This window comes from Priestia sp. RMT2NF4, from assembly GCF_047872835.1.
Classification (GTDB): Bacteria; Bacillota; Bacilli; order Bacillales; family Bacillaceae_H; genus Priestia; species Priestia zanthoxyli.
The window spans coordinates 749,150-806,820 of the sequence record NZ_JBLQZO010000003.1; the positions used below are offsets into that span (position 1 = coordinate 749,150).

A 57,671-nucleotide genomic window follows, 5' to 3' on the forward strand; every position below is an offset into this window, starting at 1 on the left:
AGTTTAACGAAACGCTCGTTTCGCTTAAACTTTCCTTTTACGTAAATGTTTGCACAGAATTCGCTGGGGAATACATAGAAATGTTAAGGATTAGCGAATTCAAAAAGCTACTCGACAAAATATGACTTTTACTTGTCCATTTGGGACATTCTAAAAGCGTGTATGTTTGTTTGATTAGTAAAATGAATTTATACGGCTTAAATGAAAGGAAGAGGTGACTTAGATGGCTGCTAAAACTAAAAAGGCTATTATTGATGTATCAAAGCAACTTGATAAAATCGCTGAGCAGTACCAAACGTTCCAAATTCTTAATGAAGAGGGCGAAGTAGTAAATAAATCAGCGTTGCCAGATTTATCTGACGAAAAATTAAAAGAGTTAATGACTCGCATGGTATACACTCGTATTCTTGATCAACGTTCAATTTCATTGAACCGTCAAGGTCGTTTAGGTTTCTATGCACCAACTGCTGGGCAAGAAGCTTCTCAAATCGCTTCACATTTCGCATTAGAAAAAGAAGACTTCATTTTACCTGGGTACCGTGATGTGCCTCAGTTAATTTGGCATGGTCTTCCACTATATCAAGCGTTCTTATTCTCTCGTGGTCATTTCCACGGTAACCAAGCGCCAGAAGGTGTAGATGTACTTTCTCCACAAATCATCATCGGTGCACAAATCGTGCAAACTGCTGGTGTGGCACTAGGTCTTAAAAAGCGCGGTAAAAAAGCAGTAGCGATCACTTATACAGGTGACGGCGGAGCTTCACAAGGTGACTTCTACGAAGGTATGAACTTCGCAGGTGCATTCAAAGCTCCAGCAATCTTTGTTGTACAAAACAACCGCTTTGCAATTTCAACACCAGTTGAAAAGCAATCTGCAGCACGTACAATCGCTCAAAAAGCAGCGGCTGTTGGTATCCCAGGCGTTCAAGTAGACGGTATGGATGCACTAGCAGTATACGTTGCAGTAAGCGAAGCTCGTGAGCGTGCAGTAAACGGTGAAGGTCCAACTTTAATTGAAACATTAACTTACCGTTATGGTCCACATACAATGGCTGGTGACGATCCAACTCGTTATCGTACAGCTGAGCTTGACACTGAGTGGGAAAAGAAAGATCCACTTGTTCGCTTCCGTAAATTCTTAGAAGCTAAAGGCATCTGGAATGAAGAAGAAGAAAACAAAGTAATCGAGCAAGCTAAAGAAGATATCAAACAAGCTATTAAGAAGGCTGACGATTATCCAAAACAAAAAGTTACAGATTTAATGGAAATCATGTACGAAACTATGCCTTCAAACTTACAAGAGCAATATGAAATCTACAAAGAGAAGGAGTCGAAGTAAGCCATGGCGCAAATGACAATGATTCAAGCGATTACTGATGCGTTACGCACAGAAATGAAAAACGACGAAAACGTATTAGTTTTTGGTGAAGACGTTGGCGTAAACGGTGGAGTATTCCGTGCGACTGAAGGTCTTCAACAAGAATTCGGTGAAGATCGCGTATTCGATACGCCATTAGCTGAATCTGGTATCGGTGGTCTTGCTGTGGGTCTATCGACTCAAGGTTTCCGTCCGGTTCCTGAAATTCAATTCTTTGGTTTCGTATACGAAGTACTTGATTCTGTATCAGGTCAAGCTGCACGTATGCGCTACCGTTCTGGCGGTCGCTGGAATGCACCAATCACATTCCGTTCACCATTTGGTGGAGGCGTTCATACACCAGAACTTCACGCTGATAGCTTAGAAGGTATCGTAGCATCTCAACCTGGTCTAAAAGTTGTAATTCCTTCAACTCCATACGATGCAAAAGGTCTTTTAATTTCATCAATCCGTGATAACGATCCGGTTGTATACTTAGAGCACATGAAGCTTTACCGTTCATTCCGTCAAGAAGTACCTGAAGAATCATACACTATTGACTTAGGTACAGCTGATGTGAAACGTGAAGGTACAGACGTAACGCTTATCGCTTACGGTGCAATGGTACACTCATCGTTAAAAGCAGCTGAAGAACTAGAAAAAGAAGGTATCTCTGCTGAAGTAGTGGACTTACGTACAGTTCAACCTTTAGATATCGATACAATTCTTGCATCAGTTGAAAAAACTGGTCGCGTAGTAGTAGTTCAAGAAGCTCAAAAACAAGCTGGTATTGCAGCTAACGTTGTAGCTGAAATTAACGATCGTGCAATCTTAAGCTTAGAAGCACCAGTATTACGTGTAACAGCACCGGATACTGTGTTCCCATTCTCTCAAGCTGAGGGCGTATGGTTACCAGACCACAAAGATATCGTTGAAACAGCTAAGAAAGTACTTGAATTTTAATTAGCATTTTACTGTGATAGAAATCAGCTTTATGCTGATTTCTGTCTTAGATAAAATAAACACTAACAAATTGAACGCAACTAACTAGGAGGGTGAAGACACGTGGCATTTGAATTTAAACTGCCGGATATCGGTGAAGGTATCCACGAAGGTGAAATTGTAAAATGGTTCGTAAAAGCTGGAGATGAAATTGATGAGGATGATGTACTAGCAGAAGTACAAAATGACAAAGCTGTTGTTGAAATCCCATCTCCTGTAAAAGGTAAAGTATTAGAAGTAAAAGTTGACGAAGGTACAGTAGCTACTGTAGGACAAGTTATCGTTACTTTTGATGCTCCTGGATACGAAGACTTAAAATTCAAAGGTGACGATCATGATGATGCACCAGCAGAAGAAGCTAAAGAAGAAGCTTCAACTGAAGAAGTGACTGAAGAAGCAACAGCTCCTGCAGCACAAGCTGATGTTGATCCTAACCGTAAAGTAATTGCTATGCCTTCAGTGCGCAAATATGCTCGTGAAAAAGGTGTAGACATTAAAGCTGTTCCTGGTTCAGGTAAAAACGGACGTATTGTTAAAGATGACATCGATAGCTTCTTATCTGGTGGTTCTACAGCTACAGCAACTGCTGAAGCTCCAGCTAAAGAGGAAACTGCTTCAGCTGAACCAAAAGCAGCTGCAGCACAAGCTATTCCTGAAGGCGACTTACCAGAAACTCGCGAGAAAATGAGCGGTATCCGTCGTGCAATCGCAAAAGCTATGGTTAACTCTAAACACACTGCTCCACACGTAACATTAATGGATGAAATCGATGTAACAGCTCTTGTTGCTCATCGTAAAAAATTCAAAACAGTTGCAGCAGATCAAGGTATTAAATTAACATTCTTACCTTACGTGGTAAAAGCGTTAACTTCAGCACTTAAGAAGTTCCCAGCTCTTAACACTTCAATTGATGATTCTACAGATGAAGTAATTCAAAAACATTACTACAACATCGGTATCGCTGCTGACACTGAAAAAGGTCTTTTAGTACCAGTTGTGAAAAATGCTGATCGTAAATCTGTATTCGAAATTTCGGATCAAATTAACGACCTTGCTGGAAAAGCACGTGATGGTAAATTAGCTCCTGCTGAAATGAAAGGCGCTTCTTGTACAATCACAAATATCGGTTCTGCTGGTGGACAATGGTTTACTCCAGTTATCAACCACCCAGAAGTTGCAATTCTAGGTATCGGACGTATCGCTGAAAAACCAGTTGTACGCGACGGTGAAATTGTAATTGCTCCAGTATTAGCATTATCACTAAGCTTTGACCACCGTATTATCGATGGCGCAACAGCTCAAAACGCTCTTAACCAAATCAAGCGTTTATTAAATGATCCAGAATTATTATTAATGGAGGCGTAATAAATGGTAGTAGGAGATTTCCCAATCGAAACTGATACTCTTGTCATTGGTGCTGGCCCTGGTGGCTACGTTGCAGCAATTCGTGCAGCTCAATTAGGTCAAAAAGTTACAATCGTAGAAAAAGGTAATCTTGGAGGCGTATGCTTAAACGTTGGTTGTATTCCTTCAAAAGCATTAATCGCTGCAGGTCACCGTTTTGAACATGCTAAACATTCTGAAGACATGGGGATTATCGCTGAGAACGTAACAGTTGATTTCTCTAAAGTTCAAGAATTCAAAAACGGCGTTGTAAACAAACTTACTGGCGGTGTTGAAGGCCTTCTTAAAGGTAACAAAGTTGACATCGTAAAAGGTGAAGCTTACTTCGTTGACAGCGAAACTGTACGTGTAATGGATGAAAATTCAGCACAAACGTACAAATTCAAAAATGCAATCCTTGCAACTGGTTCTCGTCCAATCGAGATCCCTGGATTCAAATTCTCTGAGCGCGTAATCAACTCTACAGGTGCATTAGCGCTTAAAGAAGTTCCTAAAAAATTAGTTGTAATCGGCGGAGGTTACATCGGCACTGAGCTTGGTACTGCTTTTGCTAACTTCGGCACAGAAGTTACATTTGTAGAAGCTGCTGATGAAATTCTAGCTGGTTTTGAAAAACAAATGAGCTCTCTTGTTAAACGTAACCTTAAGAAAAAAGGAAACGTTGAAATCTATACAAAAGCAATGGCTAAAGGTGTTGAAGAAACTGCTGATGGCGTACAAGTTACGTTTGAAGTAGGCGGAGAGTCAAAAGTAATCGATGCTGACTACGTATTAGTTACTGTAGGTCGCCGTCCTAACACGGATGAGCTTGGTCTTGAGCAAGTTGGCGTTAAAATGACTGACCGTGGTCTTATCGAAATCGATAACCAAACTCGTACATCTGTAAGCAACATCTTTGCAATTGGTGATATCGTAACTGGACCACCACTTGCACACAAAGCTTCTTACGAAGGTAAAATCGCAGCTGAAGTAATCGCTGGCGAACCTGCTGAAATTGACTATTTAGGAATTCCAGCAGTTGTATTCTCTGAGCCTGAGCTTGCATCTGTAGGTTATACTGAAGCACAAGCAAAAGAAGAAGGATTAGCTGTTAAAGCTTCTAAATTCCCATTCGCTGCTAACGGACGTGCGCTTGCACTTAACGCTGCAGAAGGCTTCTTGAAGCTTATCACTCGTAAAGAAGACGGAGTAGTTGTTGGTGCTCAAATCGCTGGACCTAGCGCATCTGACATGATCGCTGAACTTGGTCTTGCTATCGAAGCTGGCGTAACAGCTGAAGATATCGCATTAACAATTCACGCTCACCCAACATTAGGTGAAATCACAATGGAAGCTGCTGAAGTAGCAATTGGAAGCCCAATTCACATTGTAAAATAATGTTTTTAAAAAGCTGATGCATACGCATCAGCTTTTTTTTTTGAAGAAAACGGTTTTTATAAAGTATAAGGTGCTTGTCAGACAGTTTTTTACTGGTTGAGTATAATTTCTAGCAGAAAGATGTAAAAAGCGCTGAGACAGTCTTAAATGAGTTCTAGATGCATACATATGAAGTGGGACGTGCTTTGCTTATAGTTGGATACAAAATTGCTTCTTTGAATAACGAATGAAAAGGCGGCGAAGGAGCTATGAAGACATATTTCGTTTGGAGCTTGCACATTGTTATTTGGATGGGGTATTCACTGGTTGAATTATTATCAAAACGTGATCAATTGACATCTAAAATTATTTTATTTTTAGTATTTGCTTATTTAGCTTACGGTATAGCAGAAATGAACGTCAAATCTAAAAGACTGGCGCTTATGATGACGGGCACAACGTCAGCTATCTGCTTGACATGTTATCAACTAATTTTATTTTGCACGGCGTAAGATAAAAAAAGCGTTAGCTTATATAAACTAACGCTTTTTTTATCTTACACAGATTTCTTTTCTTTTTTTAATGCGCCTTCTTCTTTAAATGCTTTCATTAATGAGAAGACCGTTAGCACGAGCACAATTGAAAATGGAAGTGCTGCTATAATCGCAGCTGTTTGGAGCGCGTCCAAACCACCTGTCCAAAGCAGAATGATTGCTGTTAACGATTGAATTAAGCCCCACGTAAGCTTAATAGAGCCTGAAGGATTTAGATCACCGTTTGTTGTCTGCATTCCTAAAACAAATGTAGCTGAGTCAGCTGATGTAATGAAGAATGTAGCGATTAAGCAAATAGCGACAATGGACATGAATGTACCAAATGGAAACTGTTCAAGTACGTAGAATAAAGCAACTTCTGTTCCTTTATTATTGATAACATCCATAACAGGAAGATCCTTAAAAAAGTCTAAGTAGACCCCAGAACCTCCGAATACGGCAAACCATAATCCGCCAAATACGGTCGGAACAGCTAGTACACCAATTAAAAATTCTCGAATGGTTCTACCTCGTGAAATACGAGCAATAAACGTACCAACGAACGGTGCCCAGGCGATCCACCATGCCCAGTAGAAAATTGTCCAATCTTGAACCCAGGTGCTGTTATCAAACGGGCTCAATCGAAAACTCATCGACGGCAAGTTTTGAATGTAGCTGCCAATTGTTGTAACGAATAAGTCCATAATAAAGTTGGTTGGACCTGCAAATAACAAGAATAGCATTAACAGAATAGCTAAAACAATATTAATGTTACTCAAATACTTAATACCCTTGTTCAGACCTGTCTGTGCTGACAGCATGAACAAGAACGTCACGATAATAATAACAATTAATTGAGTCGTGAAATTATTATCAATACTTGGCGACAAGTAAGAGGCTCCACCAGTAATTTGAATAGCGCCCAGTCCTAGAGATGTTGCCACCCCAAAAATAGTTGCAAATACGGCGATGACGTTTATGATCGTTCCAAGAGGTCCATCAACACGTTTTCCTAATAGTGGACGTAAAATATTACTGATTATGAACGGGTAACCTTTTCTAAATTGAAAATATGCAAGGGCCAGTGCAAGAACGGAATAAATAGCCCAAGGATGTAAACCCCAGTGGAAAAACGAATAACGTAGAGCTGCACGAGCTGATTCTGCTGTACCGCCTTCACCAGAAGGTGGAGTATGAAAATGATTGATTGGTTCTGAAACACCCCAGAATACAAGTCCAATCCCCATACCAGCACTAAATAACATAGCAAACCACGAGACATAACCATACTGAGGCTTTTCGTCAGGTTTACCTAGTTTAATGTTTCCGTACTTTGAAAAAATTAAGTACAGCGTAAAAACTAAGAATAATGTAGCTGCTAATAAATAATACCAGCCAAATTTCTCGATGATAAAACTATGTATTGCCGATGTGACAGGTGTAAGCGCTGCGCTTCCTAGCACAGATTCCGGAATAACACCCCATACGATAAATACTGCAGCAATAATAACCGAAATGATAAAAACAGGAGTCAGTTTTTTCATCGATTATCACTCCTTTCCTATTCTATTTTACATAACATAGTTTCTCATATAACCTTTTTAGCTATACATGAAACCACATGGTTATACATTCTAGTAAAGTTTGTATGAAATGTCTACCCTATTAGTAAGAAAAAAAGGCAAGATCTCAAATTCTTATTTTTCGTAATTATTTTAAAGTGCCGAAATAGATATGAAATTAGACATAGTTTTTTCATATAAATAGAGATGATGCTAAGGGGTCAGCTTTTTGAAAACAAATATAACATTTATGAGAAAAATATTTTTAATGTGACATACTAATTAGTTGTTGACATATTTAATGTGACATAATAATATAATATCAAGAGTTGTAAAACGCTTACAAAAAAAGACGGTTAAAGGGGAGTTTACAAAATGGGAACAATCGTATGTCAAACATGTAACTGCACAATTGATCATTTCGAAGATGAGAAAGTGACGCGATTATACTCAACATGTAAAAGCGGAGAATGTCAAAAAGCAGATGAAGATTTAGATTAATTCAATAAAAAAAAGGTGCGGAATTCCGCACCTTTTTTTTTATTGAATTGCTTTATGTTCTTTGATGACACGAAATGTCTTTAATTCAAAATCTTCCGGACCCTGCACTGGTAAACCTGCCTCTAAGTTTGTTTCAATGTAGGTTAAATTTTCCTCAGTGATGATTTCCCCAGGAATAAAAATAGGAATACCAGGAGGATAGACCATTACAAATTCTGCAATAATACGACCTGCTGACTCATGAAAAGGTACCACTTCGGTTTCAGCGTAAAAAGCATCACGAGGTGTTAAAGCCAATACAGGAATATCAGGTAATAAAATAGCCGGTTTTGCCGTTGTCTCAGAAAGGTTATGGAATTTTGCGGATAACTCACGCAGAGCTGTGACAAGACGTGAAAGATCTTCTTCTGTATCTCCGGGCGTGATAATACATAGAATATTATAAAGGTCAGACATTTCCACTTCGATATTATGAGCTTCACGCATCCATTTTTCTACGTCATAGCCCGTAATTCCTAAATCTGAAACAGAAATAATTAATTTAGTAGGGTCTAAATCATACGTAGCTTTTGTGCCTAAAATTTCTCTGCCTATACATCGGATATGCTCAATTGTATTAATTTCTTTTCGTGCTTTTTCAGCAAGAGAAATTGCACGTTCAGCCAGCTCTTTTCCTTCTGTAGCTAGACGTTTTCGTGCAACATCTAAAGAAGCCAGCAGCAGATAAGAGGTTGATGTTGTTGTCAGCATGCTTAAAATAGACTGTACGCGTTTTGGAGAAATTAAGCCTTCGCGTATGTTTAAAATGGAACTTTGCGTCATAGAACCGCCTAATTTATGCACGCTTGTTGCTGCCATATCTGCACCGGCCTGCATAGCAGACAGAGGCAAATCATCATGGAAGTGAATATGAACGCCGTGAGCTTCATCAACAAGTACAGGCACTTGATACGAGTGGGCAATTTCTACGATTTTACGAAGGTCTCCGGAAATTCCAAAGTAAGTTGGATTGATAACAAGCACTGCTTTTGCTTCAGGGTGCTGCTTTAAGGCTTTTTCTACAGAGTCCGATGTAATACCGTGAGAAATGCCAAGATTTTCGTCAATTTCAGGATGAATAAAAATAGGCGTAGCTCCTGAAAAAACAATCGCACTCATAACAGATTTATGCACGTTTCTAGGAACGATAATTTTATCTCCAGGTCCACATGTCGCCATAACCATTGCCATAATTGCTCCGCTCGTTCCTTGAACAGAGAAAAAAGTATGATCAGCACCAAATGCTTCTGCAGCTAAATCCTGCGCTTGTTTGATAATGCCTTTTGGCTGGTGAAGGTCATCAAGGGGACCGATATTAATTAAATCAATGGATAAAGCATCATCGCCAATAAATGAGCGGAATTCAGGATCCATTCCATTTCCTTTTTTATGTCCAGGGATATGGAATTGTGTTGGGTTTTTCTTAGCGTGATTAACTAATCCAGTAAATAATGGAGTTGAAAATTGAGAAGACAACTTTGCTATACACCTCTTTTATCATAAATTGTCAGTCCCTCTAAGCAAAGCTTAGAGGGACTTTGATTGTTTTTTTATCAAATTACAGCATTCAATTTTATATACCAAAAACTAATGGCTGTTGAATTATACATATTAAAATATCAGATCTTTTTTCTACAAAAGAAATTCAACAGAAATTCTACTCCGCAGTTTTCTTGATTTTAACCATTATATAAATGAATGAAACGCGTATGTTTACTACTGTTTGATAATATAAATACAATTTTTAGTTAAAAAAATACAAGTAATTGTAAACTGCTTATTACTTATTATTTTATAGTTCTTTATGTTTTGAAAATCCCCATAAAACAAAAGAATTATAGCACTTATTAACCTATTTGCAAAGATATTTTAAAGAGAAAATAAAAAGAAAAAAAAGGAGAAATTCTTTTGGGTGAAAAGAGAATAAATTTTGTGTACATTATAGATTGTGATAGAGTTAAGAATATAGATATACATAGAATGAAGAAATAAATGGAGTGATGAGAAGTGGAATATCAATACCCTATCTCCCTTGATTGGAGTACAGAAGAAATTATTGATGTAGTGAAGTTTTTTGAAAGCATTGAACGAGCTTATGAAAAAGGTATTGAGCGTGATCACCTAATGGCAGTCTATCGCCGATTTAAAGAAATTGTGCCAAGTAAAGCAGAAGAAAAAACAATCTGTAACGATTTTGAAGACCAAAGCAAATACTCTTCTTATCGAACGATTCAAAAAGCAAAGGCTGCTTCTTCTGGAGATATCATAAAAATGTAAAAAATGAGACTGGGACAAAAGTAGTTTAGCCGAAGTAAAAAACGAATCATTAATCAAATTGTTTGATTAATGATTCGTTTTTTTTGTTACGGTGAACATAGAGTTTATCTGTTTCGTTTCTTCTAGCAGTTGATTGGAAGGCAAGGCGAAGACTCCTGCTGGGAAAGCGGAACAGGCGAGACCCCGCAGGAGCGCAAGCGACGAGGAGGCTCACCGGCCGCCCGCGGAAAGCGAAGCCTTGCAGGGAAATCAACTGCGGTGTCACAAGCGTTTCAGCTTATGTATTCCATTTGTTGGTCTTTCGATGAGCTTCCTTTCGTTATGTCTCACCCTCATTTTTTTTATATCAATTCGTTAAAATTATGCATATGCTTTTTTAGTTAGTTCATATAATGGAGTTACCGTATGAAATGTTTGTTCAATACGAGCCATCCATTCTTCGCCGTTCATTGCAATCGCTTCTTCTTTTGGAATTGTAATGCCGCATAGGATCTCAGCTTTTTTAACCGTCTCTAGACGTTCAAACAAACTCTCTAAGTCTTCAGAAGATAAGTCGCCCATTTTTTTAATATCAGGTTTTGTATGATCTTTCGACCAAACAAACGAGTCTGGGATATTTTGACGAATCTCCTCCATGTTTTGTTTTAGCAGCTTTCCAAATTGTTCTTTAATAGGTGATTCGTAAATGACGGCAAACCACACAAAGACGTGTGTTTCCCAAAGGCCAATTTGAAAATGAGGGAGCTTTTTATACCCGCGTTTACTGTTAGCAAAGGCTACCCACGTATCTGCTGGCGGGTTAACTGTTCTTCGTGCATGTTTGGCAATATGTACGAACATTTCATCTCCACAAAGTGAAGAAAGAGTAGGAGCAAAATGATTGCTCAATTGTTCGAATTTTGGGCGTATCGTTGTCTTGATGGCTTCCATACGTGCATCAAGCCCCTCGATACGGAATACGTTAAAGTCATCTTGTGAAAATCCTGAGAATGCCATGTGAAACCTCCGTTTTTTTAGTGAATATGTATAGCTGCTGTGCATCTATGCAAGTAAGTATGATTTACGCGAAGATTCTACCACATGAAAAGCATAAACACCAATTAATTCGCATATGCTTGTCAAAACGTGTCTATCATTTTTTTATAGGTAATCACACAATTTAGTTGCATGAGATTAGGTTTCGACATAGACTATATCAATCAAAATATCTGAAAATTTAGTTTTCTATAAGTGGGTTCAATAATTTGAGAGGGGTGTTTGAAACATGAAACAAGTGGTGAATATGTATAAGAAGAATGATGGACAAAAAAGATTAGGTGTAATTCGGTTGGAGTTAGATTACGAGTTAGCGACGTTATATGAAGCCATGATGGAGAATAATGAGGAACAAAAACAAAAATGTAAGCGAAAGCTCGAGAAACTTCGTGAAGAAATGATATCTCTTCAGTAGCAGACACGGGAATAAAATAGAACAAATATGGGTAAACTGTAAAAAAGGATTAAACTGAATGAGCAGATTCATAAGTGGTAACAGAGCACGTGGGAGAAGAAGCGGCAGTTCTTCTCCCACGTGCTCTGTTAATTGACATCTTGCAGAGGTTTTTTTAAGCTTAAATAAGAGACGTATTTTTGAGGGGGAATTGAGATGACACAACGCTGGAAAGAAATTGATACATACGTTAAAGAGTGGCTAAAAGAAGCTGGACAAAAAATTCAACAGTCGTTTAGTAAAGAACTTCTCATTCAAACGAAATCGAATCCAAATGATTTAGTAACAAATATGGATAAAGAAATTGAACAGTTTTTTATCTCAAAAATCAATGAAACCTTTCCGGAACATCATATTCTCGGAGAAGAAGGATATGGGGAAGAGCTTGAATCAGAAGAAGGAACGATTTGGATTATCGATCCGATCGACGGTACGATGAACTTTGTTCATCAGCAGCGAAATTTTGCTATTTCCATCGGTATATTCGAAAATGGTGTAGGACAAGCAGGTTATATTTATGATGTTATTCATAATGAGCTGTATCATGCTTTAAAAGGACAGGGCGCGTTTATGAATGACATCCAATTGCCGAAACTTGAACCTGTACCAGTTGAAGAAGCTATTATTAGCTTAAATGCAACGTGGGTGACGGAGAACCGCCGTATTGATCCTTCCGTATTAAGTCCGCTTGTGCGTAAAGTAAGAGGGACCCGTTCATATGGATCCGCAGCTATTGAGCTTGCTTACGTAGCGGCTGGACGCTTGGATGGATACATTACTTTACGTTTGGCTCCATGGGACTTTGCTGCCGGTAAAGTGTTGATTGAAGAAGTTGGAGGAGTCATGACGGATTTAGAAGGGAAGCCGTTAGAGATTCTTGAAAAAAGCAGTGTATTTGTAAGCAAACCAACATTACATGACGAAATCTTTCGTACGTACCTTGAAGGAAAGTGGAATAAATAAAATAGAAGTGAAGACTTACGTGTAGTCAAAGAATTTTGTGATGAAAAAACGTCATGAACCATTTTGATGTTGCAAATGGCCATGACGCTTTCAATCATCGCAAAAAAATTACAGCTGCCCTTTTTCTCGCATTTTTTTCTTAGTCGTAAAGCCAAGACCCATTACAACAATTAAAGCTACGATAGCTAAAATGACCCCGAGAGCGCTTCCTTCTCCGATAAATATGCCAATTGACATAATAGCTGCAGTTGCGATGAATGCATATAAAACGAATACCCACTTAATGTTTCTCATGTTGATTCCTCCCATTTGTAACGGATATTTATAGTGTACAACAAAATCATTCTGCAATTCTAGAGTTAGTGTGATATAATAGCTTAGTTATTACAAGCATAGGAGTGAAATGCGTGAACATTCGTAAAGATTTACGTAATATTGCCATTATTGCCCATGTAGACCATGGGAAAACAACGTTAGTAGATAAATTATTACATCAGTCCGGAACATTCCGTACTAATGAGCATGTTGAAGAACGTGCGATGGATTCAAATGACCTTGAGCGTGAGCGTGGAATTACAATTTTAGCGAAAAACACAGCTATTAATTATAAAGATACGCGTATCAACATTATGGATACGCCAGGACATGCTGACTTCGGTGGAGAAGTTGAGCGTATTATGAAAATGGTAGACGGTGTTCTACTTGTAGTAGACGCATACGAAGGATGTATGCCTCAAACGCGCTTTGTATTGAAAAAAGCATTAGAGCAAAACTTAACGCCGATTGTTGTTGTTAACAAAATTGACCGTGACTTTGCTCGTCCAACTGAAGTAGTTGATGAAGTAATTGACTTATTTATTGAACTAGGTGCAAGTGAGGAACAAATTGAGTTCCCTGTTGTTTATGCTTCAGCAATCAACGGAACGGCTAGCACGAACCCTGAAAAGCAAGATGAGAACATGTCATCTCTATTTGACTCAATCATCGAGCACATTCCAGCACCAGTAGACAACAGCGACGAACCACTTCAATTCCAAGTGGCAATGCTTGACTACAATGACTATCTTGGTCGTATCGGTGTAGGGCGCGTATTCCGCGGAACAATGAAAGTAGGCCAGCAAGTTGCATTAATGAAGCTTGACGGTACGGTAAAACAATTCCGCGTAACAAAATTATTCGGTTTCCTAGGCTTAAAGCGTGTTGAAATCGAAGAAGCAAAAGCAGGAGACCTGATCGCTGTATCAGGAATGGAAGACATCAACGTAGGTGAAACAGTATGTCCGTTTGACCACCAAGATGCACTGCCAATTTTACGTATTGATGAACCTACTTTACAAATGACGTTCTTAGTAAACAATTCACCGTTTGCTGGTCGTGAAGGTAAATTTGTTACATCTCGTAAAATTGAAGAGCGCTTAATGTCTGAACTTGAGACAGATGTAAGTTTACGCGTGGAAAATACTGATTCACCGGATGTATGGGTCGTTTCAGGACGTGGAGAACTTCATTTATCTATTTTAATTGAAAATATGCGTCGTGAAGGATATGAGATTCAAGTATCAAAACCTGAAGTAATCGTTCGTGAAATTGATGGCGTTCGCTGTGAGCCAGTTGAACGTGTGCAAATCGACGTGCCTGAAGAACATACGGGTTCTATTATGGAATCAATGGGTGCTCGTAAAGGTGAAATGGTTGATATGATTAACAACGGCAGCGGTCAAGTTCGTCTGATCTTTATGGTTCCTGCACGTGGTTTAATCGGTTATACAACTGAGTTCTTATCGTTAACTCGCGGATTCGGTATCATTAACCATTCATTTGATAGCTACCAACCAATGCAGCAAGGTCAAGTTGGAGGTCGCCGTCAAGGTGTGCTTGTTTCTATGGAAAGCGGTAAATCATCTACTTATGGAATCCAAGGCGTAGAAGACCGCGGTACAATTTTCGTGGAGCCAGGTACAGAAGTATACGAAGGTATGATCGTAGGAGAACACACTCGTGAAAATGATATCGTTGTTAACATCTGTAAAATGAAGCAAATGACGAATATGCGTTCTGCTAACAAAGATCAAACAACAGGTATGAAAAAACCTCGTATTATGTCTTTAGAGCAATCACTTGAATATTTAAACGAAGATGAATATTGTGAAATCACACCAGAATCTATTCGTCTACGTAAAAAAATTCTTGATAAAAATGAACGTGAAAAAGCAGCGAAAAAGAAAAAATACGCTGACACGAAATAATAAAAAAAGGAAGTCGTTAGCTTTATTTGCTAGCGGCTTGTTTTTTATCAATTATATCAGAATTTTCTATTTTTTGAAAGCGTTTTATAAAGAGAGAATTTGGAAAGGAAAAAGGTGGCTTATATCGAATAATGTAAAGTAAGGAATAGGGGGAAGGAAGATGGATGTAAAAGAACACCTTTCATTTTTTGCTGCTTTGTATCAAGTAGATGAACATGCAAAAATAGGAATGTGGCTGTTATACTTTACTATTTTAGGGCTATCTGTTCTCGTGTACAAACTTGGGTTTGCAAAGAAGCTGCCGCTTTTAAAATCTGTGGTTATTTATCTATTTTTAGCTTTTGGATGTACGATTTTAACGTTTTTAGGCATTTTTTTACCTGTAGCTGAAGGGCTAGTGGTTGCAGGGCTTGTATTAATTATTTATAAAATACGGCTGTATCAGGCTAAAAAGCAAAACTCCACGTTGGGTTCATAACAGACTACATAAAAAGACGCTTGTAGCTACAAGCGTCTTTTTAGTATGATATAGCCGAAGACAAGAGCGGCTGCGAAAATTAAATGGCCAGCTGTCCAATAAAAAATTGCTACTGCATCATCCACTGCAGGCGTAGGCTTAAGCGCAAGCAGCGTCAACGGAAAATACAAAGGAATGGTTGGAAGTGTTAATAAAAAAGAACACAATACGATTTTTCGAATAGACATATTGTTTAATTTACCTACTATGTAAACAAAAACGATCCCAATTGCAACGGCAATGAATAAATGAAAAACAAACTCCACCCATTCAGGCCATTGAATAGGGCCAATGATAGGAATAAAATCAACATTTAATAAAAGGGTATAAACTTGTTTGCCGGTTAGCCATTCTATCCATTTCAAACATAACCCAAGGATAATCCCGCTGAACATGCCGATACTTATTCCTAAACGGAGCACCTTACCAATCCTCCTCTGTCTTTTTCGACTCATATAGTTTAAAGTTACCAGTAGCTATGCGTTCTTTTGTTCGTTTTTCAATCCGTTCAGAACATTCATTGCACATATATGTATGGATAGGACGGTTGCGCAGTCGTTTTGCCACGAGCGTTTCATCCTCAATTGTTTCAATTTTATCGCACATGACACATTGTACTCTCATTTCTATCACCTCAACTTCTCTATACATCATTCTAGCCGAAAATTCTTGTTTTATAAAGTTTTTTTGCGGTGCTATCTCTCAGGAGAAAAGGAACGATAGGAAAACATTCCTAAAGAAGCAGGTAATTTTGCTTGTTAGCTCGAAGATAGTAACTAGTAAGTACATAAACAGTAGGAGGGATGAAAATGGCCAACGAAGTCGAGACTCAATTAGTAGATGCATTATACGATGAGCTACAGACAGAGAGATTTGCAACCATTTCAACTATTGATTTTGAAACAAACGCTCCAAATGTTAGTGCCATTTCGTGGTTAGTAGCTCCGACTAAACAAAAAATTCGATTTGCCGTAGATGTCAAATCGAGGATTGTAGAAAACATTAAACATACGAATAAAGCAGTGGTAAATATTCTTGCTAATGAATCATGCTACTCAATCAGCGGAATAGCTGAGGTAGTGCAAGAAAAGTTAGACGGAGTAGCTTTAAAGCTGACGCTAATTGAACTAGATATTAATGAAGTAAGAGATGTCATGTTCTATGGCTCTAAGATTTCAGTAAACCCTTCATATGAAAAGACCTATGATCCAGTAGCAGCCGCTAAACTCGATAAGCAAGTAATTGAAGCGATAAAAAAAGCTTAGCAGCAGCCTGCCGCTAAGCGACTTTCTTATTCATTTTTTTGAAGATGATTATTAGATTGTTTTTCCTGCTCATTCTTTAAATTTTGCTCTTGTTTATTATTTAATTTTTGATTGTTTGTATCTGTTGAACTAGGATTTCGGCGGATTTCTTCTGCAAATTCAGGCATCACTCGGTTTACAATGGCTGCTAATTCATCTAAAAATCCTGTAACCGGCCGACCTTTGCGAATTTCATTTCCAATTTGTTTTAGCCGAGCGACCGTATCAGGATCTGCAATAACAACAGAGTTAGCGCCGTACGGATCAGCTTTCAGACCTTCGGCAACTGTATATTTGATTGAACTTACTTCTGAACGATCAATATCTTTGCCGACGTCAATGCCTACGATTGCATACTTGCCGAGCACAATGGCGGTAGCATCATTTACATTCGGAACGCTTGAAGCCAGTTCAACTAAATGGGCTGATATTTCATTAGCAGTACGCTTGTGAGAGCGTTCAGGAGATGAATTTTTGACCTGTACAATTCGATCTGTTTTTTGTCCTTCTTCAACGTCTGCTTGATTATTGTTGCAGCCGGTTAGTGTAATAAAACATAAGCTAATGGATAGAAAAAATTTGTTCATGTGGGAGACTCCTCCTTATGAATGACTCATTTTTTGTAGTAATTTGTATTTAGTTTCTAATAGTTCTTCTATCTTTATACACGTGTTCATATATTTAAAGAAAATGGTCCGTCCATTTAAGGTCACTTCACACATGTGCGTTACATAGTATATAAATGGATGGGTGCCTTGTTTCACTCCTTACAGGAAAAACAATCGGAGTAGGAGGCTGAATTATTGGGAAAAATTTATGTATTAGATACGAATGTTTTATTACAAGATCCGCATTCAATTTTTTCATTTGATGATAACGAAGTAGTGATTCCAGCCGTTGTACTAGAAGAAGTTGATTCGAAAAAAAGAAATATGGATGAAGTCGGACGAAATGCAAGGCAGGTATCCAAACTCATTGATAACTTGAGACAACATGGAAAGTTATATGAGAAAATCCCGTTAGAAAATGGGGGCCATTTGCGAATTGAACTCAATCATCGCTCTTTTCAGCAGCTTCAAGAAATCTTTGTGGAAAAAACAAATGATAATCGAATTTTAGCTGTTGCTAAAAATTTATCCCTTGAAGAGGAAACAAAAGAAGATGGACGTGAAGTGATACTAGTAAGTAAAGATGTGTTGGTACGTGTGAAGGCTGACGCAATCGGTTTAAGAGCAGAAGATTTTTTAAGTGATCGAGTAGTGGAATTCAATAGTATTTATACAGGCTTTTCAGAAGTCTATATTGCAAAAGAGCTGCTGAGTCAATTTTACGAAAAAGGAGAGCTGCTAACGTCTCAAATTGCGAACCACTCCTTTTTTGCAAATCAATTCTTAGTGATGAAAGATGCATTTGGAGGATCCGGATCAGCCATCGGCATTGTCGATCAAACAACGACGAAAGTAAAAAAACTGTTATTTGAATATGATCATATCTGGGGAATCAAACCTCGAAATGTTCAGCAAATTATGGCGTTAGAACTTCTTCTTAGAGACGACGTTCAACTGGTCACGTTAATTGGAAAGGCAGGTACGGGTAAAACGCTGCTTGCTTTAGCTTCAGGACTTATGCAGACGGAAGATCTAGGGTGTTTTAAAAAGCTGCTTGTAGCTCGTCCAATTGTTCCTTTAGGGAAAGATATTGGGTTCTTGCCAGGAGAAAAGCAGGAGAAGCTTCGTCCATGGATGCAACCAATTTATGATAACCTAGAGTACTTATTCAACACTAAAAAACCTGGAGAACTGGATGCGATTCTAGCGGGGCTGAGTTCAATAGAAGTGGAAGCCTTGACGTATATAAGAGGCCGAAGCATTCCGGAACAGTTTATTATTATTGATGAAGCACAAAATTTAACGAAGCATGAAATTAAAACAATTTTAACAAGGGTAGGGGAAAAGAGTAAAATTGTGCTTATGGGAGATCCGGCTCAAATTGATCATCCTTATTTAGATGAGTATAACAACGGATTAACGTACGTAGTTGAAAAGTTTAAAGAGCAAAAAGTATCGGGCCACGTTCGGTTAATCAAAGGAGAGCGCTCCGGGCTAGCACAATTAGCAGCTGATATTCTTTAAAAAAGGTGGGGTTCCTTTTGGAACCCCACCTTTTTTTATTATGTAACGATGATTTCTTCCACATATTTAATAGGGTTATTTCGGTTAGATCCATCCGGTAAATAGACATAGATAGGCCCGTCTTCTCTAAGAGGCTTTCCGTCTTGGCTGAAACCAAAGATTAGTTTTTGCGCTTCTTCTAATGAAAAAGAAATCAGCGCGTCTTTTGTTTTAAATGAAACGTTGGTAGCGTCTTCAGTAGGTGAAGCGTTTGCTAGAAAAGGTGCAAATAAAATCCCAAATGTTCCATTTACTAGCTCCTGTTTTTTGAATTTCTTTTCGGTTTTTAACGTAGGAGGAAAGACGGCTCCTTCTTGAATTTCACGGTCCCAATGCTTAGAAACAGCCTTTGTGTACGCTTCTGTCTCGTCTTTTTGCTCCGGTGGATGTTCAAAGAAAACGTCCATATCGAGCTTGCGGTCATCGAAAATCCACACGCTTGGGTCGAGTGTCAGCGTATATTTTACTTTTCCTTTTAACATAATAATTGAATTCATCATAAATGCCCCCTTGCTAAAAGTATAAGCGCTTTCTCCTTATTTGTCACTTTGATGAAAAAATTTAGTTGAGAGTGATTCTCGTATGATATAATGTAAGAGTCAACGAAAGTGCGAAATTTCCTACATCTATGGTAATGGTTTTGAGAAAGTAACAGTATAAAAAAGACGGCCAGCCTCACGGACATGTTTATCCTTGCTTTTTTGGAGCATAGCCTTTAAAATTGAGAGATAGATTAGGTAATCGCTCGCGAACGGAGGGATTGAGTTTGACGCCTGAGACAATGATAGATCATCGTGAAAAAGCGTATGCGTTGTTAAAAGCTGATGCAGATAAGATTTTGCAATTAATTCAAGTTCAAATGGATAACTTAACAATGCCACAATGTCCTCTTTATGAAGAGGTTTTAGATACACAAATGTTTGGTTTATCAAGAGAAATTGATTTTGCAGTTCGTCTTGGTTTAATTGATGAACGTGTTGGAAAAACATTGCTAGACCGCCTCGAGCGTGAACTTTCTGCACTGCATGAAGCGTTTACAAAAAAATAAAAATCACGCGATCGAAACTCAAACTATATACAAACGTAGTTTGAGTTTTTTATTACAGGTGGTTGAAATTTCCTAATTTACTCAAATTTGTACATAAAAAATGAAACGAAACAGAAACACGTCATTTTTAAAGGAAGAGGGTTATGGTAAAAAAAATATTTAGGCATTTTGACTATTCAATTGTAATTCCAGTGCTGCTTCTTTGTGCGGTTGGACTAGTTATGGTTTACAGTTCAAGTATGATTGTAAGTATTACAAGATATCATACGTCAAGTGATTTCTTTTACAACAGACAAAAAATGTGGCTTGCTTTTACGCTTGTATTGTTCATTTTAACAATGCTAACACCTTACAAGCTGTATCCTAAAATACTGCCTTATGCGATTCTGGGCATTTTTGTACTGCTTTTGCTTGTGTTTGTAATGGGGCATACGAGTAACAATGCGCAAAGTTGGCTGCAGCTTGGCGGAGCAAACATGCAGCCGGCTGAGTATGCCAAGCTTGTTGTCATTTTATACTTATCTTATGTTTTGTCTAAAAGGCAAGAGTATATTGACAACATCAAAAAAGCTTTTTTTGGACCTATGGGTCTTGTATTTCTAATATTAGGTTTTGTAGCGATTCAGCCTGACCTTGGAACGGGATCAATTATTTTTGCGATTGCCGTTACCATTATGCTATGTTCGGGAATCTCTAAAAAAACCTTTTTCCGCATGCTAGCACTAGGTATTATTTTGCTTACGGTCATTATTACGATTGGTTTTTTTACAGGTCAGTTTACTGCCAATCGAATCGGCCGTTTTACCGGTGCGTCAGATCCGTTTGCTAATGCTCAAGGAACCGGTTATCAGCTGGTTAATTCATATTTAGCAATAGGTACAGGAGGCTTAAAAGGCCTTGGTTTAGGAGAAAGTGTACAAAAGTATGGTTATCTTCCCGAGCCCCATACCGATTTCATTATGGCCATTATTGCAGAAGAATTAGGATTCTTTGGAGTTATGCTCGTGCTGGGCCTTTTAGGCTTCTTAATTTTCAGGATTTTAATGCTGGCTAAAAAATCTCAGGATCCGTTTGCTAGCATGATTTGTATTGGAGTAGCCAGTATGATAGGTATTCAAACAGGCATTAACCTTGGAGGGCTTACGGGACTCATTCCGATTACCGGCGTCACGCTTCCGTTTATCAGTTACGGAGGGTCTTCGCTGCTAACGCTTATGGTATCTATGGGAATTATTGTAAATATTTCGTTTTTCGTAAATTATCAAAATAAAAAACAGAAAAATACGGAAAATATTGTGCTACATCCGAACAATACATCAACAACAAGTGATTGATTTTCGTAAAAAAATTGTGTAAAAAAAGCAAAAATTTATTGGAATTTTATTATTTTCCATTGATTTTTGCTTTTCTTTTATCCAATTTTGCTATATATTGAAGTTTATACGAAATTGAGAGGAGATTAGCAACATGAGTTTTGTAACTAAAAAAATCAAAAAAGTATTAGTAGCAAACCGAGGAGAAATTGCGATTCGTGTATTTCGAGCATGTACTGAACTGAATATTCGGACTGTTGCAATTTATTCGAAGGAAGACGCAGGTTCTTATCACCGTTACAAAGCGGATGAAGCCTATTTAGTAGGAGCGGAGAAAAAGCCGATTGATGCTTATTTAGATATAGAAGGCATCATCGACATTGCTAAGTCTCATGATGTAGATGCTATTCACCCTGGCTATGGTTTTTTGTCAGAAAATATCCAATTTGCAAAACGTTGCGAAGAAGAAGGCATTATTTTCATTGGCCCAAAATCCAAGCATCTTGATATGTTTGGCGATAAAGTAAAAGCACGTCATCAGGCTATTCAAGCAGATATTCCCGTTATTCCTGGTACAGATGGTCCTATTGATTCAATTGACGAAGCAAAAGAATTTGCTAATCAGCATGGATATCCTCTAATGATCAAAGCAGCTTTGGGCGGAGGCGGTCGAGGCATGCGTATCGTTCGCGATGCAGACAGCCTGAATGAATCTTATGATCGTGCCAAATCAGAAGCAAAAGCGGCTTTTGGTAATGATGAAGTATACGTCGAGAAACTAGTTGAAAATCCAAAACATATTGAAGTGCAAATTTTAGGTGATGAACAAGGAAATGTTGTGCACCTTTACGAACGCGACTGTTCAGTGCAGCGTCGTCACCAAAAAGTAGTAGAAGTAGCACCAAGTGTTTCTATAGATGAAGACTTACGTCTCCGCATTTGTGAAGCAGCTGTGCAGCTGATGGAAAAAGTGCAGTACATAAATGCTGGTACAGTAGAATTTTTAGTATCAGGAAACGATTTTTATTTTATTGAAGTAAATCCACGTGTTCAAGTAGAGCACACAATTACTGAAATGATTACAGGTATTGATATCGTTCAATCGCAAATTTTAATTGCGGACGGCTACGCACTTCACAGCAAGGAAGTGTCTATTCCTGCACAAGACCAAATTCACGTACATGGATATGCAATTCAATCTCGTGTAACGACAGAAGACCCGTTAAATAACTTTATGCCGGATACGGGTAAGATTATGGCTTATCGTTCTGGTGGCGGTTTTGGCGTACGTTTAGATACGGGAAACAGCTTCCAAGGTGCTGTCATTACGCCGTATTATGATTCACTGTTAGTAAAAGTAACAACATGGGCCTTAACATTCGATCAAGCCGCATCAAAAATGGTACGGAACTTAAAAGAGTTTCGTATTCGTGGAATTAAAACCAATATTCCATTTCTTGAAAATGTAGTAAAGCATGATAAGTTCTTAACAGGTGCTTATGATACATCATTTATTGATACAACGCCTGAACTTTTTGTCTTCCCTAAGCGAAAAGACCGCGGAACTAAAATGCTTACATACATTGGGAATGTTACGGTAAACGGATTCCCGGGTGTATCGGAAAAGAAAAAGCCAATCTTTACGAAACCGCGTGTTCCTAATGTCGATATAAAACAACCAATTCCAAACGGAACAAAGCAGATTTTAGATGAAAAAGGCGCTGAAGGGCTAGTAAATTGGGTGAAAGAACGCAAGGAAGTGCTATTAACGGATACAACCTTCCGTGACGGCCATCAGTCTCTTTTAGCTACGCGTATTCGTACAAACGACTTAAAACAAGTAGCTAACCCAACTGCTCGCTTGCTTCCGGATTTATTTTCTATGGAAATGTGGGGAGGAGCAACGTTTGATGTCGCTTATCGATTCTTAAAAGAAGATCCGTGGGATCGCTTGCTTACTTTACGTCAACAAGCGCCAAACGTTCTTTTCCAAATGCTTCTTCGCGCGTCAAATGCGGTTGGATATAAAAACTATCCTGATAATGTAATCAAGGAATTTGTTGAAAAATCAGCTTATGCAGGTATTGATGTTTTCCGTATCTTTGACAGCTTAAACTGGGTGCAAGGAATGACTCTTGCAATTGACTCCGTTCGTCAAACAGGGAAGATTGCAGAAGCAGCGATGTGTTATACAGGTGATATTTTAGATCCGACGCGCCGTAAGTATGATTTGGATTACTACAAGAACTTAGCAAAAGAGCTTGAGCAGTCTGGAGCACATATCCTGGGCATTAAAGATATGGCGGGTCTTTTAAAACCACAGGCAGCTTATGATTTAGTATCGGCTCTAAAAGAAACGGTTGATATTCCAATTCACCTTCATACGCATGATACAAGCGGAAACGGTGTATACACGTACGCAAAAGCAATTGAAGCAGGTGTAGACATTGTAGACGTAGCCGTAAGCTCAATGGCAGGCTTAACGTCTCAGCCGAGCGCTAACTCTCTTTATTACGCATTAGAAGGTGCGGACCGCAGACCAAATCTGGATATTAAAAATCTAGAAGAGCTTTCTTACTATTGGGAAGACGTGCGAAAATATTACCAAGACTTCGAAAGCGGGATGAATGCTCCTCATACGGAAGTGTACGAGCATGAAATGCCAGGCGGTCAATATAGCAACTTACAGCAACAAGCAAAAGCAGTTGGTTTAGGAAACCGCTGGGATGAAGTAAAAGATATGTATTCACGCGTGAATTTGTTATTTGGTGATATTGTAAAAGTTACGCCATCATCAAAAGTAGTTGGAGACATGGCATTGTTTATGGTTCAAAACAATTTGACAGAAGAAACGCTGTTTGAGCGCGGTGAAACGCTTGACTTCCCGGATTCCGTTATTGAATTGTTTGAAGGGTATTTAGGACAGCCTCACGGGGGATTCCCTAAAGAGCTTCAGCGCATCATTCTAAAAGGCAGAAAACCTATTACAGTTCGTCCTGGAGAACTGTTAGAAGATGTGGACTTCGATGCAGTGAAAGAAAAGCTATTTAAAGACTTAAATCGTCAAGTGACGAGTTTTGACGCCATTGCTTATGCACTGTATCCAAAAGTATTTATGGATTATCACAAAGCAGTCGAACAATACGGAGACATCTCTGTTCTTGATACACCGACTTTCCTATACGGCATGCGTTTAGGAGAAGAGGCTGAAATTGAGATTGAAAAAGGAAAAACCTTAATCGTTCGCCTTGTATCCATTGGAGAACCGCAGGCAGACGGTACGCGAACAGTATACTTTGAATTAAACGGTCAGCCTCGTGAAGTCGTGATTAAAGACGAAAGTGTCAAAACAACCGTTACGGCAAAACAAAAAGCCGACCAAGGAAATCCGGCCCACATTGGCGCTTCAATGCCTGGAACCGTTATTCGAGTAGTAGTAGAAAAAGGCGATAAAGTCTCAAAAGGTGATCACTTAATGATCACAGAAGCAATGAAAATGGAAACAACCGTGCAAGCACCATTTGACGGCGTGATTAAACAAGTACACGTATCGAATGGAGATGGCATCCAGCCGGGAGATTTATTAATTGAATTAGAAAGCTAATCAAAAAAGGTACGAGCTCAGAGCTCGTACCTTTTTTGATTAATTATGTGTATGACGCGTTGCAAGTAAGGTCAAGTAGCTTAATACACCGAATAGGAAAGAGATAATTAAAGAATGAGCAAGCGCGAGCTCTAGCTGCAGACGTGTGACAACAACAAGCATACCGGAAACCGCCTGAAAAATAACTAGAATGAGAGCAGCTAACCATCCGTAAAAAATATTTTTTTGATGACGATAATATTTAACTGCATGGATAAAGGCAGCTAAAATCCATACAAACGTTAAAACAGCAGCGGATCGATGCCCCAGTTGAATCCACTGATTCAAATCAACGGGTAGCCAACCGTTTCCGTTTGAACAAAATGGAACGTCTGGACAGGCTAAGCTAGCTTCTTTATGGCGAACAAGCGCGCCCGTGTACACAACGGCATATGTGTATAAGATAACCCCGTAAATATGTTTTTTCATTTTAGAGCCTAGCTGCATATTAGCTGTGTCGAGCTTTTGATCCACTTCAAAGATGATAAGTGTTAACAGCAGTACAGAAGCAAACGAAATAAGGGAAATACCAAAATGAAGAGCAAGCACCGCATCTGATTGCCCCCACATAACGGCAGCGGCCCCAATTAATGCTTGCAGTACTAGGAAGAAAAAAGAGATAAACGCTAAAGGTCTAACTTCTTTTATATGTCCTAGTGAAATCCACGCCCATACGCATAAAGCGAGTACAAGAAAGCCCGACACGCCAGAAACTAAGCGGTGGCTTAATTCAACAACGGTTTCAAATGTTAAAGGGTCGGGAATGAGCTGTCCGTTACACAGAGGCCAAGAATCTCCGCACCCGTCTGCTGAACCAGTTTTCGTAACAAGAGCACCGCCAAGTAGAATAAGTAACATGGCTATGCTCGTCACAACGGATAAAAACTTTAATCCAAGTCGCACAATAATCACCATCCTAAAAGCAAAGTAAGTAATATAACGAGCTAAACATTTTATCCTAATCTTTTTGTATATTAAACATAAATTTCATTTATTCTCCATAAACTTGATTGAATTTGTTATAATGGTAGAAAGTGTAAGGTTTGTTCATGAGTTTGACTCTGCAGATATGTAAAAGGTACCGTACAGAGAACTATTTTACTTGCAGAAATATCTTTTAACAAGTGACAGGGACATGCATTTAGCTCATGACAAAAAAAATCCATATTTTTTTCATGAATTCTTCACAAAGTAACGGCAAAATATGGTTTAATAAACATGAGAAATAGATAATTCTCTACTATTTTATCGTTTACATGTGAAGCTTTTAAGTAGTTTCGGTGAGAGGAATATGACTTCTTTGTGAACAAAGAGGAGATTTTTGTAAAAATATGTTGAAAACGCCTTCATTTATAGACTCTTTATTTACTAGATAAAAGTCTGTGGATGAGTAAAGGAGGAAGCGCCATGGAAGATTCAAAAATGGTGGAAGATTCAACGCTTTCTGCATCGCCTAACACAGCTCATGTAAGCGAAAATAGTTCCATTTGGTCAGATTTTTTAGCTACGATTAAAATCGGAATAGTCAACTCAAATTTCATCACCACCTTTACTGGTTTTTGGCTAGCTCTTTTCTTCAACGAACAACACTTCTTAGAAAACCTGGATAAAGCATTTTTTACTTTAATAGGTTCTTCACTTATCATCGCCGGTTCATGCAGTTTGAACAATTACATAGATCGTGACATTGACCCTCTAATGGAACGAACAAAGGGACGACCTACAGTGACAGGAAGCTTTACACCTTTGACGGTCCTTGGGATTGGAATCGGTTTGACGTTAACCGGCTTGCTTATGCTACTAGTTGTTTCTTCCGTAGCCGCTCTCATCGGATTAGCAGGAATACTTACATATGTAGTTCTTTACACCATGTGGTCCAAAAGACTATACACAATTAATACAGTAATCGGAAGTATATCAGGCGCTGTCCCGCCATTAATTGGATGGGCCGCTATCAATCCCAATTTACACGTAGTGGCTTGGGTATTATTTTTAATCATGTTTATTTGGCAGCCGCCTCATTTTCTAGCTCTTGCTATGCGAAGATGTGAAGAATATCGAGCAGCGGGAATCCCTATGTTGCCTGTTGTACATGGTTTTGAGCTTACAAAACGACAGATTCTCATTTGGATTGCTTGTTTGTTGCCATTACCTCTTTATTTATACGAATTAGGCATTCCATTTCTAATTTTGGCCACTGTTTTAAACATAGGATGGCTATTTTTAGGATTTGCTCAATACAATAAACAAGAAGACACAAAGTGGGCTAGCATGATGTTTGTCTACTCACTAAACTATTTAACTATTTTATTTGTCTCAATGATTGTCGCAACGCTTTTTGCCTAGATAAAATCTTTCACTGAATGCGACGCTGCACAAGGGGGATTTCTTCTACATGTAGAATTCATTATAGAAGGAATAAGTTTTATGCTCAAGAGGGCATAGATGAAATCACGTCAATGAAAGAGAGGTTGGGGAATGGTATGAAAAAATGGCGATTGAACTTTCGTGTTTTGTCGTTATTTACGCTGCTTGCATTCGTGTTATCGGCCTGTGGAAAACCGTTTTTGTCAACACTTAAGCCTGCAGGTGAGGTAGCTGAAGAACAATATTCGCTTATGCTTCTTAGTACAGCCATCATGGTTTTAGTTATTATTGTGGTCACCATTATCTTTATATTTGTTATTCTGCGCTTTCGTCGTCGTAAAGGCGAAGAAAACGTGATTCCAAAGCAAGTGGAAGGAAGCAGAAAGTTAGAAATTATATGGACAGTGATTCCTATCTTGCTGCTCATTATTTTGACTGTTCCAACGGTCATCTCAACATTTAAGCTAGCGGACGTAAAAGGAATGAAGGACAAAGATGCTGTCGTAGTAAATGTGCGTGCTAACTTGTACTGGTGGGAATTTGAGTATCCTAATCAAAAAATTATTACATCCCAAGATCTAGTTGTTCCAACGGATAAAAAAGTCTACTTTAATATTAAAGCTTCTGACGTCAAGCACTCATTCTGGATTCCTTCAGTTGGAGGAAAGCTCGATGCTAACACAGAAAATGATAATAAATTTTGGCTAGTGTTTGATTCTAAAAAATCGAAGGAAGCTAACGGGGTTTTCTACGGAAAATGTGCTGAGCTTTGCGGTCCATCTCATTCTCTTATGGACTTTAAAGTACGGGCTGTATCAAGCAATGAATTTGATACGTGGGCAAAAGATTTGAAAAAGGCAAAGCCTGATGTAGAAACAGCATCCGCAAAAGCGGGTCAAGAGGTCTTTAATGAAAGCTGTATCGGATGCCATGCTGTTGATGTCAAAGACAATCGTCCAGAGCAAGCTCGTCAAGCACCAAACTTAGCCGGTTTTTCTGAACGTGAGCGTGTAGCCGGAGTGCTTCCTCACAACAAGGAAAATATCAAAAAATGGTTAAAAAACCCTGAGAAAGTTAAGCCGGGTAATAAGATGAGTGGTACATATCCTGACTTAACTGATGAACAAGTAAATGAGCTAGCAGACTATTTAATGAGTTTAAAAGAAAAATAAACGTCCAGTCGTTTTTAAAAGGGGAGGTTTAGCGATGAGTACACTCAGTCAAAAGAAGGGTGTAGGTGGAACAATTTGGGACTTTATGACAACCGTGGATCATAAGAAAATCGCCATTCTTTATTTAATTGCCGGCGGTATCTTTTTTCTAGTCGGAGGAGTGGAAGCGCTATTTATACGTATTCAGCTAGCTATACCAAGCAATGACTTTGTTAGTGCAGGAACGTATAATGAAATTTTAACAATGCATGGAACAACGATGATTTTCTTAGCTGCCATGCCGCTTCTTTTTGCTATGATGAATGCAGTTGTTCCGCTGCAAATCGGAGCTCGAGATGTAGCATTTCCATTTTTAAATTTGTTAGGTTTTTGGTTGTTTGCCTTTGGGGGACTCTTTTTAAATCTAAGCTGGTTTTTAGGAGGAGCACCTGATGCAGGTTGGACATCATATGCTTCGCTGTCTATTGCATCGCCTGGTCACGGAATTGATTTTTATGCGATAGGTTTGCAGATTTCCGGAGCCGGGACATTGATTTCAGGTATCAACTTTCTCGTAACAATCATTAACATGAGGGCGCCAGGTATGACCTATATGCGTATGCCGCTGTTTACGTGGACGACGTTTGTTGCATCAGCTCTTATTTTGTTTGCGTTTCCAGCACTGACGGTTGGATTGTTTTTAATGATTTTTGACCGCTTGTTCGGTGGAAACTTTTTTGACGCCACAATGGGTGGAAATACGATTATCTGGGAACATCTTTTCTGGATATTCGGTCATCCGGAAGTATATATTTTAATTCTTCCAGCGTTTGGTGTTTTCTCAGAAATTTTACCTACTTTTTCAAGAAAGAGATTATTCGGATACTCGTCGATGGTTTTTGCTACCGTATTAATCGGATTTTTAGGGTTCATGGTGTGGGCTCACCACATGTTTACAACCGGACTTGGTCCGATTGCAAATGCCATTTTTGCTGTCGCTACGATGGCCATCGCCGTTCCAACTGGAATTAAAATTTTTAACTGGCTGTTTACGCTTTGGGGAGGAAGTATTGAGTTTACGTCTCCAATGCTTTACGCTGTCGCCTTTATTCCGTCATTTGTTATCGGGGGAGTAACAGGGGTTATGGCAGCTGTAGCACCTGCAGATTATCAATTTCAAGATTCTTATTTTATCGTTGCTCACTTCCATTACGTTATCGTAGGCGGTGTCGTATACGCTATATTAGCAGGTGTCACATACTGGTGGCCAAAAATGTTTGGCAAGATGTTAGATGAAAAGTTAAGCAAAGCAACGTTCTGGCTCTTTTTGATTGGTTTCCACTTAACGTTCTTTATTCAGCATTTCTTAGGTCTAATGGGGATGCCTCGCCGCGTATGGACGTTCTTGCCTAATCAAGGTCTCGACCTTGGGAATGCAATCAGTTCATCAGGAGCTGCTTTCATGGCGGTTGCTACGCTCATTTTACTTGTTAACATTATAAAAACCACTGCCAAAGGACAAAAGGTAGGAGGAGATCCTTGGGGAGACGGACGTACATTAGAATGGGCTATTTCATCTCCGCCACCAGAGTATAACTTTAAACAAACGCCGCTTGTACGCGGGTTAGATGCATATTGGATTGAAAAAATGGCAGGAAATAAAGAAATGACGCCAGCCGAACCTCTTGGTGATATTCATATGCCAAACTCATCGTTTATTCCATTTATGATATCGCTTGGGATGTTTATTGCAGGGATTGGCTTTTTGTATCGAAATGATCATGCGTGGGGAGATGTTGTAGGGATTATCGGAATGATCGTCATGTTTTTATCGATGTTCTTCCGTTCATGGATTGATGATCACGGCTTTCATATTCACAAAGAAGACTTAGTTGATGATGACAAGGAGGCGAAGATGTAATGGAGACTGAACAAAAGCTAACCGCTGAAACTTTCCCTGCTTCGCCTGAAAAAGCAACGCTTGAAGGGAAAAATAAATTTACCGGCTTTTGGCTCTTTTTAGGCGGGGAGACGGTTTTGTTTGCTTCACTTTTTGCTACTTATTTAGCTTTGCGCAATTCAACGATGTCAGGACCTAAGCCGGAAGAATTGTTTGATATTAAGCTTGTTTTTGCAGCAACCATGATTTTATTAACAAGTTCACTAACAAGCGTATATGCTATGTATCATATGAAAAATTTTGAGTTTAAAAAGATGCAGCTATGGTTAGGCGTTACGTGGCTTTTAGGTTTAGCGTTTTTAGGGCTAGAAATCTATGAGTTCAGGCATTATGTTCATGAAGGGCATACGTTTACAAGCAGCGCATTTGGTTCTTCTTTCTACGCGCTGGTTGGGACACACGGAGCTCACGTAACGTTCGGACTGCTTTGGATTGGTTCTTTGATGATTCGAAATGCGAAGCGGGGGCTAAACTTATATAACGCTCCTAAATATTATGTCGCAAGTTTATACTGGCACTTTATCGATGTTGTGTGGGTCTTTATTTTCACGGTTGTATATTTAATGGGAATGGTGGGATAAGCTGATGACGACAAATCAATCAAACTCAGATAACCCAAGGCTCAATTTAGAATATCGTAAAAAAAGAAACGCAGAAGATATGAAGATGCAAGTTATCTCTTTTGCAATGATGTTGTTTTTAACACTAATTGCTTTTTTTGCGGTTTATCAAGAGTTTAGCGGATGGTACATTATGCCGGTGATTGTGCTCTTGGCGGTTGTTCAAGTCATCTTTCAACTTTATTATTTCATGCATATGAACCACAAAGGACATACCATACCAGCATTTTTCTTGTATTCAGGCGTATTGGTAGCTCTTTTAACCATTTTAGCTTTTGTAACCATTATTTGGTGGTAAAGAAAAGGGCTGGCATGCGCCAGTCCTTTTCATCATCTGTAGAAGGAGGAATAGACGTTGATTAACAATTTGCAGATGTTTGGTTTTGAAGCACTTTGGAGTCCTTACTATTTTTTAACCATTTGTCTGGTGACCGTCTTATATTTTTTCATCGTTGGTAGATGGAGAGGGAATTTTATAGGAGCGGCGGCCGTAGACAGAAAAACAAAAGCGTATTTTGTTATCAGCATGGTTCTTTTGTATATATGTAAAGGAGGACCTGTAGATTTACTAGGGCACTTTATGTTTAGTGCTCATATGACGCAAATGGCAATTGTTTACTTGGTGATTCCCCCGCTTTTTATTTTAGGAATTCCACCGTGGTTAGCTCGTTCTGTTATTTATGTAAGAGGGGTTAAACCTGTTTTTAAATTTTTTACAAAGCCCTTAATTGCTTTACTATTATTCAATGGGTTATTTTCTTTGTATCATATTCCGCTGCTTTTTGATGTTATTAAAACGGATATGACGCTTCACGGAATCGTGAGTGTTGTATTATTTATCGCTGCATTTTGTATGTGGTGGCCACTCATTAATCAGCTAGAAGAAGAACAAACGCTAAGTTCTTTAAAAAAGCTTGGATACATTTTTGCAGATGGCGTACTTCTTACTCCAGCGTGCGCGCTGATTATTTTTGCAAACCATTCTTTGTATGCGACGTATACAGACTCAAGCGCTTGGGTACAAGCTCTTTCCCTTTGTGTACCGCCTTCTATGATTGCAAGTTTAGGGCAGCTTGCTCCTGAGATGTTTAATACGCTGCCACCCGTGGAAGACCAGCAGCTAGGCGGCGTTATTATGAAGATCATTCAAGAAATTGTGTATGGAACGGTTTTAGGCTTTATTTTTTTTCAGTGGGCTCGAAAAGAACGAGAGAAAGATACGTACATGCCTGATTTTACTGAACCTCAAGATATAAAACCAAAGGAATTTCCGTCTACTCCTCCTTTGAATTAAAAAAAGCGCAGTCTGATTACTGCGCTTTTTCTAATTCTATAGCTGAACGGTTTCAAGCTGTGATTTGATTTGTGTTAATATCTTTTCACACTGTTCTACAAGGGATGGCGGGAAATATTCTCCGTCTCCATATTCTACACCGTGAGGATAATAATGTTTGCCTAATAGAGGTGTCATAAGGTGAATAACAGCATGCCTGCCCCCTACATCGCCTGAAATAGCATGTCCTTGGACTCGCAAATAGAAGGTATCTCGCTGAAACTCGAATTTTCGATCGTACGTGACGCGTTCATAATCCCATTGTCCGGCGCGGACCAGGCCAAATTGATGCATAATCTCATCTAATAAATCTAAATCTACCTTTAATGAATCAAACTTTGCATATTCAAATTTCATATGAACTCCCTCCCAAAACAGATATACCCCAACTAAATCATAAGCCGAATGGATAAAACTTGCAATATCTAATAAGGAAAAATGTAAACGTTATCTATTTTTATTTAAACGTTTTAAATGCGAAAGTTTACTAAAAAGTTGGTCACACTATAAAGCGAACACACTATGTAAAGGAGGATAAAACAATGAAAACTGTACAAGAGGTAATGACAGCTGATACGGAAACATGCACCACGCTCGATAACGTATATGAAGTGGCAGTGAAAATGAAGGAATGGAATGTAGGCGCAATTCCAATTGTCGATAGAGATCAGTTAGTAGGAATGATTACAGATCGAGACTTAGTTATAAAAGGCATTGCAGAAAAGAAGCCAAATTCAAGTAAAGTAACGGATGTTATGAGTGAAGAGCTTATAACTATTACAGCGGAAGCCTCTGTAGAAGAAGCTTCTAAGCTTATGGCTCAACATCAAATCCGTCGTCTTCCTGTTGTGGAAAATCAAAAGCTAGTCGGGATTGTTTCGCTAGGTGATTTATCAACGTTTCGCTATGCAAATGAACGTGCAGGAGAAGCGCTCTCAGACATTTCAGAACATACGCATTAAAAAGCGAAAGCCAACTGTTTGCAGGATATTCGTAAATAGTTGGCTTTTTCTTTTGTTTCCTTCATACCGATAGCTATTTTTTTTTGAATGCATGTATAATAGAGATAAAAATAAGTTAAACAGGTAAAGAAAACAGGTGTAAGGAGAGGAAGAAAAGCTGAAAAAAGTTATTTTTATTCTCGTATTAATAGTGGCATTTGTATACGCGGAGGATTATTTACCTCAGCTAGAAAAATATCTAACGGGTCAAAATATTGAGCAAAACCAAACGGATTCCAAAAGTCAGCCCACCCAAGAAGTGGCTTCTTATGAAAAACAAAGTGAAAATATGATGAGGCTCATTGGAGATCATTCAGAACAGTTAATTGGAATGCTTGGAGAGCCGGATCGTATTGATTCTTCTGCATATGGCTATGACTGGTGGATTTACAAAAAGAATCGTCAAACGTATGCGCAGGTAGGAGTAGAAAATAATCAAGTCGTATCCGTATACGTCATTGGTTCAAAAACAAATACAGATCCTTTTGAGATTGGTGAGAAGCGAGAAGAAGTGGAAAAAAGAGTTTCACTTTCATCCGAACTCACGCTTCAAAAAGACGGAAATGAATACCGATTTCGTCTGAGTGAAGAGGATATGAAAATGCGTCCAATTATTAAATATGGAGATGTATACGTCCAACTATATTTTGATCAGTTCCTTAATACAATCTCAAGTATTCGAATTATGGATATGGACACGCTATTAAAACAGCGTCCGTACGAAATTGTTTATCGCGGCGAGCTTCCAACAGCTCCGTCATTGACAGCAGAGGAGTGGAAAAGTGTCCAAGAAGGAGAAGAGCAGCAAATTATCGATATTACAAATGTAATTCGAGACCGTTTTCAGCTGTCACCTTTAGCTTGGGACGAAGCCACTGCCGGAGTAGCTTATTTACACAGCAAAGAAATGAGTGACTTAAACTATTTCTCTCACGTTTCACCAGCACAAGGTGATTTAGGCAACCGTCTGCAAAAAGGTGATGTAGTATACCGTATCGCGGGCGAAAATATTGCCTCGAATTATCAGGATGGAATCGCTGCGGTTGAAGGGTGGCTTAATAGTGAAGGACATCGTAAGGCTTTACTCAATAAAGAGTTTACGCGTCTTGGTGTAGGTGTATATGAGAAGTATTATACGCAAAACTTTATCACTCCGATGAATGAATAGTAAGATTAAAACTTCCTTTTGAAAATAGGTCTACTCTTGTCCTCTTTCTCATAAGTTTTAGTAGAGGTTAGAGGAGGGACGAGAATGAAAGGAAGAATAGTAGGAATATTGCTCGTACTTTTCTTTGCATATACGACTACTGTACATGCAGCTGAAGGGCAGTGGGAAAAGCTTGATAACTTATCTGATCAAACGCTATCGCTTGTAGAGCAAAAGGAGTATAAAGCAGCCCAACATTTGTTCAGAAATTTTTCGAATGAATTTACCAGTCTCAATACAGCTTCTTTGGGCGTATCGGCCGAAGATATACGTATTTTAACTCTTTGTTATGAACAGGTAGAAAGGTCTCTTTTATCTTCTGATTCCAGTGATGAAGAACGTCTTCAAAAAGCTACTCAATTTCGATTATTAGTCGATGCGCTGCACAGCAAGCATCAGCCTATGTGGACTGAACTCGAAGGCAGTATGCTAGCAACATTTAAAGAGATGCGAAATGAAGCAGTAAAAGGAGAACAGGCGGCTTATGAAGCGCAGCTTAAGCAATTTTTAAAGGAATATGATATGATCTTACCGAGCGCGCAGGTAGACGTGTCGTCTCCCTACGTACAGCGTGTGAGCGCAGACGTTCACTTTTTACAAAGTGAAGGAACGCTAAGTGAGATTAACGATGACCAGTTCAACCAAATGGAACAAAATTTAAAAGATTTTTTTGAACAAGTAAAAGAAAATCGTACGGACCCGTCTTTTATTTGGGTTACAATCACCACCGGAAGTATTATTATTGCTACACTTTTTTATGTAGGAGCGCGAAAGTATTTCGCTGACCAGAAAAGAAAGTCAGCCAGAGGGCGTAATGATTGACGTAAAAGCGCAGAATTGTCTAAAATAAAAGAGTAGTCAAACACATAATGAAAGGTGTGGGTAAATGAGCTTTTTGATTTATTTTCTCATTATTATCCTTGTGCCAATTTGGGCACAGTTTAAGGTGAGAAGTGCTTACAAAAAATATTCACAAGTAAGCAACTCATCAGGAATGACAGGCGCAGAAGTAGCAAGAAAAATTTTGGATGAAAACGGATTGTACAACGTTCACGTAGAGCCTGTAGGCGGATTTTTATCCGATCACTACGATCCTCGCTCAAAAGTCATTCGTTTGTCAGAAGACAACTATTACGGAACGTCTGTCGCAGGCGCTGCCGTTGCGGCTCACGAAGTGGGACACGCGATTCAAGACAAAGAAAACTATTCGTTTTTACGCCTTCGCCACTCGCTTGTGCCGGTGGCAAGCCTTGGATCAAACGCTTCTTGGATTTTAATTATGATTGGAATTATCGCGTCGATTAAGCCGTTGCTATTGTTAGGTATTATCTTCATGGCAGCAGCGGTCGTATTCCAAGTTGTAACACTGCCTGTTGAATTTAACGCTTCAAGCCGAGCGATGACGCAAATCGTCTCAGTCGGAGCGATTCGAAATGACGAAGAGCGCGAGACGCGCAAAGTGCTTAACGCAGCGGCTTTAACATACGTAGCAGCCGCAGCAGTAGCAGTTCTTGAATTGGTTCGTTTAATCATGATTTATACAGGAATGAATAACGACGACTAATAAAAAAATACCGCATTAGCGGTATTTTTTTATCTTTCAAGCGGTTTTTTATTTTCATCAAGGGTAAATCCTTCACCTAAGACATCATGAACATCCGTAACTGCAACGAAGGCGTGTGGATCTACAGAAGTAATAACTTGCTTTAAACGGAAAATTTCATTTTTACTAACAACGCAGTATAGCACGTTGGTATCTTGCTTAGAAAAAGAACCCTGTCCTTTTAAAATCGTCACGCCTCGATCCATTTCTTTCATAATTTTATCCGATATGGCTTCGTTATGATTCGAAATGATGGTTGCGCCTTTGGCCGCATACGCACCGTCTTGCATAAAGTCAATAACCCGTGCAGCGACAAAGACTGCAACAAGTGTGTACATAGCTTCTCGGTAGGATAAATAAATGAGAGACGCACTAATTACAATAAAGTCAAAAAGAAACATCGTTTTCCCCATATTCCACCCGATATATTTTTGAACAACACGGGCAATGATATCGACTCCTCCTGTTGTTCCTCCAAACCTGAAAATAATGCCAAGACCCACTCCAATAAAAACACCGGCAAAAAGAGCTGCTAGAGTCATATCATGGCGCAGGGGCATATTCACCGGAAAGCGCTGGAATATCCATAAAAATAGCGATAAGCTAACAACTCCGAGCATGGTATAAATAAATGCTGTTCTCCCTAATAGTTTCCACCCTACAAAAAACAAAGGAATATTTAACACTAAGTTAGAATAAGAGGGATCAATGTTAAATAAGAAAAATAAAAGCAGGGTAATGCCTGTGAATCCACCTTCAGCTAAATTGTTTTGCATGTTAAAATTAACAAGTCCAAACGCAAATATAGCAGAACCAAGCAGTATAAAAATAATATTTTTTAATCTGAGACCTTTCATACTTACAAACCTCCTATGACCGTTTTTGCACTACCTTATCATAAAGGAATATATTTCATTTCGTAAATAACTATCGAAAAGATTTTTGAAAATAGTAAAAAGTGATGATGTTTCTTCTAGTGCTATGTATTAGTAGTATCCTCAATTCGTAAAATATAGACAGATTTTTGAGAATTAAGGGAAACGTGAGGAATATTGTGAAAGAGCATCTGACAAAGGCGTGGTAAGAAGAAGTAATTAAACTAAATAATTTGAAGTAAAGATGTTATAATAGTAAGCTGAGTGTACTTCTAAAAGAGGTGAAATAAAAAGATGTCAAAAAAAACGATGGAGCAAATGCAGCAAGAAGTTGATGCATATATTAGCCAATTTAAAGAAGGATATTTTAGTCCTCTTGCTATGCTTGCGAGAATGTCGGAAGAAGTGGGCGAATTATCGCGCGAAATTAACCACTATTATGGTGAAAAGCCGAAGAAAACGACTGAAGCAGAACGTACGGTCGAAGAAGAAATGGGCGACATTTTATTTGTATTAATTTGCTTTGCAAATTCATTAAATATTGATTTACAAGAAGCGCATGATCGCGTTATGAATAAATTTAATACGCGTGACAAAGATCGCTGGACGAAAAAAGAAGACTAAGGAGAGAAAAAGAATGGACAAAATTCGAATTGTACTTGCAGGACCAAGAGGTCGTATGGGAAAAGAAGCTGTATTATTAATAGAAGAAACAGAGCATTTTGAATTAGTAGCAGCGGTGGATCGTATCAATGAAGGAAAATACATAAGTGATATTGAAGGAATGCCAAATGTACAAGCGCCGATCTACACGGATATTGAAAAATGTTTTCAAGACGTTAAGGCAGATGTTTTAGTTGATTTGACAACACCTGAAATTGGACGCGTTCATACTAAAACAGCTTTAACATATGGAGTACGACCTGTTGTAGGAACAACTGGCTTTTCAGAAGAAGATTTAAAAGAATTAAAGCAGCTTGCTGAAGAGAAGGAACTTGGCTGTATCATTGCACCTAATTTTGCGATTGGCGCTATTTTAATGATGAAGTTTTCACAAATGGCAGCTAAATACTTTGATGATGTAGAAATCATTGAAATGCATCATGATCAAAAGTTAGATGCACCATCAGGAACAGGCTTAAAAACAGCGGAGCTGATCAGTGAAGTTCGTGAAGCAAAAAAACAGGGCCACCCTGAGGAAAAAGAATTACTAGAGGGCGCACGCGGTGCAGATTATGAAGGAATCCGCCTACATAGCGTACGTTTGCCAGGACTGATTGCTCACCAAGAAGTGATGTTCGGAGGATTTGGACAAACGTTAAAAATTCGTCATGATTCATACAACCGTGCTTCTTTTATGTCAGGTGTGAAGCTAGCTGTTGACACAGTTATGAACGTAGACACACTTGTATATGGGTTAGAAAATATTATTGACTAAGGAGCGAGAAAAATGAAAATCGCCTTAATTGCACATGATAAAAAGAAAAATGATATGGTACAATTCACAACAGCCTATCAAGCGATTTTACAGGAACATTCGCTGTTCGCAACAGGAACAACAGGAACGCGTATTTCAGAAGCAACAGGTTTGCAGGTTCACCGCTTTCAATCAGGACCGCTTGGAGGAGATCAGGAGATAGGAGCTTTAATTGCTCAAAATGAAATGGATATGGTTATTTTTTTCCGCGATCCGTTAACAGCTCAGCCTCATGAACCTGATATTTCAGCTCTGATGCGTCTATGTGACGTCTATGCGGTTCCTCTTGCAACGAATATGGGAACAGCAGAGATTTTAATTCATGGACTTGAACGAGGCGATTTGCATTGGCGTTCAATTATAAAAAAATAGGGTGAAGATAATGAAAGAAACAATAGATATCCTTGCCTTTGGTGCTCATGCCGATGATGTAGAAATCGGCATGGGTGGAACCATTGCAAGAATGAGTGAACAAGGTTTGAAGGTAGTTATTTGCGATTTGACGCAAGCTGAACTTTCTTCAAATGGAACGGTTGAAATTCGAAAACAAGAAGCGTCTAAAGCAGCTGAAGTCTTAGGTGTTCATGAGCGAATTCATCTGCATTTGCCAGACAGAGGTTTGTTTTTAAAGCCAGAATATATAGCTGAAATTGCATCAGTCATTCGCACGTATCAACCAAGGATTATATTTGCTCCTTATTTTGAAGATCGTCATCCTGATCATGGAAATTGTGCAAAGCTTGTAGAAGAGGCCATGTTTTCCGCTGGCGTTAAAAATTATATAGATGATAAGAAGCAAAAAGCTCATCGTGCGGAGTCTCTATATTTCTATATGATAAATGGATTTCATAAGCCAGATTTTATCGTAGATGTATCAAGCACGTTTCAAAAGAAAGTAGCTAGTCTAGAGGCTTATGAAAGTCAATTTATAAAAACAGCAGATACGTTTGATACGCCGCTCGTAAACGGATATATTGAAACGGTAGAGAGCAGAGAGCGATTATTTGGCAAAGAAGTCGGGATAGCTTACGGTGAAGGTTTTTTATCTAAAAAACCGATTTTGATGTACGACGATTTAGTAGGTGGAAAATAAATGAAGTTAAAAATTGGTATTACATGTTATGCTTCCGTTGGAGGTTCAGGAGTGGTAGCAACGGAGCTAGGGAAGCTGCTGGCTGAAAAGGGGCACGAAATTCATTTTATTTCCTCTAGCATGCCTTTTAGATTGACGAAAGTATATCCAAATATTTATTTTCACGAAGTAGATGTAAATCAATACTCCGTCTTTAAATACCCTCCGTATGATCTCGCTTTATCCAGTAAAATGGCTGAAGTGGCTAAAAGAGAAAAGCTTGATATTATTCATACGCACTATGCAATCCCCCATGCCGTTTGCGGGATTTTAGCTAAACAAATGGTAGAGCACGAAGTGAAAATTGTGACGACTCTTCATGGAACAGATATTACGGTTCTAGGAGAGGATCCATCGTTAAAAGACTTAATTAAATTTGGAATTGAGAAATCAGATGCAGTGACGGCTGTATCTCAGTCACTTGTTGATCAAACTCACCATTTAATTAGTCCAGATAAAGAAATTGAAACGATGTATAATTTTATTGATGAACGAGTTTATCATAAAAAAGAAGTTCAGTATTTAAAAGCGGAGTATGGCATATTAGAAAATGAAAAAGTCGTTATTCATATTTCAAACTTTCGTCAAGTCAAACGAGTTACAGATATAGTCAAAACATTTGCTATTATTAATGAAAAGCTTCAGTCTAAGCTGCTGCTTGTAGGAGACGGCCCTGAAATGACGGTTGTGTCTCAATTGGTAAAAGAGCTAAATCTTCAAGATTCTGTGTTATTTCTTGGGAAACAAGAAAATGTAGCAGAATTATATTCGATTAGCGATTTAAAACTGTTATTATCTGAAAAAGAAAGCTTTGGGCTTGTACTTTTAGAAGCTATGGCTTGTGGTGTTCCATGCATCGGAACAAATATAGGCGGAATTCCCGAAGTAATTGAACACGAAAAAACAGGATATATTTGCGAAGTTGGAGACGTCGAAGAGGCAGCGAGCAAAGCAATTCAGCTACTTGAAAATGAACAGCTGCATCACCAAATGAGGGAAGCGTCTCTAAGCGCAGTTAATCATAAATTTCATTCAACAGAGATTGTGAGTCAATATGAAAAACTTTATTATAAATTGGTACAGGGTTGAAGAATGGAGGACGTTATGAAAGAACCGTTCATTCATCCGCTTTATATTATTGAAAAACTGGAGACAGCCGGTTACGAAGCGTATTTTGTTGGAGGAGCGGTCCGGGATCTCATTTTAAATCGGACGATTGGAGATATTGATATCGCTACGTCAGCTAGGCCGGAACAAGTGATGGAACTCTTTCCTAAGACGATTCATGTAGGAATCGAGCATGGTACGGTTGTCGTTGTTCATGAGAACGAGACCTATGAGGTGACCACTTTTCGCTCTGAGGGAGAATATGATGATTTTCGTCGTCCCTCGTCCGTTACGTTTATTTCGTCTCTGATAGAAGATTTGCAGCGTCGCGATTTTACAATTAATGCAATGGCTATGAATGCAAAAGGAGAAATTATTGATCCATTTAATGGAAGGGAAGATTTACGAAACCAGTTAATTCGTACTGTCGGAAATGCTAAAGAACGCTTTCATGAAGATGCTCTTCGTATGATGAGAGCCGTTCGCTTTGTCAGTCAGCTGGCGTTTTCGCTGTCTGATCAAACTAAAAGAGCCATTCAGCAATACGGTGAACTACTGAGGCATGTTTCTATTGAACGCATTACAGTTGAATTCGAAAAAATGCTGAGCGGAAAGCGGCCGTCTTTAGCATTAGCACTTGTAGCAGATACGGAGCTGTATCGCTACTTGCCCGAATTGAATGTAGATCCGCAAAAATTCCGATCTGTTTGTGCACACGATTGGATGATGCTTCAGCGAGTATCGGAGTCATGGACACTTCTTGTACATCTGCTCGACATTCAAGACAAGCAGGCATTTTTTAAAAGCTGGAAATTATCTAATAAGCAAATTAAAGATATTCAGCTTCAGTCTATTGGTCTTCGGGACGTTTTGGAAAATGGATGGTCAAAACGCATCATGTATACAATTGGAGAGCAGGCCAGCGTGAGCGTGAATCGTATTTTACAACTTCTTCGAAGCAATGAGTATATGAATGAACATGAGCTTCTTTACATCTATAGCGAGCTGCCTATTCATTCTTTAAAAGATTTAGACATAAATGGTCAAGATCTTTTAGTATGGACAGGTAAAAAGGGTGGTCCATGGGTGTCTCAACTATTAAAAGAAATTGAGGAGAAAGTTCTATACAATGAGTTAATGAACACGAAATCTTCAATAAGAAAGTGGGTGCAGTCTTGCAGTCAGATATAAGAAGAACGCTGCTTGAAATGTTTACGAACGCAGATGGGGACTATGTGTCCGGCCAAAAGATCAGCGATTTATTAGGATGTTCAAGAACAGCTGTATGGAAGCATATCGAAGAGCTGCGAAAAGACGGCTATGAACTTGAAGCTGTTCGTAAAAAAGGCTATCGCATTGTTGGGAAGCCGAACAAAGTAAGCAGCAACGAGCTTTTATTAGGGCTTCAGACAACAAAAATCGGCCAGTATATTCACTATGAGGAAAGCGTGCATTCTACTCAAAAAATTGCTCATCGAATTGCTCAAGAAGGAGCAAAAGAAGGAACGGTCGTAGTTGCTGAAGAGCAAACGGCAGGAAGAGGAAGACTTGATAGAGCGTGGTACTCCCCAAAATATACTGGTGCCTGGATGAGTATTATACTGCGTCCTTCTATCCCTCCGCAGCAGGCTCCTCAGCTGACTTTACTATCAGCAGTCGCTGTTGTACAGGCCATTCAAGAAGTGACGAACCTTTCTCCAGACATTAAATGGCCGAATGATGTTTTATTAAATGGGAAGAAGCTAGTTGGGATTTTAACGGAAATGCAGGCTGATTTTGACCGAATTCATTCGGTCATCATTGGAATCGGCATCAATGTGAATCAGCAGGAAACGGATTTTAATGAACAAATCAAACACATTGCCACATCTTTACGTATTGAAAAAGGTGAAGAAATTAATCGTGCCGCTTTGATGCAAGCGTTTTTCTTGAAGTTAGAAACCCTTTATGAAGAATACTTAAAAAATGGCTTTGGTTTAATTAAAGTTCTTTGGGAAACGTATGCAATCAGCATTGGAAAGCGAATTATAGCACGGACGATGACAGCCAACATTGAAGGCTTCGCAAAAGGTATAACAGATGAAGGCGTTTTATTGATTGAAGACGATGAAGGTGTTATACACCGAATTCATTCTGCAGATATTGAGCTCTCTGCTAAAAAATAGTAGAAAAATAAAGAAATTTTTATTATAATACGAGTATCAAGGTAGTATCGAAAGAACTTCACTTGATACTCGTTTGTTTATTTTTAATATGACAATAAATCTGCCTTGATCCATTAAGGACTAGGACAGAGGGATGACGCGTAGGTAAGCACATTAGGTAAAGTGTGCTTTTTATAGATGAAGTCTGTCAAAGTCCTTCTTCCTTTTATAGGTAGAAGGGCTTTTTGTGTGCAGACGTGCGCTCATCTCCTCTGAGAAGGAGGAGAAAGTTAGTGAAAACAAAATTAGATTTTTTACGTATGAAACAAAACAATGAACCAATTGTGATGCTGACTGCGTACGATTATCCGTCAGCTAAGTACGCTGAAGAAGCAGGCGTAGACATGATTTTAGTAGGCGACTCTCTAGGAATGGTCGTTTTAGGATATGACTCTACGATTCCTGTAACGGTAGATGATATGATTCATCATACAAAAGCGGTTAAAAGAGGGGCTAGTGATACATTTATCGTCACCGACATGCCGTTTATGTCCTATCACGTGTCGAAAGAAGACACGATGAAAAATGCTGCTCGCATTATGCAGGAAAGCGGAGCTCATGCTTTAAAAGTAGAAGGTGCAAACGATGTTCTCTATACAATTTCAGAATTGACGCAAGCTGGTATTCCGGCTGTTGCACATCTCGGGTTAACACCTCAGTCTGTCGGTGTTCTGGGCGGTTATAAAGTGCAAGGGAAAGAAGCGAAAGAAGCCAAACAGCTAATCCAAGACGCAATCAAGTGTGAGCAGGCGGGAGCTATTGCTGTTGTATTAGAGTGTGTTCCTAAACAAGTAGCAAAACAAGTAGCTGAACGCTTAAGCATTCCAACAATCGGAATCGGAGCAGGAGCTGACACGGATGGTCAAGTACTTGTATACCACGATGTATTAACGTACGGCGTAGAGCGTGTGCCCAAATTTGTTCAGTCATTTGCGAAAATAAATGAGCCTATTTTACAGGGGCTTTCTCAGTATGTAAGTGAAGTGAAAAAAAGAGAGTTTCCGAAAGAAGCACATACTTTTTCAATGAAAGAAGAGCAGTTAACGGCACTGTACGGAGGGAAATAAGATGAAAGTCATTACAACAATTAAAGACATGCAGCAGGAGATGAAAAAAGAAAAGCAGCTTGGACGTTCAATTGGATTTGTCCCGACGATGGGCTATTTGCATGAAGGCCATGCTACTCTGCTTGGAGCAGCTCGCACAGAAAATGAAGTAGTGGCGCTAAGTATTTTTGTGAACCCGACTCAATTTGGACCAAATGAAGATTTTGATACGTATCCAAGAGATTTTGAGCGCGATGAGCGCGTGGCAAAAGAAGCTAACGTCGACTATTTATTTTATCCTTCAGTAGAGGAAATGTATAAGTCAAGCCGTTCAGTTGCTATAACCGTGAGAGATCGTGTAGACGTATTGTGTGGACAGAAGCGCCCTGGTCATTTTGACGGAGTAGCCACGGTACTAACAAAGCTTTTTCACATTGTAATCCCAGATCGTGCATACTTTGGTAAAAAAGATGCGCAGCAAGTTGCTGTAGTAGATGGTTTAATTGAAGATTTTAATTTCCCGGTGGAGCTTAGAGCAGTAGATACGGTGAGAGAAGCAGATGGATTAGCTAAAAGTTCTCGTAACGTATATTTAACAGATAAAGAAAGAGAAGAGGCACCTGTTCTATTTAAGAGTTTACAAAGCGCTCTGCAGCTTCTTGAAGGCGGAGAGAAGCAAGTAGAAATCATTAAAGGGACCATTCGAAAAGAAATTGAGCAACATACGAGCGGTAAAGTGGATTATATCGAGGTTTATACGTATCCAGAGCTAAAACCAATTAAGAAAGCCGCTGGAAAAATCATTATCGCTTTAGCTGTTCAATTCTCTAAAGCTCGTTTAATTGATAATGTAATTGTAGACGTACAGGGGGATAACTAAATGTTTCGCACGATGATGAACGCTAAAATACACAGAGCTCATGTAACTGAAGCCAACTTAAATTATGTTGGCAGCATCACCATTGATGAAGATATTATCGACGCAGTAGGAATTGCAGCAAACGAAAAAGTCCAAATTGTAAGCAATAATAACGGAGCTCGCTTGGAAACGTACGTGATTCCCGGCGAACGAGGGAGCGGCGTAGTTTGTTTAAATGGAGCTGCTGCAAGACTCGTGCAGCCTGGAGATATCGTCATCATTATCTCTTATGCGCTCGTAGCAAATGAAGAAGTAGCTCACCATCATCCAACCGTAGCGATTATGAATGAGCAGAATAAAATCCAACAATTGCTTAAACAAGAACCAGCTGGTACAATTCTATAAGAACAGTCCCCCTTTATGAGGGGGATTTTTATTTGAATACATACGCTAGTAAGTGAACGGTATAAACCTCTATACACACTAAAGTAAAACTTCTATGTATGAAAGCCTCTCTGTTTTTCACGAGAAGGAGTTGCGCTTTTAAAGCATATAGAGCAGGCTTTCACTTTATACTATAAAAAGACAGACTTGCGAGGTGTTGACCGTGAATAAACGCTTTGTTGTGGTAGATCTTGAAACGACGGGACATTCTCCAAAACAAGGAGATAAAATGATTCAATTTGCTGCTGTCATAGTAGAAGACGGCAAAATTGTTGAACGTTTTTCTAGTTTTTTAAATCCTGGTATGGATATTCCGCCTTTTATTACACAACTAACTAACATTCAAAATGATATGGTGAAAGATGCGCCTTTATTTGAAGAAATTTCACCTAAAATTATAGAATTGCTAGATGATGCTTATTTTGTTGCACATAATGTGGCATTTGATTTAACTTTTTTACAAGAAGAACTCTATCAGTGCGGGATGGAGACGCTTTATAATTCAACCGTGGATACCGTCGAACTGGCCCGGATTCTGCTGCCTACAGTTGATGGGTACAAACTTAGTCAATTAGCTGAGTATTTACATATTGAACATGAAAACCCTCATCAAGCAGATAGTGATGCAGAAGTAACGGCACGTATTTTACTTTTACTAATTGAAAAATTAAAGAAGCTCCCTTTAACAACCTTGAAGCAGCTATACGCGCTAAGCTTACACTTTAAAAGTGAAATTGGAGAACTGATTCAACAAGTTATAGATGATAAAAGTTATGCCGAGGATGATTCTTATGAATTTATACACGGCATTGCGCTAAACAAATATCAGCCGCATTCAGCTAATGAAAAGCAGCACTCTCATACTTACGAAATATTTGAAACTGAAAAGCAAAAGCTGTTCCATCAGGCTCTGCCATTGTTTGAAGAACGAAAAGGGCAGTGGGAGATGATGAACTTTGTACAAGAGTGCTTTGCAGGCAACGAGCATGCTTTAATTGAAGCGGGGACCGGTATTGGTAAAACCTACGCTTATTTAGTTCCTGCCGTGTTTTATGCTTCTGTTCATCACCACCCAGTCATTATCTCAACTAACACGGTAACGCTTCAGCAGCAAATCATCGAAAAAGATGTGCCCATTTTAGAAAAGATTGTGCCATTTCCTGTTACAGCAGCTGTTTTAAAAGGAAGAGAACATTACATTAGTATAAGAAAATTCATTCAGCTCTTAAAAGAGCGAAATAATAATTACGATGCGATCCTCACAAAAGCGAAGCTGCTTATTTGGCTGACGGAAACGGAAACGGGCGACAGCGATGAAATAAACCTGCCTTCTGGGGGTAAACTTTTTTGGGAACAGCTAAATGAAAGCAATCCGTCTCCAAGTGACTTTAAGCATCCTTGGAAGCTTTATTCTTTTTATGAACGAGCGCAGAACAGAGCGCAAAATGCCCATATAGTAGTGACAAATCATCGCTTGCTGTTGATGGATGTGATGAGTAATCATGAGCTGCTACCTGATTATGAACAAATTATTATTGACGAGGCTCATCACTTAGAAGACATTGCCGGAGAAGAACTGGGAGAGCGCTTAGATTATTTTGCGGTTCATGCGCTATTAAACCGAATCGGAACCATTCAAGACAAAGGGCTGTTAAAAAAAGTTCACCATACGCTTGTAAAATATAGCATCGAGCTTAACACTGAACTTCTTCAAAATCTGTTTGTGCAGCTTCATTCTGAGTGCGATGACTTATTTCGTTTGATTCATTCTTTTGTTCAAAAAAGAACAGGCAATCAGCAGGGCGAGATTGGAAGAAGCAGCTATCGATATAAAGTGGAAAAAGAGCATGGGCATTACTGGACGGCTATTCAAGAAGCAGCGTCGCGTATTCGTTTTTTAATTCACGATCTTTTTACATGGAATGATGGGGCAAGACATTCCTTTGACAATCTATATGACAAAGTCACAAAAAATGAACAGTCGTCTCTTCATGAATTTCAAACGGCTGTTAAAGGATTTGAGCATATATCTCAGCAAATAGAAAAGCTTCTGTTCAAACAGCAGAGCAATTACGTAACGTGGTTTGAAATTGAGCCAAAAGGAGCAGCAAATGCTACGTATATCTATAGTCAGCCTACTTCCATTGCCGATACGCTGGCTGATGAATTTTTCGCTAAGAAACAAAGCGTTATTTTAACATCTGCTACATTGACGGTGAATGGAACATTTGATTATTTAATTCAAGAGCTAGGGTTATATGACTTTCAGCCTGCTCAACTCATTCTTCCTTCCGAGTTTGATTACGAGAAGCAAGCTAGAGTCTATATTCCTCAGGATATGCCTGCTGTTAACGAAGTATCATTATATGAGTATAGCGCTATGATGGCAGAAAGTATTCTTGACGTAGCCAAAGTAACAAATGGCCGTATGCTGGTGCTTTTTACTTCATATGACATGTTGAAAGCTACATATGGTTATTTGAAAGAGTTAAACGATCTTGAAGAGTTTGTCCTGCTTGGTCAAGGAGTCACAACTAGAAATCGCAATAGACTGTTAAAAGACTTCAGTCAATTTGAGCATTCCATTCTTTTGGGTACAAATAGTCTGTGGGAAGGAATTGATTTGCCAGGAGATTTATTATCATGTCTCGTAATAGTCAGACTTCCTTTTTCATCTCCAAATCAACCTCTGTTGACAGCTAAATTTGAGCAGATGAAAAAAGAAGGGAAAAGTCCCTTTATGAATTATTCACTTCCTCAAGCCGTTATCCGTTTTAAACAAGGATTTGGACGGTTGATTCGTTCAAAAAGTGACCGGGGAGCTATATTTATTTTTGATAATCGTATTACGCGAACAGCATATGGATACCATTTCCTTCACTCGCTTCCAAAAGTCCAGGTTGTTCAAAAAACGTTTTCAAATATCTTACTGGACTACAAAGAATGGTGGAATGAAAAGACTTGAGCATAGCTTAAGTCTTTTTTTATGCATACTGTTTCTTCACTTGAGAGACGATAGTAATATACTATGATAAGCAAATGAGGACAGTGTATGATTAAAATATTGCTAAGTGCTGTACTGTTTTTTAGTTTTATGACCTGTTCGGTTTCAGCAGCCGTCATTAAAAACGTAGATTTTGGTTTGCAAGCTGATGAAGTAGTGATCACCTTTCTGCCTCTTTCAGATGGAGAAGCAAGTCTGATTCAAGATGGAAGCGGTGAGGCGATTTTAGTAAATACCGGGAGTGCATCTTCCTATCTCGAGCTAAACAAGTGGCTGCAGCGATATAAAGTAAAAAAAATCAACCAATTAATAATTACGAAACAGCAAAAGTACTATGATTCAAATGTTCAGCGAGCTGTGAAGGATTATCATATAGAGCGTATTATTGTGCCGGCTCAGTACCAGGCGGAATTTCAAACAGAGAAGTGGAAAGAAAATGATTTATTTCAGTTAACGGATAATATACACGTTGATGTCTTGCATGCATCGAAGCAAAAAACAGCGGCTATGGATCTATTATTCACGATTGGAGAGCACCGAGTTCTATATGCCATGAGCGGCTCAGATGAAGTAGAGGAAAAGTTTTTACGCATTCCCCTTACTCATGTAGATATATTGAAAATTCCTAATTTTGGAGAGGGAACGTTATTTTCGAATACATTTTTGAAGCAATTAGATATACAGCTTGCCGTTGCGTTTACGAAACCAGGGCGTTCCTATTCCCCTCGACTGCTTTCAAATTTAACAGCTGAATGGATTGAATTATATGACGTAAGAGAGGGGAGCGCTTACTCTATTAAAATGTCGCTAAAATCCTATGATGTGATGAAATTTTCTGCAAAATAAACAAATTTCCTTTTGCAAAAAGAGGTAAATTCCTTATAATATTATATATGTTTACTTATTTATTCGGTTTTTACGCAAAACGTACGGGCTGAATTGATGAGTGAAAAAGATGACGATGGTTTTTGATACCTGTTATAATACGGATATCGTCATTTTTGCGTCGTGATAGACGAGCTAGGAGGTTTACAATGGAAAGCAGGATTGAAGTATTATCAACTGTCCGCGTGGAAAATTCCTCGGATTTATATAAAATTGTTGATAGTTTGAATCGCACGTTGAAAAAGCAAGATTTGATGTTCGGATTAGCGTTAGATGAAGAAGATCAAAGCAAAGCTGTATTTACAATTTATCGTACATAAGTAGGGATTTTATGAAAAAGTTAATTATTGTAGCGGTAGCTGCTGTGCTTTTAATTATCGGAGGCATTTCTTTTAGCATTTATCACTCGTCTGTGAAGGATGTTCAGTCTGCTGAGGAAAAAGCAGCATCTCAAGCAAAAAAAGAATTTAATTTGAAATCTGTCACAAGCACCCAGCCATATTTTGGCAATCATGCATTTTATGTAGTAGAAGGTACAAACCGAAGCAATCAAAAGGTAATTGCTTGGGTGCCTAAAAGCAAAAAACAAACAGCTGTTTTAAAGAAAGCAAGCAGCGGGATCACAAAAGAGAAAGCCATTTCCATTGTGAAAAATGATAAAAATCCGCAGGAAATTAAGTCGGTGCGCCTAGGCATTGAAAATAAAAAGCCGCTGTGGGAAGTAACATATGTGGATAAAGATAAGAAACATTTAACATACTATTATCTTGATTTCTCTAGCGGTGAATTTATAAAACGATACAGCTTATCTCAATCATAAATCGTTTATACCATATGAAATGTCATATGTGTCATAATATAAGAATTCAGCGCTTTATGAAAATGAAGCCAATTTTTTATCTATAATCAGCCTGCGGGCTGATTATAGCTTTAGTTCATAGGGGGAGATTTTAGTGAAGTTAGCAAAACGTGTATCAGCATTAACGCCATCATCAACATTAGCGATTACAGCAAAAGCGAAAGAATTGAAAGCGGCTGGTCATGATGTGATTGGACTTGGAGCAGGGGAACCTGATTTTAATACGCCGCAGCACATTTTAGAAGCGGCTGTTACAGCAATGAATGATGGTCAGACAAAATATACGCCAGCAGGCGGTCTTGCACCATTAAAAGAAGCGGTAATTGAAAAATTCAAACGCGATCAAGGCCTGACGTATTCACCTTCTGAAATTATTGTTTGTACAGGTGCTAAGCACGCACTGTATACGTTATTTCAAGTTCTGTTAGACGAAGGTGACGAAGTAATTATCCCAACTCCTTACTGGGTAAGTTATCCTGAGCAAGTAAAGTTAGCAGAAGGTACACCAGTATTCGTTGAAGGTTCTGAAAATAACGAATTTAAAATCACACCTGAACAATTAGAAGCGGCTATTACAGCTAAAACTAAAGCTGTTATTATCAATTCACCAAGCAACCCAACGGGTATGATTTACACAAGAGAAGAGCTTCAAGCTTTAGGAGAAGTTTGCTTGAAGCACGATATTTTTATCGTATCAGATGAAATTTATGAAAAGCTTGTGTATGGTCAAAATGAACATGTATCGATTGCACAGCTTTCACCAGCGTTAAAAGAAAAAACAATTATTATTAACGGTGTTTCTAAGTCACATTCCATGACGGGCTGGCGCATTGGATATGCAGCTGGTGATGCTACAGTTATTAAAGCGATGACAAACCTAGCGAGTCACAGCACGTCAAATCCAACATCTATTGCTCAATATGCAACAATCGCTGCTTATAACGGCACTCAGGGGCCGGTGGAAATGATGCGACAAGCTTTTGAAGAGCGTCTAAACGTAATTCATGAAAAGCTGATTAACATTCCAGGGTTCTCATGCTTAAAACCACAGGGTGCTTTCTACTTATTCCCTAATGCAATTGAAGCTGCAAAGTTAACTGGCTTTGATACAGTTGATGCATGGGTAGAAGCTATTTTAGAAGAAGAGAAGGTAGCGCTAGTGCCTGGATCAGGATTCGGTTCACCTGAAAACGTACGTCTTTCTTATGCTACATCACTAGATCTGCTAGAAAAGGCATTGGAACGAATTCAATCATTCATGACTCGTCATATGAAATAAAAAAGATTATATTTAAAAACAAAAGAGCCTTTTAGCACAAATCACACGTGTTAGAAGGCTCTTTTTGTTTGTTACTTGTTATTATGTTTGTCGAAATGTATAATAGGATGGCATACATAATTACGAAATGTAAGTTTTTTGGAGGGATATTAATCGTGAAAATTACGATTTCAGAAGCAAACAAGCATGTAGGAAAAGAAGTAACAATTGGTGCTTGGTTAGCGAATAAACGTTCAAGTGGTAAAATTGCCTTTTTACAGCTGCGCGATGGATCAGGATTCATGCAAGGGGTAGTTGTAAAAGCTGAAGTAGAAGAAGAAACTTTTAAATTAGCTAAATCTATGACGCAAGAATCATCACTATATGTAACAGGTGTGGTACGCGAAGATGAGCGCTCACCGTTTGGCTATGAGTTAACAGTTACAAGCCTTGAAGTGATTCATGAAGCTGTTGATTACCCAATTACGCCAAAAGAACATGGAACAGAGTTCTTAATGGATAACCGTCATTTATGGCTGCGTTCTAAACGTCAACATGCTGTTATGAAGGTTCGTAACGAAATTATTCGTGCAACGTATGAATTCTTTAACGAAAACGGGTTTACAAAAGTAGATCCTCCAATCCTAACAGGAAGTGCTCCTGAAGGAACAACAGAATTATTCCACACGAAATATTTTGACGAAGATGCATATCTTTCTCAAAGTGGACAGCTTTATATGGAAGCAGCAGCAATGGCGCTTGGAAAAGTATTTTCATTCGGTCCAACGTTCCGCGCTGAAAAATCTAAAACACGCCGTCATTTAATTGAGTTTTGGATGATTGAACCAGAGATGGCTTTCTACCAATTCGAAGATAACTTGAAAGTACAGGAAGAGTATGTGTCTCATGTCGTACAGTCTGTTTTAACAAACTGTAAGTTAGAGTTAAATGTACTAGGCCGTGATACATCTAAGTTAGAACAAATTAAAGCGCCATTCCCTCGTATTTCGTACGATGAGGCTCTTAAATTCTTACATGAAAAAGGATTTACAGACATTCAGTGGGGAGATGACTTTGGAGCACCGCATGAAACGGCTATCGCAGAAAGCTATGACAAGCCGGTATTCATTACACACTATCCAACGTCATTAAAACCATTTTATATGCAGCCAGATCCAACAAATGAAGACGTAGTATTATGTGCAGACTTAATCGCACCAGAAGGCTACGGAGAAATCATTGGAGGCTCTGAACGTATTCATGATCAAGAGCTTTTAGCTCAGCGTGTAGAAGAGCACAATTTAGATACAGAAACATACAAGTGGTATTTAGAGCTTCGTAAGTATGGCTCAGTTCCACATTCAGGATTTGGTTTAGGCCTTGAGCGTACAGTAGCATGGATTAGCGGCGTAGAACACGTTCGTGAAACGATTCCATTCCCACGCTTATTAAACCGTTTATACCCGTAAGGAAGTGAAAAAGTATTCTGACTCCTGTAGTCAGGATACTTTTTTAGCTTTTTTTATGAATCATAAAAAGAAAAGAAAAACGAGGTTTTTACTTATATCACAAGGAAACAACGGCAAACATAGAAGAGAGTCTAACTTAAAAGGGAGTTGCAATTCTCGAAAAAATAAGTTAGTGTAATATTCTTGGAAGGAAGTCATCGTTCGTATATATTTTATATGTGCAGAGCAATGGTACGGTTTCAGCGGAAAGTTTTACATAGAAGCTTTTTAGCTTCGAATAATTATTACTTTGACTATAAACTTCATGATATACTAACTACTGAGGTGTTCGGATATGAAAAAAGAAACGTTAATTGAATGGTTTGAACAAGGCACAGTTTCAATTCCGAAGCTGCTGTTTAATCACTATAGCGATTTGGGAATGAACGAAACGGAATTCATGACGTTAATGCATATTTATGTTTCCATTGAAGGCGGTGAAGGTTTCCCGACACCTAACGAATTGGCGGCAAAAATGAGTATTTCAAGTGCTGTGTGTATGGATACGCTGCGAGCATTAATTCAGCGCGGCTTTTTATCTATTGAGCAAGATCAACAGCAAAACGCCCTTATTTGTGAACGTTATTCATTAAAACCGCTTTGGGAAAAGCTTATTCATCATATGATGCAAGAAACAAGAGAAGTAGAAAAAAGCGAAGAAGAACAAGAAGAGCTTAATTTATATACAATGTTTGAAAAAGAGTTTGGCAGAGCATTGTCTCCGTTTGAATGCGAAACGCTAGCGATGTGGATTGATCAAGATCATCATGATCCCATTATTATTAAAGCGGCACTAAGAGAGTCGGTGATGTCTGGAAAATTAAACTTCCGGTATATTGATCGTATTTTATTCGAATGGAAGAAAAATGGCATTCAGACCATTGATCAAGCCCGCAAGCATAGCCAAAAATTTCGTCAAAATCAACAGCCCAAAAAACTATCTTCTGTTAACCCTTCTCAGTCTACATCAGCCATTCCTTTTTTTAACTGGCTAGAGCAATGACAGGATAAAAAGCTGCTTCAAGATCCAAGTAATTGAATCTTGAAGCAGCTTTTTTAAAAGAGTATGGACAAAAGTAGCATTTGACAGGAACCCTATTGTAAAATAGGAGGGAACTACCTGTAAGAAGAAGGAGAACTAGTATGTTAACGTTAAAACAAATCAGACAGTGCCTAGATGCTATGGCAGAAATGTTTCCTGACGCTCACTGTGAGTTAAATCATCGGAATCCCTTTGATTTAGTCATTGCCGTGGCGCTATCTGCTCAGTGCACAGATGCTTTAGTCAACCGCGTAACAGCGGATTTATTCAAGAAATATCAAACGCCTGAAGACTATTTAGCCGTTTCGTTAGAAGAGCTGCAGCAAGATATTAGATCAATCGGCTTATATAGAAACAAAGCTAAAAATATTCAAAAGCTCTGCCGTATGCTCATTGATGAATACGGAGGAGAAGTTCCGAAAGATCGTGATGAGCTGACCAATCTTCCGGGAGTAGGGCGTAAGACGGCTAATGTTGTTGTATCCGTAGCTTTTGGAGTACCGTCAATAGCCGTAGACACGCATGTAGAACGTGTAAGTAAACGCCTTGGGATTTGCAGGTGGAAAGATTCAGTTTTAGAAGTAGAAAAAACGCTGATGAGAAAAATTCCGAAAGATGAATGGTCTGTTACGCATCATCGACTTATCTTTTTTGGACGCTATCACTGTAAAGCACAGTCTCCTCAATGTCATGTCTGCCCGCTTCTTGATCTTTGCCGAGAAGGAAAGAAACGAATGAAAGGAAAAGAGAAGAAGACAGATGTTACCGATTGAAGTGCCGTCACATTTCATATGCGAACCATTTTATTCAAAAGAAGATCGGGTTCTTGAATTATATACAAAAAATGGAAGAAATTATTTTGCTTATGATATTTTATACGATGTACATAAAGAAACGAAAACACCTTGGAGGGATGTTCAAAAGAACATACGGCCATTTTTTGAAAAGTGGGAAACTCAAAGGGAAGAACTGCATACGCTTTTTTCTCAGCGGAAAGCAAAAGAAGCAGCGCCTTGTATGAAACAAGCTGCTGCTATGTATATTAGTTTACTGTTTTGGATTAATGGACAGCCCGTTCGGCGTTTAAATCAGCTGCAAGAAGACATAGCGGACCTAATCTATAAGCCTATTAACTGTGCTGAGAGGCTTATGTTTTTGCTGCAGCGAGTTTCTTCTTATCAAGCGTATATTCAGCTGACAGAATTATTTAATGAGCTGCGTAAGCAGTATGCAAAAATGCTTATTCTTCACAAGAAATAAAGCCCCTACACGTGTAGGGGCTTTTTTACTGCTACGTTAATTTTCAGTTGTTGGCTCTTGCTGTGGTGTAGCAGGTGTTGACGGCGTCGATGGTGTAGCAGGGGTTGGTGGTGTTTGACTTCCTGAGTCATTCCCACCGTTGTCTGCTGGAGGAGGAGTTGTGCCTCCGTTATTATTGTTATTATTACCATCGTTAGTATTGCCGCTATCGTTATTGTTATTATCGGTATTGCCGTTATTACCGGTATTGCTACCGTCACTATTGCTGCCATTATTGCTGTTTTGGTTATCATCCGGCTTAGTAGATGAATCGTCACCTTGATCAGAGCCGTTGTTTTGATCAGTGTTGCTATTGTCTTCATTTTGATTATCGTCCGTTGTTCCGTCATCTTCAGGCTTAGTGGAATTATCTTCGGTAGCTTGATCTGATGAATCAGGGACTTTTACAGAAGAACTAGCGCTTTCGCCCGTATTTGTTGTTACGGTGAAACTATACGTTGCGCCTGCTGCTGGATTGGAAATTGTTTTTCCACCGGCTCCTGCGCCAGATGCGAGTTGTTCAGAACCGTTAGGAGATGACATTGTGACTGTAAAGGTCGTATCACTGGCTGCGTTTGACGCTGACCAGTTAACTGAAATTGCTCCTCCGCTATACGAAGCAGTAATTTTTGGCTTCACATCTTTATTGTCTTTTTTCTCTTTTTTGTCCTCTTTTTTATCTTCTTTCTTTTCTTCTTTTTCTTTCTTCACAAACGTTTGAGATACTTTTGTCGGTGCAGTACCGCGCACAAAGTATTCTTTTGTAATTAAGCTCGAAGGAGTAGAGCCGCTTGGGCGTTTTAAGTCTTTGCCCGTTGGTTTTTCCACGGAACGTTCAACTACGCTGTCCGGCTGCTTGAAACTTCCTTTAGGTTTGCCTTCAGAAATATGAGTAATAACATGCTTAAAGATATTTTTTGCCATGCCTGTTTCATTAGGACTTAAAATATAGCCGTCTTTAGCAGTTTCATAGCCTGTCCATACGGAAATCGTATAGTTTGGCGTAAATCCATTAAACCAAACGTCTTTTTCACCAGCGTCTGGAATATTGTATCGTTGCTTTTCTGCAGCACTAAAGTTCGAAGTTCCCGTTTTACCCGCAATTTCTAATCCTGGTGTACGAACAGCACGAGCTGTACCATATGATTCGTTTACAACAGATTTCATCATGTCCGTCATCATAAATGCCGTGTAATCTTGCATTGCGCGTTTTGGTTTTGGCGTTAAATCAATTTCTGTTCCATCAGGGAATTTTACCTTTGTCACCGTATGCGGTGCATTGTACATACCTTCATTTGCAAAAGCACTATAGGCTCCAGCCATTTGTAGAGGTGTAACACCTGTACGGAAGCCTCCGATAGAATAAGATTCAGAATAAGCTTCGCCGTCTTCTTCATCTAATTTTAGCCCAAGGCCCGTAGCGAACTCTTTTGCTTTGTCCGCACCGGTTGCTTGGAACGCTTTTAAAGCAGGGATGTTCAGCGAACGTCCTAAAGCTTCACGCGCTGAAACCCAACCTTTATAGTTGCGTCCAAAATTTCGGATTGGCGTGCCGTTTGAATAATGATATTCTTCATCTTTTAGCGGTTGTCCAGTAGACCACTTTAAGTTCTCAATCGCTGGACCGTAATCTAAGATCGGCTTAATTGTTGAGCCGGGCTGGCGTCTCATATTTGTTGCAAAGTTTAAGCCGCCTGATACACGATTACGTCCGCCTCCAATTGCTTGAATACCGCCTGTTTCATTATCTACAACGACAAGACCTGCTTGGAATTTATCGTTCGGGAAGTTGACTACTTTGTTATTCATCACATCATCCACATAGTCCTGAGCATTCGTGTCAAGCGTTGTATAAATTTCTAAGCCCGCAGAAAATGGATCCGCGTCTGTTTTCTTTTTTACTTCCTCGATTACTTGATCAATAAATACATCGTACTTAGATGTTGATTCAGTTTGTTTAGCTAAGTGAGCCTGTACATCTACTTGTTTTGCTTTGTCGGCCTCGGCTTGTGTAATGAAGCCGTTTTTAGCCATTAAGTTTAATACTGTGTTACGGCGTTTAGTAGCATTCTCTGGGTTTGTAACTGGGTTATAAGTAGTTGGCGCTTTTGGTAAGCCTGCCAACATAGCAGCTTCATCAAGAGTTAAATCTTTTACGCTTTTAACTCCGTAAAATTTCTCAGCTGCTCGTTCAATACCGTATACTTCACCTGATGCGAAATATATTTTGTTTAAATACATTTCAAGAATTTGTTGTTTCGAATATTTGCGCTCAAGTTGGTAAGCTAACCACATTTCTTGTACTTTACGTTTAACCGTCTTCTTTGGTGATAAGAACGAATTCTTTACCACTTGCTGAGTAATCGTACTACCGCCCTCAGCACCGAAGCCGTCTTTAAAGTTCGCCATTAATGCTCCGCCAATACGGTAAAAGTCGACGCCGTGATGTTTATAAAAACGAACGTCTTCCGTAGCGATAAATGCGTTTTTGACGACTTGAGGGATTTCATCGTATTGCACATATGTACGTTTTTGAGCTCCAATTTCTTTTACAACTGTTTTTCCATCGTTTGCATATACTTTAGATGAAAAAGAGTTTTTTAATACCGAGTCATCAACTTTTGGAGCATCGCTTATCATAGCAAAAAAAGTTCCCACTCCGGCAATGAGCCCGATGATTCCTATCAGTAAAACTGCGGCAACAA

The 57,671-nt window shown here is 38.9% G+C and carries 58 protein-coding genes (1 of these 58 cut by a window edge); 46 read left to right on the top strand and 12 right to left on the bottom strand.

From position 1 onward, the window contains the following. The first annotated feature begins 223 nt into the window (after nucleotides 1–223). The 5 genes from pdhA to ACMX9J_RS17260 all read left to right on the top strand — a co-directional run bounded on the left by pdhA (nucleotide 224) and on the right by ACMX9J_RS17260 (nucleotide 5,631). On the top strand, nucleotides 224–1,339 hold the full coding sequence (pdhA, locus tag ACMX9J_RS17240; RefSeq protein ID WP_013056054.1) for a pyruvate dehydrogenase (acetyl-transferring) E1 component subunit alpha: 1,116 nt from the start codon (nucleotides 224–226) through the stop codon (nucleotides 1,337–1,339). Nucleotides 1,340–1,342: 3 nt separating this feature from the next. Further along, complete coding sequence (locus ACMX9J_RS17245) at nucleotides 1,343–2,320, top strand: alpha-ketoacid dehydrogenase subunit beta (protein ID WP_013056055.1); 978 nt, start codon at nucleotides 1,343–1,345, stop codon at nucleotides 2,318–2,320. 102 nt (nucleotides 2,321–2,422) lie between these two features. Beyond that, a complete protein-coding gene (locus ACMX9J_RS17250; protein ID WP_028407941.1) occupies nucleotides 2,423–3,724 on the top strand; it encodes a dihydrolipoamide acetyltransferase family protein in 1,302 nt (433 codons plus the stop codon). A 3-nt stretch (nucleotides 3,725–3,727) separates the two neighbouring features. Next, nucleotides 3,728–5,140: a dihydrolipoyl dehydrogenase gene (gene lpdA, locus ACMX9J_RS17255; protein WP_013082295.1), complete on the top strand. Its 1,413-nt coding sequence runs from the start codon at nucleotides 3,728–3,730 to the stop codon at nucleotides 5,138–5,140. A gap of 248 nt (nucleotides 5,141–5,388) precedes the next feature. Then, nucleotides 5,389–5,631 (top strand): hypothetical protein, encoded by a 243-nt coding sequence (locus ACMX9J_RS17260; protein WP_033578408.1) that lies wholly within the window; start codon nucleotides 5,389–5,391, stop codon nucleotides 5,629–5,631. Nucleotides 5,632–5,675: 44 nt separating this feature from the next. Here the strand turns inward: ACMX9J_RS17260 and ACMX9J_RS17265 are convergent, their stop codons facing one another. After that, a complete protein-coding gene (locus ACMX9J_RS17265) occupies nucleotides 5,676–7,196 on the bottom strand; it encodes a glycine betaine uptake BCCT transporter (RefSeq protein WP_028414108.1) in 1,521 nt (506 codons plus the stop codon). Nucleotides 7,197–7,589: 393 nt separating this feature from the next. Between ACMX9J_RS17265 and ACMX9J_RS17270 the strand changes: the two genes are divergently transcribed. Next, on the top strand, nucleotides 7,590–7,715 hold the full coding sequence (locus ACMX9J_RS17270) for a GapA-binding peptide SR1P (RefSeq protein ID WP_013056059.1): 126 nt from the start codon (nucleotides 7,590–7,592) through the stop codon (nucleotides 7,713–7,715). Between the two features lie 39 nt (nucleotides 7,716–7,754). Here the strand turns inward: ACMX9J_RS17270 and ACMX9J_RS17275 are convergent, their stop codons facing one another. After that, complete coding sequence (locus tag ACMX9J_RS17275) at nucleotides 7,755–9,230, bottom strand: aminotransferase class I/II-fold pyridoxal phosphate-dependent enzyme (protein WP_028414107.1); 1,476 nt, start codon at nucleotides 9,228–9,230, stop codon at nucleotides 7,755–7,757. Between the two features lie 531 nt (nucleotides 9,231–9,761). Here ACMX9J_RS17275 and ACMX9J_RS17280 point away from each other — a divergent pair. Together ACMX9J_RS17280 and ACMX9J_RS17285 are read left to right on the top strand one after the other, a co-directional pair. Further along, entirely contained in the window at nucleotides 9,762–10,031 is a 270-nt protein-coding gene (locus tag ACMX9J_RS17280) for a UPF0223 family protein (protein ID WP_013056061.1), read from the top strand. Nucleotides 10,032–10,160: 129 nt separating this feature from the next. Further along, complete coding sequence (locus ACMX9J_RS17285; RefSeq protein ID WP_416226043.1) at nucleotides 10,161–10,415, top strand: hypothetical protein; 255 nt, start codon at nucleotides 10,161–10,163, stop codon at nucleotides 10,413–10,415. Here ACMX9J_RS17285 and ACMX9J_RS17290 read toward each other — a convergent pair. After that, nucleotides 10,392–11,027, bottom strand: coding sequence for a YktB family protein (locus tag ACMX9J_RS17290; RefSeq protein WP_416226044.1), 636 nt, complete (start codon nucleotides 11,025–11,027; stop codon nucleotides 10,392–10,394). The genes ACMX9J_RS17285 and ACMX9J_RS17290 overlap by 24 nt on opposite strands. A 268-nt stretch (nucleotides 11,028–11,295) precedes the next feature. Here ACMX9J_RS17290 and ACMX9J_RS17295 point away from each other — a divergent pair, with 268 nt between their 5' ends. Both ACMX9J_RS17295 and ACMX9J_RS17300 read left to right on the top strand, forming a co-directional pair. Next, complete coding sequence (locus tag ACMX9J_RS17295; protein WP_013056063.1) at nucleotides 11,296–11,481, top strand: hypothetical protein; 186 nt, start codon at nucleotides 11,296–11,298, stop codon at nucleotides 11,479–11,481. Between the two features lie 195 nt (nucleotides 11,482–11,676). Further along, entirely contained in the window at nucleotides 11,677–12,483 is an 807-nt protein-coding gene (locus ACMX9J_RS17300) for an inositol monophosphatase family protein (RefSeq protein ID WP_014460992.1), read from the top strand. A gap of 108 nt (nucleotides 12,484–12,591) precedes the next feature. Here the strand turns inward: ACMX9J_RS17300 and ACMX9J_RS17305 are convergent, their stop codons facing one another. Beyond that, nucleotides 12,592–12,777 (bottom strand): YlaF family protein, encoded by a 186-nt coding sequence (locus tag ACMX9J_RS17305; protein WP_028414104.1) that lies wholly within the window; start codon nucleotides 12,775–12,777, stop codon nucleotides 12,592–12,594. Nucleotides 12,778–12,890: 113 nt separating this feature from the next. On the opposite strand from ACMX9J_RS17305, the gene typA reads away from it, so the two are divergent. Continuing rightward, nucleotides 12,891–14,729 carry a translational GTPase TypA gene (gene typA / locus ACMX9J_RS17310; RefSeq protein ID WP_013056066.1) on the top strand — a complete coding sequence of 613 codons (1,839 nt, stop codon included), beginning with the start codon at nucleotides 12,891–12,893 and terminating at the stop codon, nucleotides 14,727–14,729. A gap of 160 nt (nucleotides 14,730–14,889) precedes the next feature. Continuing rightward, nucleotides 14,890–15,207: a YlaH-like family protein gene (locus ACMX9J_RS17315; protein ID WP_416226045.1), complete on the top strand. Its 318-nt coding sequence runs from the start codon at nucleotides 14,890–14,892 to the stop codon at nucleotides 15,205–15,207. A 26-nt stretch (nucleotides 15,208–15,233) separates the two neighbouring features. Here the strand turns inward: ACMX9J_RS17315 and ACMX9J_RS17320 are convergent, their stop codons facing one another. Both ACMX9J_RS17320 and ACMX9J_RS17325 read right to left on the bottom strand, forming a co-directional pair. Then, nucleotides 15,234–15,668 (bottom strand): hypothetical protein, encoded by a 435-nt coding sequence (locus ACMX9J_RS17320; RefSeq protein WP_033578411.1) that lies wholly within the window; start codon nucleotides 15,666–15,668, stop codon nucleotides 15,234–15,236. Nucleotide 15,669: 1 nt separating this feature from the next. Next, a complete protein-coding gene (locus ACMX9J_RS17325; RefSeq protein WP_013056069.1) occupies nucleotides 15,670–15,870 on the bottom strand; it encodes a YlaI family protein in 201 nt (66 codons plus the stop codon). 185 nt (nucleotides 15,871–16,055) lie between these two features. Here ACMX9J_RS17325 and ACMX9J_RS17330 point away from each other — a divergent pair, with 185 nt between their 5' ends. Further along, nucleotides 16,056–16,511 (top strand): pyridoxamine 5'-phosphate oxidase family protein, encoded by a 456-nt coding sequence (locus ACMX9J_RS17330; protein ID WP_033578412.1) that lies wholly within the window; start codon nucleotides 16,056–16,058, stop codon nucleotides 16,509–16,511. A gap of 26 nt (nucleotides 16,512–16,537) precedes the next feature. Here ACMX9J_RS17330 and ACMX9J_RS17335 read toward each other — a convergent pair whose 3' ends face one another. Beyond that, nucleotides 16,538–17,137, bottom strand: a complete 600-nt coding sequence (locus ACMX9J_RS17335; RefSeq protein ID WP_013056071.1) for a YhcN/YlaJ family sporulation lipoprotein — start codon at nucleotides 17,135–17,137, stop codon at nucleotides 16,538–16,540. Between the two features lie 216 nt (nucleotides 17,138–17,353). Here ACMX9J_RS17335 and ACMX9J_RS17340 point away from each other — a divergent pair, with 216 nt between their 5' ends. Beyond that, nucleotides 17,354–18,682 carry a PhoH family protein gene (locus ACMX9J_RS17340; protein ID WP_013056072.1) on the top strand — a complete coding sequence of 443 codons (1,329 nt, stop codon included), beginning with the start codon at nucleotides 17,354–17,356 and terminating at the stop codon, nucleotides 18,680–18,682. 38 nt (nucleotides 18,683–18,720) lie between these two features. Here ACMX9J_RS17340 and ACMX9J_RS17345 read toward each other — a convergent pair whose 3' ends face one another. Continuing rightward, nucleotides 18,721–19,221: a hypothetical protein gene (locus ACMX9J_RS17345; protein ID WP_014460988.1), complete on the bottom strand. Its 501-nt coding sequence runs from the start codon at nucleotides 19,219–19,221 to the stop codon at nucleotides 18,721–18,723. A gap of 281 nt (nucleotides 19,222–19,502) precedes the next feature. Here ACMX9J_RS17345 and ACMX9J_RS17350 point away from each other — a divergent pair, with 281 nt between their 5' ends. From ACMX9J_RS17350 to pyc, 3 genes are all read left to right on the top strand, one after another. Then, nucleotides 19,503–19,769, top strand: coding sequence for a YlaN family protein (locus ACMX9J_RS17350; protein WP_370506486.1), 267 nt, complete (start codon nucleotides 19,503–19,505; stop codon nucleotides 19,767–19,769). Nucleotides 19,770–19,912: 143 nt separating this feature from the next. Continuing rightward, nucleotides 19,913–21,103, top strand: a complete 1,191-nt coding sequence (locus ACMX9J_RS17355) for an FtsW/RodA/SpoVE family cell cycle protein (protein ID WP_014460986.1) — start codon at nucleotides 19,913–19,915, stop codon at nucleotides 21,101–21,103. A gap of 133 nt (nucleotides 21,104–21,236) precedes the next feature. After that, the gene (pyc, locus tag ACMX9J_RS17360) at nucleotides 21,237–24,686 is read left to right on the top strand and encodes a pyruvate carboxylase (RefSeq protein WP_033578413.1); all 3,450 of its coding nucleotides are present in this window, start codon (nucleotides 21,237–21,239) and stop codon (nucleotides 24,684–24,686) included. Between the two features lie 39 nt (nucleotides 24,687–24,725). Here the strand turns inward: pyc and ACMX9J_RS17365 are convergent, their stop codons facing one another. Further along, nucleotides 24,726–25,628 carry a COX15/CtaA family protein gene (locus ACMX9J_RS17365; RefSeq protein ID WP_340843189.1) on the bottom strand — a complete coding sequence of 301 codons (903 nt, stop codon included), beginning with the start codon at nucleotides 25,626–25,628 and terminating at the stop codon, nucleotides 24,726–24,728. A 504-nt stretch (nucleotides 25,629–26,132) separates the two neighbouring features. Here ACMX9J_RS17365 and cyoE point away from each other — a divergent pair. The 6 genes from cyoE to ctaG all read left to right on the top strand — a co-directional run bounded on the left by cyoE (nucleotide 26,133) and on the right by ctaG (nucleotide 32,117). After that, nucleotides 26,133–27,071 carry a heme o synthase gene (gene cyoE, locus ACMX9J_RS17370; protein WP_416226047.1) on the top strand — a complete coding sequence of 313 codons (939 nt, stop codon included), beginning with the start codon at nucleotides 26,133–26,135 and terminating at the stop codon, nucleotides 27,069–27,071. A 137-nt stretch (nucleotides 27,072–27,208) separates the two neighbouring features. Further along, nucleotides 27,209–28,264 (top strand): cytochrome c oxidase subunit II, encoded by a 1,056-nt coding sequence (gene coxB / locus ACMX9J_RS17375; RefSeq protein ID WP_028414096.1) that lies wholly within the window; start codon nucleotides 27,209–27,211, stop codon nucleotides 28,262–28,264. A gap of 34 nt (nucleotides 28,265–28,298) precedes the next feature. Then, nucleotides 28,299–30,164, top strand: coding sequence for a cytochrome c oxidase subunit I (gene ctaD / locus ACMX9J_RS17380; protein ID WP_033578414.1), 1,866 nt, complete (start codon nucleotides 28,299–28,301; stop codon nucleotides 30,162–30,164). Further along, nucleotides 30,164–30,784, top strand: a complete 621-nt coding sequence (gene ctaE / locus ACMX9J_RS17385; protein WP_013056081.1) for a cytochrome c oxidase subunit III — start codon at nucleotides 30,164–30,166, stop codon at nucleotides 30,782–30,784. The genes ctaD and ctaE overlap by 1 nt, the downstream gene beginning before the upstream one ends. Nucleotides 30,785–30,788: 4 nt before the next feature. Continuing rightward, nucleotides 30,789–31,121, top strand: a complete 333-nt coding sequence (gene ctaF / locus ACMX9J_RS17390; RefSeq protein ID WP_014460982.1) for a cytochrome c oxidase subunit IVB — start codon at nucleotides 30,789–30,791, stop codon at nucleotides 31,119–31,121. A 57-nt stretch (nucleotides 31,122–31,178) separates the two neighbouring features. Then, the gene (gene ctaG / locus ACMX9J_RS17395; RefSeq protein WP_028414094.1) at nucleotides 31,179–32,117 is read left to right on the top strand and encodes a cytochrome c oxidase assembly factor CtaG; all 939 of its coding nucleotides are present in this window, start codon (nucleotides 31,179–31,181) and stop codon (nucleotides 32,115–32,117) included. 36 nt (nucleotides 32,118–32,153) lie between these two features. Here the strand turns inward: ctaG and ACMX9J_RS17400 are convergent, their stop codons facing one another. After that, nucleotides 32,154–32,513, bottom strand: coding sequence for a YugN family protein (locus ACMX9J_RS17400; RefSeq protein ID WP_013056084.1), 360 nt, complete (start codon nucleotides 32,511–32,513; stop codon nucleotides 32,154–32,156). Between the two features lie 185 nt (nucleotides 32,514–32,698). Between ACMX9J_RS17400 and ACMX9J_RS17405 the strand changes: the two genes are divergently transcribed. From ACMX9J_RS17405 to ACMX9J_RS17420, 4 genes are all read left to right on the top strand, one after another. Further along, a complete protein-coding gene (locus ACMX9J_RS17405) occupies nucleotides 32,699–33,118 on the top strand; it encodes a CBS domain-containing protein (RefSeq protein WP_028414093.1) in 420 nt (139 codons plus the stop codon). A 190-nt stretch (nucleotides 33,119–33,308) separates the two neighbouring features. After that, the gene (locus ACMX9J_RS17410; protein WP_028414092.1) at nucleotides 33,309–34,325 is read left to right on the top strand and encodes a CAP domain-containing protein; all 1,017 of its coding nucleotides are present in this window, start codon (nucleotides 33,309–33,311) and stop codon (nucleotides 34,323–34,325) included. 84 nt (nucleotides 34,326–34,409) lie between these two features. Continuing rightward, entirely contained in the window at nucleotides 34,410–35,186 is a 777-nt protein-coding gene (locus ACMX9J_RS17415) for a sporulation protein YpjB (protein ID WP_034266841.1), read from the top strand. Nucleotides 35,187–35,250: 64 nt separating this feature from the next. After that, entirely contained in the window at nucleotides 35,251–35,928 is a 678-nt protein-coding gene (locus tag ACMX9J_RS17420; protein WP_013056088.1) for a zinc metallopeptidase, read from the top strand. Between the two features lie 29 nt (nucleotides 35,929–35,957). Here ACMX9J_RS17420 and ACMX9J_RS17425 read toward each other — a convergent pair whose 3' ends face one another. Beyond that, nucleotides 35,958–36,824, bottom strand: coding sequence for a YitT family protein (locus ACMX9J_RS17425; RefSeq protein ID WP_028414090.1), 867 nt, complete (start codon nucleotides 36,822–36,824; stop codon nucleotides 35,958–35,960). A 312-nt stretch (nucleotides 36,825–37,136) separates the two neighbouring features. On the opposite strand from ACMX9J_RS17425, the gene ACMX9J_RS17430 reads away from it, so the two are divergent. The 19 genes from ACMX9J_RS17430 to ACMX9J_RS17520 all read left to right on the top strand — a co-directional run bounded on the left by ACMX9J_RS17430 (nucleotide 37,137) and on the right by ACMX9J_RS17520 (nucleotide 54,927). Continuing rightward, nucleotides 37,137–37,466: a nucleotide pyrophosphohydrolase gene (locus tag ACMX9J_RS17430; protein ID WP_013056090.1), complete on the top strand. Its 330-nt coding sequence runs from the start codon at nucleotides 37,137–37,139 to the stop codon at nucleotides 37,464–37,466. 13 nt (nucleotides 37,467–37,479) lie between these two features. Next, nucleotides 37,480–38,280 (top strand): 4-hydroxy-tetrahydrodipicolinate reductase, encoded by an 801-nt coding sequence (gene dapB / locus ACMX9J_RS17435; RefSeq protein ID WP_013056091.1) that lies wholly within the window; start codon nucleotides 37,480–37,482, stop codon nucleotides 38,278–38,280. Nucleotides 38,281–38,292: 12 nt separating this feature from the next. After that, the gene (gene mgsA / locus ACMX9J_RS17440; protein WP_033578417.1) at nucleotides 38,293–38,691 is read left to right on the top strand and encodes a methylglyoxal synthase; all 399 of its coding nucleotides are present in this window, start codon (nucleotides 38,293–38,295) and stop codon (nucleotides 38,689–38,691) included. A gap of 10 nt (nucleotides 38,692–38,701) precedes the next feature. Continuing rightward, nucleotides 38,702–39,412 (top strand): bacillithiol biosynthesis deacetylase BshB1, encoded by a 711-nt coding sequence (gene bshB1 / locus ACMX9J_RS17445; RefSeq protein ID WP_028414088.1) that lies wholly within the window; start codon nucleotides 38,702–38,704, stop codon nucleotides 39,410–39,412. Beyond that, the gene (gene bshA, locus ACMX9J_RS17450; protein ID WP_028414087.1) at nucleotides 39,413–40,540 is read left to right on the top strand and encodes an N-acetyl-alpha-D-glucosaminyl L-malate synthase BshA; all 1,128 of its coding nucleotides are present in this window, start codon (nucleotides 39,413–39,415) and stop codon (nucleotides 40,538–40,540) included. 15 nt (nucleotides 40,541–40,555) lie between these two features. Further along, nucleotides 40,556–41,749, top strand: a complete 1,194-nt coding sequence (locus ACMX9J_RS17455) for a CCA tRNA nucleotidyltransferase (protein WP_033578418.1) — start codon at nucleotides 40,556–40,558, stop codon at nucleotides 41,747–41,749. Beyond that, nucleotides 41,734–42,723: a bifunctional biotin--[acetyl-CoA-carboxylase] synthetase/biotin operon repressor gene (locus ACMX9J_RS17460; protein ID WP_013056096.1), complete on the top strand. Its 990-nt coding sequence runs from the start codon at nucleotides 41,734–41,736 to the stop codon at nucleotides 42,721–42,723. The genes ACMX9J_RS17455 and ACMX9J_RS17460 overlap by 16 nt, the downstream gene beginning before the upstream one ends. A 272-nt stretch (nucleotides 42,724–42,995) precedes the next feature. Further along, complete coding sequence (gene panB / locus ACMX9J_RS17465; protein ID WP_033578419.1) at nucleotides 42,996–43,829, top strand: 3-methyl-2-oxobutanoate hydroxymethyltransferase; 834 nt, start codon at nucleotides 42,996–42,998, stop codon at nucleotides 43,827–43,829. Between the two features lies 1 nt (nucleotide 43,830). Beyond that, nucleotides 43,831–44,688 (top strand): pantoate--beta-alanine ligase, encoded by an 858-nt coding sequence (gene panC, locus ACMX9J_RS17470; RefSeq protein WP_034266844.1) that lies wholly within the window; start codon nucleotides 43,831–43,833, stop codon nucleotides 44,686–44,688. Further along, the gene (panD, locus tag ACMX9J_RS17475; RefSeq protein WP_416226048.1) at nucleotides 44,689–45,072 is read left to right on the top strand and encodes an aspartate 1-decarboxylase; all 384 of its coding nucleotides are present in this window, start codon (nucleotides 44,689–44,691) and stop codon (nucleotides 45,070–45,072) included. Nucleotides 45,073–45,274: 202 nt separating this feature from the next. After that, complete coding sequence (gene dinG, locus ACMX9J_RS17480) at nucleotides 45,275–48,076, top strand: ATP-dependent DNA helicase DinG (RefSeq protein ID WP_416226050.1); 2,802 nt, start codon at nucleotides 45,275–45,277, stop codon at nucleotides 48,074–48,076. 87 nt (nucleotides 48,077–48,163) lie between these two features. Continuing rightward, on the top strand, nucleotides 48,164–48,961 hold the full coding sequence (locus ACMX9J_RS17485; RefSeq protein WP_416226051.1) for a hydrolase: 798 nt from the start codon (nucleotides 48,164–48,166) through the stop codon (nucleotides 48,959–48,961). Between the two features lie 188 nt (nucleotides 48,962–49,149). Further along, nucleotides 49,150–49,320, top strand: a complete 171-nt coding sequence (locus tag ACMX9J_RS17490; protein ID WP_013056102.1) for a YpmA family protein — start codon at nucleotides 49,150–49,152, stop codon at nucleotides 49,318–49,320. An 11-nt stretch (nucleotides 49,321–49,331) separates the two neighbouring features. After that, entirely contained in the window at nucleotides 49,332–49,820 is a 489-nt protein-coding gene (locus ACMX9J_RS17495) for a DUF5590 domain-containing protein (protein ID WP_034266853.1), read from the top strand. 133 nt (nucleotides 49,821–49,953) lie between these two features. Continuing rightward, complete coding sequence (locus tag ACMX9J_RS17500; RefSeq protein ID WP_328173732.1) at nucleotides 49,954–51,138, top strand: pyridoxal phosphate-dependent aminotransferase; 1,185 nt, start codon at nucleotides 49,954–49,956, stop codon at nucleotides 51,136–51,138. Nucleotides 51,139–51,293: 155 nt separating this feature from the next. Continuing rightward, nucleotides 51,294–52,586 carry an asparagine--tRNA ligase gene (gene asnS / locus ACMX9J_RS17505; protein ID WP_328173731.1) on the top strand — a complete coding sequence of 431 codons (1,293 nt, stop codon included), beginning with the start codon at nucleotides 51,294–51,296 and terminating at the stop codon, nucleotides 52,584–52,586. A 334-nt stretch (nucleotides 52,587–52,920) separates the two neighbouring features. Beyond that, the gene (locus ACMX9J_RS17510) at nucleotides 52,921–53,628 is read left to right on the top strand and encodes a DnaD domain-containing protein (protein ID WP_016763459.1); all 708 of its coding nucleotides are present in this window, start codon (nucleotides 52,921–52,923) and stop codon (nucleotides 53,626–53,628) included. 140 nt (nucleotides 53,629–53,768) lie between these two features. After that, on the top strand, nucleotides 53,769–54,440 hold the full coding sequence (gene nth / locus ACMX9J_RS17515) for an endonuclease III (protein WP_028414079.1): 672 nt from the start codon (nucleotides 53,769–53,771) through the stop codon (nucleotides 54,438–54,440). Continuing rightward, the gene (locus tag ACMX9J_RS17520; RefSeq protein WP_416226052.1) at nucleotides 54,427–54,927 is read left to right on the top strand and encodes a YpoC family protein; all 501 of its coding nucleotides are present in this window, start codon (nucleotides 54,427–54,429) and stop codon (nucleotides 54,925–54,927) included. The genes nth and ACMX9J_RS17520 overlap by 14 nt, the downstream gene beginning before the upstream one ends. A gap of 36 nt (nucleotides 54,928–54,963) precedes the next feature. Here ACMX9J_RS17520 and ACMX9J_RS17525 read toward each other — a convergent pair whose 3' ends face one another. Next, a protein-coding gene (locus ACMX9J_RS17525) for a PBP1A family penicillin-binding protein (RefSeq protein WP_047751373.1) crosses the window boundary here: on the bottom strand, nucleotides 54,964–57,671 show its 3' portion. The gene runs 118 nt beyond the window's last position; the window shows 2,708 of its 2,826 coding nt (coding positions 119–2,826); the start codon falls outside the window, past its right edge — the gene reads right to left on this strand; its stop codon occupies nucleotides 54,964–54,966.

Coding starts and splice junctions, on each gene's coding strand:
- ACMX9J_RS17455 (WP_033578418.1), top strand. CDS start 40,556: ATGAAAGAACCGTTCATTCATCCGCTTTATATTATTGAAAAACTGGAG.
- ACMX9J_RS17265 (WP_028414108.1), bottom strand. CDS start 7,196: ATGAAAAAACTGACTCCTGTTTTTATCATTTCGGTTATTATTGCTGCA.
- ACMX9J_RS17345 (WP_014460988.1), bottom strand. CDS start 19,221: ATGATGAATTCAATTATTATGTTAAAAGGAAAAGTAAAATATACGCTG.
- ACMX9J_RS17295 (WP_013056063.1), top strand. CDS start 11,296: ATGAAACAAGTGGTGAATATGTATAAGAAGAATGATGGACAAAAAAGA.
- ACMX9J_RS17290 (WP_416226044.1), bottom strand. CDS start 11,027: ATGGCATTCTCAGGATTTTCACAAGATGACTTTAACGTATTCCGTATC.
- ACMX9J_RS17315 (WP_416226045.1), top strand. CDS start 14,890: ATGGATGTAAAAGAACACCTTTCATTTTTTGCTGCTTTGTATCAAGTA.
- ctaF (WP_014460982.1), top strand. CDS start 30,789: ATGACGACAAATCAATCAAACTCAGATAACCCAAGGCTCAATTTAGAA.
- ACMX9J_RS17335 (WP_013056071.1), bottom strand. CDS start 17,137: ATGAACAAATTTTTTCTATCCATTAGCTTATGTTTTATTACACTAACC.
- mgsA (WP_033578417.1), top strand. CDS start 38,293: ATGAAAATCGCCTTAATTGCACATGATAAAAAGAAAAATGATATGGTA.
- ACMX9J_RS17245 (WP_013056055.1), top strand. CDS start 1,343: ATGGCGCAAATGACAATGATTCAAGCGATTACTGATGCGTTACGCACA.
- dapB (WP_013056091.1), top strand. CDS start 37,480: ATGGACAAAATTCGAATTGTACTTGCAGGACCAAGAGGTCGTATGGGA.
- bshB1 (WP_028414088.1), top strand. CDS start 38,702: ATGAAAGAAACAATAGATATCCTTGCCTTTGGTGCTCATGCCGATGAT.
- ACMX9J_RS17430 (WP_013056090.1), top strand. CDS start 37,137: ATGTCAAAAAAAACGATGGAGCAAATGCAGCAAGAAGTTGATGCATAT.
- ACMX9J_RS17490 (WP_013056102.1), top strand. CDS start 49,150: ATGGAAAGCAGGATTGAAGTATTATCAACTGTCCGCGTGGAAAATTCC.
- ACMX9J_RS17325 (WP_013056069.1), bottom strand. CDS start 15,870: ATGAGAGTACAATGTGTCATGTGCGATAAAATTGAAACAATTGAGGAT.
- lpdA (WP_013082295.1), top strand. CDS start 3,728: ATGGTAGTAGGAGATTTCCCAATCGAAACTGATACTCTTGTCATTGGT.
- ctaE (WP_013056081.1), top strand. CDS start 30,164: ATGGAGACTGAACAAAAGCTAACCGCTGAAACTTTCCCTGCTTCGCCT.
- ACMX9J_RS17355 (WP_014460986.1), top strand. CDS start 19,913: ATGGTAAAAAAAATATTTAGGCATTTTGACTATTCAATTGTAATTCCA.
- bshA (WP_028414087.1), top strand. CDS start 39,413: ATGAAGTTAAAAATTGGTATTACATGTTATGCTTCCGTTGGAGGTTCA.
- ctaD (WP_033578414.1), top strand. CDS start 28,299: ATGAGTACACTCAGTCAAAAGAAGGGTGTAGGTGGAACAATTTGGGAC.
- nth (WP_028414079.1), top strand. CDS start 53,769: ATGTTAACGTTAAAACAAATCAGACAGTGCCTAGATGCTATGGCAGAA.
- ACMX9J_RS17485 (WP_416226051.1), top strand. CDS start 48,164: ATGATTAAAATATTGCTAAGTGCTGTACTGTTTTTTAGTTTTATGACC.
- ACMX9J_RS17405 (WP_028414093.1), top strand. CDS start 32,699: ATGAAAACTGTACAAGAGGTAATGACAGCTGATACGGAAACATGCACC.
- ACMX9J_RS17420 (WP_013056088.1), top strand. CDS start 35,251: ATGAGCTTTTTGATTTATTTTCTCATTATTATCCTTGTGCCAATTTGG.
- ACMX9J_RS17330 (WP_033578412.1), top strand. CDS start 16,056: ATGGCCAACGAAGTCGAGACTCAATTAGTAGATGCATTATACGATGAG.
- cyoE (WP_416226047.1), top strand. CDS start 26,133: ATGGAAGATTCAAAAATGGTGGAAGATTCAACGCTTTCTGCATCGCCT.
- pyc (WP_033578413.1), top strand. CDS start 21,237: ATGAGTTTTGTAACTAAAAAAATCAAAAAAGTATTAGTAGCAAACCGA.
- ACMX9J_RS17510 (WP_016763459.1), top strand. CDS start 52,921: ATGAAAAAAGAAACGTTAATTGAATGGTTTGAACAAGGCACAGTTTCA.
- ACMX9J_RS17425 (WP_028414090.1), bottom strand. CDS start 36,824: ATGAAAGGTCTCAGATTAAAAAATATTATTTTTATACTGCTTGGTTCT.
- pdhA (WP_013056054.1), top strand. CDS start 224: ATGGCTGCTAAAACTAAAAAGGCTATTATTGATGTATCAAAGCAACTT.
- ACMX9J_RS17270 (WP_013056059.1), top strand. CDS start 7,590: ATGGGAACAATCGTATGTCAAACATGTAACTGCACAATTGATCATTTC.
- ACMX9J_RS17520 (WP_416226052.1), top strand. CDS start 54,427: ATGTTACCGATTGAAGTGCCGTCACATTTCATATGCGAACCATTTTAT.
- ACMX9J_RS17415 (WP_034266841.1), top strand. CDS start 34,410: ATGAAAGGAAGAATAGTAGGAATATTGCTCGTACTTTTCTTTGCATAT.
- coxB (WP_028414096.1), top strand. CDS start 27,209: ATGAAAAAATGGCGATTGAACTTTCGTGTTTTGTCGTTATTTACGCTG.
- ACMX9J_RS17260 (WP_033578408.1), top strand. CDS start 5,389: ATGAAGACATATTTCGTTTGGAGCTTGCACATTGTTATTTGGATGGGG.
- ACMX9J_RS17495 (WP_034266853.1), top strand. CDS start 49,332: ATGAAAAAGTTAATTATTGTAGCGGTAGCTGCTGTGCTTTTAATTATC.
- ACMX9J_RS17300 (WP_014460992.1), top strand. CDS start 11,677: ATGACACAACGCTGGAAAGAAATTGATACATACGTTAAAGAGTGGCTA.
- ACMX9J_RS17400 (WP_013056084.1), bottom strand. CDS start 32,513: ATGAAATTTGAATATGCAAAGTTTGATTCATTAAAGGTAGATTTAGAT.
- ACMX9J_RS17305 (WP_028414104.1), bottom strand. CDS start 12,777: ATGAGAAACATTAAGTGGGTATTCGTTTTATATGCATTCATCGCAACT.
- panD (WP_416226048.1), top strand. CDS start 44,689: ATGTTTCGCACGATGATGAACGCTAAAATACACAGAGCTCATGTAACT.
- panC (WP_034266844.1), top strand. CDS start 43,831: ATGAAAGTCATTACAACAATTAAAGACATGCAGCAGGAGATGAAAAAA.
- ACMX9J_RS17350 (WP_370506486.1), top strand. CDS start 19,503: ATGATAGATCATCGTGAAAAAGCGTATGCGTTGTTAAAAGCTGATGCA.